This window comes from Nostoc sp. (assembly GCF_036919615.1).
GTDB lineage: Bacteria > Cyanobacteriota > Cyanobacteriia > Cyanobacteriales > Nostocaceae > Nostoc.
On record NZ_JBALCN010000003.1, the window covers coordinates 115,343 to 173,013 of the forward strand.

Consider the following 57,671-nt stretch of genomic DNA (forward strand, 5'->3'; position numbering starts at 1 on the left):
GGAAGACGTAGCAAGCAGGACTCTCAAACCAGCGGATATTACTGTTGTCACCGTGACGTGGTAAAATGCCAAAACGACTGGGGCGATCGCGCTCAAACATCATCACAGGTTCTCCGCGTTGCGCTCGCTCGGCGCTAAAAGTCAGCGGCAAATCCATAAAAACTGTGTAGTTTTCAGTGATGGCGAAATCGTGCATCATCACTCCTATTGGCAGGTCAATTGGCACTGTCCGCAACAGTTCGCCTTGTGCTGAAACCACACTATATTGCAGGTACGGTGGCGTAAACACAGAGTAGCCAAAGAAGATCATTTCACCCGTCACCGGGTCTACCTTGGGATGGGCTGTGAAGGCAGAAACTAGCTTGCCATTATAGGTGTACTCGCCAATAGTGTCTAATTCAGGAAGCTTGATGGCGTGAGGACTACCTCCCTCATTTAGCGCCAACATCTGACCAGCGTGCCACACTAAAGCAGTATTGGCGGTGTTTTTGCGGGGGCCGTGGGGGTTATCCATCTGCCGTGGTTCCAACAACCCACTCCAGAGAGCCTTACCCGCTTCTCGTTCTTTTTTCCATCCGGCTGTTTGGACGTAGCGGTTACGATAAGTAGCTACGCAGTTGCTAATTCGCACACCATGCAACATCCCATCCCCGTCAAACCAGTGATATTCACCAATGGGTGCCCATTGAGGGTTAGGGCCATTTCGGACAAACATCCCGGATAGGTCAGAGGGTAATTCACCAATGACTGGCAATTTGTCGGTGGTGATTTCTTCATGGATTGGAGCAAAATTGTGATCGAGATACGGATTGACTGCTATTGTTACCATTGTTTGATTTATGATAGTTACAGAAAAACGAGCTAGAGCCAATCATTCTAGAGAAGGCGGCTAAAAAGAAATCCCGGTAGCTTTACTATTAGGAAGTGTCAAAGAATCTGGTAATGTGATGCATATGGCTTTTGGTGATTGATAACACTGATCGCTATCTTCAACCAATCAATATAAATCTGTTCTCTTCGGATCACCAACTCCAGCACGAGCCTTTGCATCACTTGCTCACGGTTGGCAGACTCATCACCGACTGATGGCAAATCGATAGTTTCACATTCAACAAGCTTTTTGCTTCGAGCCGTCACTTGTTGCTCCAGTAGGTGAATAATGGTTTCATTCGACAACTGATCTGCAAAATGCAACTGGAGGAGCAAAGGTTCTCGGATAGTTGGCAAGGGCTGATGAGTCCCAAGCCATCGAACGAATTCGGCTTTCCCCGGCTCCGTCACACTGTAGACTTTGCGGTTGGGGCGATCGTGCTGAATCTCAATTTTACAGATAATCCAGCCTTGCTCAACTAGCTTATCGAGAGTTCTGTAAATTTGTGCCTGGTCTGCTGGCCACAAATGGGCAATACATTGATCAAAGCAGCTCGTTTTGAGGTCATAGCCCGTCATTTCTTGCTGCTGAAGAAGACCTAGAATTACATATGCTAGGGACATTAAGACAGTTTTCCCATAATTGACATTTTCTCGATAGGTTCTACACTATATACTTGTTATAAGTTTATGCTAATATATGATTAATCGAATATAAGATATAACGGCTATAAAAAGATATGTTGACTATAATGCTTCTTAGCAAGGAAACCAAATATATGAACTGAGGTTGGGCAGATGGCTAATGGTGCTATTTGCACAAGACAGTCAGGAAGTGGCAATGGATGTTGAGTGCCGCTCTCATACCCCTACAATACAAGCAAGTTACGTGAAGCGTCTTGTTGGCGCAGCTCTCGTAGAGAAGATGAAGGGAAGGGAGAAGGAGAAGTTCTGATCAGAGCGGCAAGCCTCTTGGTGAGCGTCTACGCCACCATTGGATATGCTATTCATCGCTAGCGTATCACTCAACAAACCAGTTGTTGGCTACAGTCTATTCGTGATGAATACGACGCAGAAATTATTTAGGCCATCGAAGACTATTGTAACGAAAGGATGGATAACATTGACTTCTAACACACTTTCACAAAGAATACGTCAACATCAATATCTGCGTGATTTACGAAATAAATTACTCCACCTTCACAAGATGTTGCTAGAGACAGAACGCATTGCCTACGAACAGGTTAGTGGACGAGTATCAAGCGGAGAACTACTTCAGCTCGTCATCGCTCATGAACAATTTGCTTGGCTACATCGCATTTCTGAGGTGGTTGTGCAAGTTGATGAAATGCTCGAAGCAGATGAACCGATAGCGCTGGACAATTTTGAAAAGTTGATTGCTGATGTCCGCACGCTGATTGTACCGTTAGAGACGGGCAATACCTTCGAGAGAAAGTATTACAACGCTCTCCAGCGGGAACCTGGTGCTGTGTTGGCACATGCGGAGATATCAAGATTTCTCATGACTAAGGTTTAAGAGTAACTGAGAGCAATTTTCAATAGCCACACAGCAGATTTTATCTGAATTGACCACAGTAAGTAGGATAGGCATTGCAATGCCTATCCTATTATGACGAACTGTTGGCTGTAGTCTACGTAATTTAAAACCGCTGTAATACCTAACTTTTCACAGGAAGTCCTGTTGTATTTGATAACGTAGTCAATACAGAGGAGAAGCTTTGCGTAGGCATAGCCCGCTGCAGGCATCGCTAGCCACCCTTACAACCAACATTCCGCACTTCAAGATGTAATACATCAATATCAAGAATATTTCCTAATAATCCTCAACTATTAAGTATTAATACTAACAATTATTGGGGATTTGTGATTGCTATTTAACCACCATTAGCTAGATGTTGGAAATCTTTTTGTATTACACGATGAAGTGCGGAATGTAGGTCTAATAGCTTATTACATTTGCATGGAGCGATAAACCAAAGGTAGGGGTGAATCCAAGTTTTCCTGATTTGCCTGCTTTGTGACTGTAGTAATCAGGTGATGGTGTGGTGACAGATGACAGACAGGATCAGTGGCAGCAGCATTGTTCGTCAGAAGTAACGCTTGGCAACGGCAACCACCAAAATCAAGCTGGTGGCGATCGCAACTTTGGCAAGGCTCAGGCATCCATTCTGTTCCCCGGAAGCGATTAAAAGCAGGTGATTCAAACCAAATCCAATCTAGTGAATGGTTGCGGACGTTAGCAAATTCTAGTTCTGGAATAGAACTGGCGGCTTGGCAAGGTAACACATCGCCATTGGGAGCGATCACTAAAGCTCGGTGACCCCAGCCACCCATACATGGTTTGGGATAATCTTCATAGTAGTCTGGAAGCACATATAAGATGCCCATTGGGCAGATGTTGCGCTCTCTAGCTAATGCCACTGCGGCATCTGCTCGTTCTAGCTGCTGGCGCGTGGGTAGTAAAACAGTACGGTTACGATATGCCCAGCCATAATACTGAGTGTTCGCTAATTCAACTCGGTCTGCTTTTAAAACCTCACACAGCTCTAAAATCTCCTCAATCCTGTCTAGGTTTTGCCGATGTAGAACAAAATTAAGTGTCAGCGGGAAACCCAAAGCTTTTACTAATCTTGCTGCCTCTAGTTTTTGCTTAAAAGAGGGAGTTCCAGCAATATAGTCTGACTCAGCAGCACGACTATCTTGGATACTAATTTGTACGTGCTCGAGTCCGGCATCACGCAGCTGTGTAGCTCGTTCTGGAGTTAACAGCGTCGCAGCAGTAATTAAAGTGGTATATAGTTCAGCTTTGGCTGCTGCTGCCACAATTAATTCTAGGTCTTTTCGTAGCAGTGGTTCGCCGCCGGTTAAGCCAAGCTGTAACACACCCAAGTTCGAGGCTTGCTGAATCACTCGCAACCAATCCTCGGTGGAAAGTTCTTGACGATACTGGTGATCGCCATAATTAAGCGGGTTGGAGCAGTACGGACAACGCAGTGGGCAGCGATATGTCAATTCTGCAATCAAGCTTAAAGGTCTATCAGTCGTCATTGTTAGTAACAGTGCTTAGTTTAAATCTGCTCCACTTGAGAAATTACTCTTTTCAGTTGGAGGTAAAGGTTCTGGTTCTATTCCCTCTACAATTAATAGTCCTCGTTTACTAACTCGAGACAGCAGATGGCGTACGTCCTCTACCACATTTTCGCCCTGGTACTGTTTCTGCAACTCTGCTGCGATCGCATTCAAAGTTCGCTCACCGTTACAAAGTGCTAGAATTGCTGCTGCTGTGGAGTTTAATTGTAATGCCCCTTCTGGAATTAGGAGCCAATGCTGCTTTCTCAGGTCATCCCAGCGTAAACGCACACCACGAACTAAGCGCGGTCGGGCATGATTCTCTATAGTACTCATTTAATTCGTAATTCGTAATTAGGAAAATCAAAACCCAATGCTCAATGCCCCTATTCCCTATACCCTTCTTGAGGTCTAGTATCGCCCTGTTCAATCGCCTCTAACTGGCTCCACAACAAATTGCACTTGAATACTAAAGCCTGTACTGCTCGTTCCTGAGCCTCATGAGTCCTACAGTGTTTGAGGACTTGCTTGAGGGCATATTGAGCATCTCTGGGTGCTTGCGAAAGACGGGCCCGGAAGTAGTCAAATCCAGCAGGATCGATCCACGGGTAATGCTGTTCTAATGCAACTAAGCGGACTCGAATTGCATCTGGGCCAAACAGTTCAGTCAGTGATGCAGCCACTGCCTCAATCCAAGGTCGAGTGCGACAAAAGTTAATGTAGGCATCCACTGCGTATTGAACTCCTGGCAGTACATGCTGGTCTTCTAAAAGTTCCTGACGAGACAATCCTACAGCTTTACCGAGTTTTAACCATGCCTCAATACCACCTTCGCCCTCACCTTGACCATCATGATCAATGATGCGTTGAATCCATTCCCGTCGCACTTCTAAATCAGTGCAGTTTGACAAGATAGCAGCATCTTTAAGGGGAATACTTTTTTGATAGTAAAATCTATTTGCTACCCAGCGCCGTACTTCTGTTGGCGTTAAATCACCACTGTTCATCCTTGCATGAAATGGATGCAGATGATGATAGCGACGATGTTGCGATCGCAATACAACCTCTAGTTCTGTCTGAGTCCACGGGAGAGGTTCTTTAACTAATTCCAACACGCTTTTTCTTACACCTCAAAATTATAATTCGATGGTCAGACCATCGTAACCAACTTCTATTCCTGCGGCTTCAACAATTTTGCGTTCCTCTGAATCAGGTAAAAGGATTGGGTTAGTGTTGTTGATATGAACGAGAATTTTCCGAGGACGGCTCAGTTTAGCAAGGCTTTTTAAACTAGTGTTAAGGGGTAAATGTCCCATATCACGTGCTTGAAGATTTGATATTCCTAAAGCCAACAACTCATCGTTCTGCCAGCAAGTGCCATCTACTAAAATGCAGTCACTAGACTCAAACCGCTCTAGGATTTTTTCGTCAAGTTCAGCTAAACCTGGAGCATACGTAGCAACTTTGCCAGTTGTGCGATCGCGAAATGTCAAACCTATAACCCAAACTCCATCTAAATTTGTCTGATGACGCATATATTTTGGTGGTTTGGCTGCTAGCGGAAATACCTCCACTTCCAAACCATCTGCTCCATTCAACCCCAGGTTTATAGGTAGATGAGGTTCAATTACAGACCATTCCACACCACAATAGCTTGCTAACGTAGACAGCAGGGGATAACCGTCTGTCAGAGCCTTACGTACTGTTTCTGTACCGTAGACGCGCAGCTTTTCCGTAGATTCTCTGAGGATAACCAGGCCAGTGGTATGGTCAATCTCTGCATCAGTTAACAATACACCAGCGATCGGGCTTGACCGAATTGTAGACGGTTGTCCTTCCCGCAATTTCTCCAATTGCGGACGTACATCTGGAGAGGCATTGACCAAAAACCAGGGCTGATTGTTTTTCCTCACCGCAATTGATGACTGGTTCAGCCAATTTACACCTGTACAACTTGTGCGGACTGCTTGGCAATTGGGACAGTTACAATTCCATTGAGGAAAACCACCACCTGCGGCAGTACCAAGAATTTTTAGGAACATAAGAACAAAAAGCAGGTAGAGGTTTTAATTGGGCAATTAAACTTAGTATTGACAATTATTGCCCATGCAGAATGTATGTGGTAATTTCCATACACAAGTCAAACTCATCAAAATCTGGTTTTTCCCAATCAATTGCTGACTTAATATTTGGAGGATGAAATGAGGTTCTAGCAGAGACATCCTCATTTAATTTTGAGCTATTGCTTTCGTGCTTTTGCATAGAGGAATTGTTGGTTTCGCGAATCATTAGGGACACCTCTTGAAATAAATGTTCAGTTGTTAATTTGGCCTGCAATTAATTTTGGTAAGTTTAATTACTATTTGTCTTATTTGCTGGCTCAAAATTTCTTTGCTTTAGACTAAACCGTGTTACGCAAGAAACACACAGTATTTTTACTAGTATTTGATCATTTTTTATGATACGTAACAGTAAAAATTCGTTTGGAAAGTTGGAGATACGCTAAAAAATTTCTCTCAGTATATGCTGCTATAACACACATCTTGCATCTAACCAAGCAAATCCGTAAAAGGCGAATTTGGAAAGGGATGACCGAATAATTATTAATTTATAATTCATCATTAAAGAATGGGTAAAGAGCCGCTCAGTGAATTAAAATTTCAGTGGTCAACTTTCGCAGTGGAGAGTTCAGAGTTAACACTGATTTAAATTATCAATTATCAATTATGAATTATATTGACTATAGCCCTGCAAACCACTCATAGCCCTGATCCTCCCAATAGCCTTTAGTAGGTGACAAATTGCTGACGAAGGTAATTTGAGTCACCCACTTGCTTTGCTTGTAGCCTAATTTAATTGGGGATGCTAGGCGGATCGGCGCACCATTATCAACTGATAAAGGTTGTCCATTCTTTTGATAAGCCATGAGAGTTTGTGGATGGATAGCAGAGGCCAGATCCCAGCTTTCATAATAGCCATCAGCAGATTTGAAGTAGACATAGCGGACGTTTGACTTAGGCTGTACCAGCGCTACTAAGTCTCGTAATCGCACGCCTCCCCATTCAACGATCGCAGCCCAGCCTTCAACACAGATATGCCGAATTACCATTGAAGTCAAGGGAAGTTTTTGAATATCTGCCATGCTCAATTGCATCGGATTACTAACCTCGCCATCAATCCTCAGCCGAAACTGCGCCGGATCAATTTGCGGGGTGAAGTCAAAGGTATTTATCAGCAATTTGTCTGCTTCTATGGCACTGACAGGAAATTCTGGTACAGGTTTTTGAGTTAGCAGGAGTGCTTCAAGACGTTGGTTTAGTGGCTCAGATATTTGCCACACATTATCTGAGAACAAATTTGTCCCACAGCCACCTAGAAGAAAGCCTACTCCTGAAAGTCCAGATAGTTGCAGTAACCGCCGACGGGATAGGGTGCGTTTGGGAAGAATCAGACTCATATAACCTCTACAGGAACATAGACTTAACTAGACGGATGCTTCCTACCTTCAGAGCAAGTAAGGAATGAGCAATTGTAAACAGTATGACTGTGGGAACAGTGATAAAGTGAACAGTGCGGAGATTTTGCCAACTACCAAACAGCCCGGAAAGCCAATGTAGTTGGGCAGGTTTGTACATCGCCAAACCACTCAAGATTGCCAGCAGCAGCACTGGAATGATCGCAGTATAAACTAGCCGATGCCATGCGTAATTCTTGCGCTTTGGGTTCTGGCTGACTTGCAATGCTTTTAAGTCACCGCGATCGGCAAACCGACGCTGCCAACGACGAGTTATAAAGATATAAAGTCCATACCAAAGTAAGTTTAGCGAAAACAGCCACATAGCAGCAAAATGCCAATGTCTGCCACCCCCTAGCCAACCTCCCAGCAACAGAATGTCAGGAAAATGCCAACCTTCACGCCCGCCAAATACCGGATTAGCATTATAGATTTGCAGTCCGCTAGTGATCATCAAGATGAGACTGATGATATTAATCCAGTGAAAGGTCTTTGAAAGGAAAGTCTGACTTGGTGTTGAGCGGACTTTGCGTTTAGATGAGGTCATACCAATTTTGGATTTTGGATTTTGGATTTTTAGATTGTTCTCAGTCAGACTTTTGGATTTGAGATTTTTAAGTAGTTGGACAGAATTAATTACACAATGTCATTGCAAGCGAGGCAATTCGCTTCGCTCACAATGACGGTAAATATTTTTATACTTATATTGTTCCCAGTTAGAGTTTCGGATTGGGTCTTCTAATCCAAAATCTAAAATTGGCAATCTAAAATTGGCACGTCTCACAGAGGTTGAGTAGGAAAGAATGGAGCTAGCCAAAGTTGTATCTGCACATCCCAACCGAGAAGAATAGCAATTGCTGTCGCTGCAATCGCTACGCCACCTACGCGCTGCAACGCTGCACTATGAGAGCGGAGATTGAGGATTCGTTTACTGAGTATTCGCCCACCGTAGGCGATCGCTAACAGAGGCAAACCTGCTCCGATTCCATAAGCAACCAGTAGCCCAAAAGCACCTGCGACTTGATGATTAACTGCTGCTAGGACTAAAATTCCTCCTAAAACCGGCCCAGCACAGGGAGTCCACAAAAGCCCCAACTGAGTTCCTAGCCAAAACTCTCCCATAAGTCCGATTCGTCGAGGTTTTTTGGCCCAATTGCCAACTGGGATGTAAGTAAATATTCGGTAACTCCAAGTAGGAAAAATTGCGAGTAATCCCAAAAATAAAAGGAGTGCGATCGCTACATTCCGTAATAAATTAGCCAAGCCTGTAAACCAGCTTGCTGTTACACCGAGTAAACTACCTGCTAGTGCAAAACCAGCGATTAATCCTGTTACTAGTGCTACTGGGCCGTAAGTATGCGATTGGAGCGATCGACCTAATAGCACTGGTAAAATCGGTAAAACACAGGGTGAAAGCACATTCAAAACTCCCCCTAGTAAAGCCAGACTAATTGATAGAGTAGAAGTCGTCATAATTCCTTCTATTCCAATAGCTGACGGATAGTTTGCTCTATTTTTTCATATGCTCCTTCCCCAATATGGTCATATTGTAGTAAACCCTGGCGATCGGTCAAAAACATGTGAGGCCAATACTGATTTTCATAAGCGTTCCAAGTTTTATATTCGTTATCAACTGGAACCGGATAAGTAATTTGGTGTTGTCGTAGCGCCTTTTTTATATTGTTCGGATCTCGCTCAAAGGCAAACTCTGGTGTGTGGATGCCAATCACCTTCAGTCCCTGCAACTCATACTGCCGATGCCATCTAGTGATGTAGGGCAGGGTACGCTGGCAGTTAATACAAGCAAAAGTCCAAAACTGGATTAAAACAACACTACCTTTGAGGTCAGCGATCGACAAAGGTGTAGAATTAAGCCACTGACTTATACCCTGAAACTCTGGTAAACTCTTGCCTGCTGGAGGTTTCACTACAATAGTTTCCGAGCCTTGCGTATTGTCATGATTTACAGGAGAGATAGAAGGGGCATTCACTTTTCTAAAGTTGGGAAAAGCTGTTGTGGCTGCACCGATTCCGACAACCCCTAACCCAAGGTAAAAAAGCAACTGACGCCGGCGGAGCAGGTTGTGATTCATCGGAATTTCTCCTGTTGAGGTCAAAGCGCCAAAATATAGGGATTAGAATCAGGATTTTCCTGGTAACCAGTTCCTAGTACTCAGTAGAAGAAAAGTGAGATGCAAAGCTAGTTGTGACTAGGGCTTGTTGGAAGCAGGCGATTTCATAGCACCGCCAGCTTTATCTTTACCCATAGCATCGCCAGCTTTATCTTTGCCCATAGCACCGCCAGCTTTATCTTTACCCATAGCATCGCCAGCTTTATCTTTACCCATAGCATCGCTAGCTTTATCTTTGCCCATAGCATCGCCAGCTTTATCTTTACCCATAGCATCGCTAGCTTTATCTTTGCCCATAGCATCGCCAGCTTTATCTTTACTCATCGCAGGAGAGGCTTCAGGAGCTATTTGATTGTTGGTTGCAGGAGTGCTAGAGCAAGCAGTGAGACTAGTAGTTAAAATCAGACCAGCAATTAAAGAAAGTGTTTTCCAGTTCATAGTCTTCTTTCGTCCTTTGGATAGTTATTTTTGTATTGATTGATTCAGAGGAAACTAAGCTACAAGCAGATTTATAAAGGCTATTGGGGTAAAGAAGATGCCTTCTTGTAGAGGACTCCATCAGACTTTTGCTACTGATGTTTTTGCTACTGATGTTTGAGTTATCCCGAACATCCAAAGTATCTCAGTTAGGACTGAGAGCTTATTGAAACTAAGCCATGATTTTCATAAATTTATGCCTTGAGAAAATTTAGTTTATTCTCAGCATTTTCTCAGGCAATCATGGTAGCTCAAAGCCAGAACTTAATTTACAGCGTATTGCAGGTAAATTAAGTATACGGGTAGGGGGACAACATGTTGTCCCCCTATGATGATCTGTACCTCACCTTGGCGTAGCCTAAGAAGAGAAGTTGCAATCTGCTGTAAGTATTCTCTCAGCAAAACCTCATTCTGGAGTCAATACACTTGGGTTAGTGCCAAAAACCTTAAACTGTGTAGGTTGGGTTGAGGAACAAAACCCAACATTTGTCGTGCTTTGTTGGGTTTCACTCCGTTCAACCCAACCTACAATTATCCTTAACCCAAGCGTGTTGATTCTGAAGTGAATGAACGCAACTTAGCATAATTAGGAATGGCTTCATTGCACTGATGTTATTGTGACTAGACCCAGAAGTCCACATCGCCTAATCCACAAAGTTTCAGAACAAACATATTTCTGGCTAGCTATCCTGAACTTTGGAACATCTAGTGCAATCATTCAAAAGCTCACAAAAATTAATACCTAAAACTTCATAGGCGATGCCTACGGTGTCAAGCTACGCAATCCAATTTCTTTGTGTAATATTTTGTTAGTGAATAACCTGTGCGCTTTGATGCTTCTGATAATAATCTATGGGCAACAAAGGAACAAAGCGGCTTTTAAGCAAGTATTGGAAATATTTATGCAAATCTGACCATCATGTAAGGCTAACTAGCGATTAAGGTGGGCACTGTTACCCACCCTAACATTCTAACTTGCTACTGCCTCAGCAGGGGCTGCCTCAACAGCAGCTACAGGTGAGTAAACACTAACTTTTTTACGGGTTTTGCCCTTTCTCTCAAACGTTACAACACCGTCGATTAAGGCAAACAGAGTGTCATCACTACCAATACCGACGTTGTTACCAGGGTGAAACTTAGTACCGCGCTGACGCACAAGAATGTTTCCTGCACGTACAACTTGACCACCATAACGTTTGACACCCAGACGTTGGGCATTAGAATCACGACCGTTGCGTGTACTACCTGTTCCTTTCTTATGAGCCATGATTTCCTCTTGTGTATCTACTTCTTTTTATTATTCAGCAGCGGTTTCAACTTCTTCAGCAGGAGTGTCATCTGCAACGGGGGTTTCTTTCTCCGTTTCTCCTTGGGCAGCAAACACTGCACCATTAAGGGTGATGGAGTCAATCATAAGTCTGGTAATTTCTTGACGATGCCCCCGCTTTTTGCGGGTTTTCTTTTTCGGCTTCATCTTGTATACCAGGACTTTACGACCCCTGAAATGTCGCATTACAGTCCCTTCTACAGTCGCCCCTGTCACTAGTGGCTGTCCAATGCTGACTTCGCCATCATGCTGCACCAGTAATACGGAGTCTATTGTAACTTTTTCATCTGGTTCGGTCGTCAGCAGTTCAATGTCGTAAAACCGCCCTGGCTCTACTCGTATTTGTTTGCCGCCAGTTTCAATAATTGCGTAGGTCATGGAATTGTCCTTAAGGTTGCCGTACAGGTAGCTGGTTTTTATCTCCAGTAAAGAAGCTTTTGCCAGCTTTTGTAATATGTCTACCTGATCCGAGCAGGAATTAGACAGACAATCTAATATCCTATTTTATTAACACGTGTCAAGTCAAGCTTTCATTTACCAAAAGCCGTCATAGGCGACCACCCATCCAAAAAATGTAAGATGCATTTACAATTCAGAATTAATGCTTTTTAGTTAAAGACTGCTTCCATCTTAGGGCTGACTTTTACAAATTAGTAAAAATATTTAGACTAAAACTTATACTTTCTTGTCAAAATCCACACATTTTCCTTCATTGTTTTAAAATTAAACTTACACGCTTAATTTAAAAGTTCTTCACAGAATTTAGTGAATCCACAGGAGTCAAATTACTACATTCAAACCTGATATTTTAAACAGGAGATAGACTGTCATGACACAGCAAAATGCTACCCGACTTTTTCAAGCCGTAAAACAAGATCAAGCATTACAGCAAAGACTCAAAGCAACAGCTGATCCAGAAGCCTTCATCAAGATTGCTCAAGAGCGTGGCTATATTTTCACCATCGAAGAACTGGACAGTGAAATCAACAAATTGTCTGAAGAAGATTTAGCCGCCATTGTCAATCCAGGATGGGGGATTAGACGTCACATTAATCCTAGATAATTTCCACTCTAGGAAACCGAAAGTATAGAAACAACTGAATTGACAAGTTTTGCTCCTCAAGGGGATACCGTTGCATCATCTCTTTTAGGGGCATTTCTGTTAAACTAAGCAACTCTGTTACCAAAACTGCTCTTTTTCATAACTGGACATGAGACTTTCCACTTCATCTGCTTACTTAATAATTTGGCATTTTTCATATAGCAATTCTATTTGATTTTGTTCAGATTGCAAGGCTCAGATCCCTGATTTCTTTAAGAAATCGGGGATCTCATTGTTCACGAATGATTAAGTAGGGTTATATGTACCCATCTTCATCTGTCTTTGTGCTGTGGCAGTATCTATGCAATATCTGAAGAGAGTTAAAAATCCTTTCTCTGCTTTCCATCTCCCCACCTGCTTAACTCATGAGTTAGGATGACTATATTTTAATCAGGTGATATGAAAAGAATAGAAGTTGAGCAAAGAACTATTTTAATTGGTTTGGCAGGTAGCCACGGTTATGGTTTAAATCGTCCAGATTCAGACTTTGATTATCGGGGAGTATTTATCGCACCCAAAAGGTACTACTTGGGATTTGATCAGATAGAACAAAAAGATGCTGGGTGGGATGAACCAGGTATATTTCCATTTATAGATGGCAACAAAGACACAGTTATATATGAATTAAGAAAAATTCTCCAGTTATTAGCGGGCGCAAATCCCAATGTTTTAGAATTGCTCTGGTTAAATAACTATCCCTTTTTAAGCGCAGTCGGACAGCATTTAATTAATCATAAACAGTTATTTTTGAGTAAGAAAGTAAAACATACTTACACTGGTTATGCCTTTGCCCAAATCAAAAAGATGGAAAGTCATCGGAAATGGTTGTTAAAGCCACCGCAAAAAAAACCAATTCCATCTGACTTCGCCATAGAAGACGAAGCACCCCTCAGCAAAGATGAGCTAAATGCTTTTCTGGAATATCTTTATAACTTAATCAGAGGACGGATTGAGTTTTTGGAAGAAACAGAACAATTATATCAATTGCTGACAGCAGATATTGATTTTAAAGGAGTGTTAAAACAATATACTTTACCTGATGAAACTTTGGAATATACTCAACAGTTAACCAATAGCCGTAAAGATTTTATCCGCCTGCTTCAGAAAAGCCAAAATTATCAAATAGCTTTAAGAGAATGGAAAGCTTACTTATCTTGGCAGGAAAATAGAAATCCGGCTAGGGCAGAAATGGAAAGAAAGTCGGGTTATGACCTCAAACATGGGATGCACTGCATTAGATTGTTACGCAGTGGAGTAGAAATATTGCGGCGAGGTGAAGTAATTGTAGATCGGAGAATAGCTGATGATATTGAGGATTTAAAAGCTATTTTAAAGGGTGAATATTCTTATGAGCAGGTGATGAAAATGGCAGAAGATTTGGTAGCAGAAATGGAAATTGTTTACGAACAATCTGCTCTACCTCACAAACCTGATTTGGAGCAAATTAATGAATTGTGTATGGAATTGGTGGAAATGCAGAATTGGTAAATGAAAAAGAGACGCGATTAATCGCGTCTGTACAAGAGTTAGGAGTTTCTAATTAATTTTTCACTCATAACTCATAACTCATAACTAATTTTATAGAGTGTACATTAAGTCAGCAAAGCCATAGAGGCTGATGATAAGTAATAGAAATGCTGTTAGTTGGGTAATTCGCGTCTGGGGTGAGGGGGCGATCGCTTCCCGCACTAAGATGGAAATAGATGCGCCAACTACTAAGCTCAAACCTAAAATTAAATATGGTCTGTCGGGTAAAATACTCGCTATTGCCAGCATAGCGATCGCTAATAAGAGCATCAATAATTCTACAAACCTGGGTGGGTTGTATTGGCTAGATAGAATAAAGCTGTTGAACCAAAAAGACCAAAATCTCATAGGCAGTGTTGAATGTCGAGTTAGGAGTTAGGAGTAGAGACGCGATTAATCGCGTCTGTACAGGAGTTATGAGTAGAGCGTGATTAATCGCGTCTGTACAGGAGTTATGAGTAGAGCGCGATTAATCGCGTCTGTACAGGAGTTATGAGTAGAGACGCAATTAATCGCGTCTGTACAGGAGTTAGAAGTTAGGGGTTGTGAGTTATATAGTCAGTGCTGAGTGAGGAATTAAAGTTGTGAGTTCTCAAGCAGCTTTCCATTCAAAATTCTTAACTCCTAACTCCTAACTTCTAGCCCCTAACTCCTCACTCCTAACTTTTAACCCCTAGCCCCTAATTTTTGACCTGTGCCATTTTTTTGTGCAGTATCACTTTCTGGTAGTTCGACGCCAAAGACGCGGCTAAAAGCTTTAGCGACTTTGTAGCCCGAATCAATCGATTCTAAGGGGTCTTTTCGCAGTCTGTGACGCAAGCATAGCGTAATTACGCGGTGGATATCATCAACTGTAACTTCAGCGCGTCCTTCAAATGCTGTTAAGGCTTTGGCGGCACGGTTACTAACGATATCACCCCGCAAACCATCTACATCCAGTTCTGAGCAGACTTCAGAAATTTTCACCCGCAGATCATAGTCAATGTTCACTTCTGGCAAAAGCTGTTGAGCATTGACAATTTGCTCTTGCAATGCTTCTTGCTGGGGTTTGTACTTTTCAAAAAATACTGGAGGATTTTGGTCAAAATCCGCCCGTTGTTCCACGATTTGCACCCGCAACACTGGTTCTTTGACTGTGTGAATTTCTGCGTGCATCCCAAAGCGATCGAGCAGTTGGGGGCGTAGTTCGCCTTCTTCAGGGTTTCCAGAACCCACAAGAACGAAACGCGCTGGGTGACGGATAGAAATACCTTCCCGTTCTACAGTGTTCCATCCACTGGCAGCAGAGTCGAGTAGCACATCTACAAGGTGGTCATCTAGTAAGTTGACTTCATCCACATAAAGAATGCCCCGATTAGCCTTTGCCAATAGTCCCGGTTCAAAGGCTTTGACACCTTCAGATAAAGCTTTCTCAATGTCGATTGTCCCACAAACTCGGTCTTCTGTAGCTCCTAGCGGCAGGTCTACCATTTGGACTTTTTTCTGAGTTACAGGAATTTGGGCCCCTTGTTCTAAGAGTTGGCGGACTTCATCGCTCATCAAGTCGGGGTCGCTAGGATCACTACTGAAGGGGTCATTGGCAACCACAGAAATTTCTGGCAGCAGATCCGCCAGTGCCCGGATAGTTGTGGATTTCCCGGTGCCGCGATCGCCCATGATCATTACACCACCAATTTTGGGATCAATCACGTTCAATAGCAACGCCAGTTTCATTTCTTCCTGGCCCACAATTGCCGTAAAAGGAAATACTACGCGACGCGCACTTGCCGTGGATTGAGCAGTTGGACTCACTAAATTACCTTAACAATATTTTTCTTATTACAGTTCTTTATTGTGACACAGGTAGGGCGTGAACATGAAGGAGATGGAAACCAATCCCCAATGCCCGATGTCTATTGGGCACTAATGACTACTAACTGCGTCAAGCATCTTATAACTTCGCTCGGTCTGCTTTAATTTTTATGGTGCAAAAGTTCCATAAGCAGGGAACGAATAACTACCAACTCATCAATCCTGTAGTAAGCATAAATACTTGTAGACTATATGGTTAGTAGATTCAATGATAAAAACTAGCAATGGGGTGTGTAGGTAGCTAATGCATCATTCAAATTTATGAAATTATCTTTTCTTGTTCAAAGTTGGCGGCGTAGATGCACAGCAGCTTGTCGTCAGACATTGCTCAAGTATCTTTTTCCAATTCTCATTTTAATCTCTTTTGTTACGGTATTGCTGGTAGATAGTTTCACGCCTGCAATCATCGAAGGTGGACGCTTCAGTGCGATCGCACAGCTACCCCGTCAGGAAATTCGTGGGGTTTGGATGACCACCAATGATTTTGACACCCTCAAGAGTCGCGATAAAGTGCAGGATGCAGTGAGTCAACTACAACGGATGAACCTCAACACAATTTATCCTGTGGTGTGGAATTCTGGCTATGTGATGTATCCCAGTGCCTTAGCACAACGTGCAGGTATTCAACCTTTTGTCAACAAAGGTTCAGATGGGCATGATATTCTGGCAGACCTGATTACCCAAGCCCATCACAAAGGATTACTAGTAATTCCTTGGTTTGAATTTGGTTTCATGGCTCCCCCAACCTCAGAACTAGCACTAAATTATCCCGATTGGTTTACACAAAAGCGAGATGGTAGCCAAACTTCGATTAGTGGGGCTGGTGAGGTGATGTGGCTCAATCCGTTCCATTCACAAGTGCAACAGTTCATTACCAATCTCGTGCTGGAAACTATCACTCAATATGATGCCGATGGCATTCAGTTTGACGATCATATGAGTTTGCCCTCCGAATTTGGCTACGATCAATATACAGTTGCCTTGTACACCAAAGAAACCAATAATCCTCCCCCAACCGATGCCCAAGATGCGGCATGGGTACAGTGGCGGGCAGATAAAATTACGGCGTTCATGGGACAACTTAACCAAGCTGTGAAGCAGAGAAAACCCCAGGCGATTTTCTCCGTTGCTCCTAATTACTATGATTTGGCTTACAAGTTTCACCTGCAAGATTGGCTAAGTTGGATACGGCAGAATATTGTAGACGAGTTAATTGTGCAAGTTTATCGTCCAAATCTGCAAAGTTTTGTGGCAAATATTTCCCGTGCAGAAATTCAAGAAGCGCAACAAATAATTCCAACTGGAATTGGCATTATGACAGGGTTACGAAATAATCCAGTTCCCATGCAGCAAATTAAGTCTCAGGTGCGAGCTGCCCAAGAACGCGGTCTAGGCGTCACTTTCTTTTATTATGAAAGTCTTTGGAACGATGCTCTAGAATCCTTAAACGAGCGACAAGTTGGATTTGAAAGTCTTTTTCGATCTCCTGCACTCCGCGCCAAAATTGAATAATTTTTCTATTTAAGATGATGTTACTGTACTAGAAATTAAGGTTTTTACGCCTAATGGTAGTGCGATCGCTAGTTGCCCTCAAAGGCTCAGATTTAGCATTAAAAATTACAATGGTTCAATCTAATTTTTATAAAATTCCTTGAAATAGGCAATTTGAGGTGTTGAATTCGAGTAGGAGTAGCTAAAATCTATACATCTGACCAAGTATTTCCATTGCCAGATGACAACTCCAATACCTTACTACATCTCTCGCAAACAGGCTGATGACTTTCTAGCTAAGTTTGCCAAAGCACTGGAATTTCCAAAGTCTAACCCACTGCTGTCTCAGGTTTATGGGTTTGGAGGAGTTGGTAAAACTACCGTCCTCAAACAAGTAAAACAGATGCACGAATTGCAAGCTGACTTTGCACATGTGTCCTTTGGGCTGACAGCAGGTATTGAAACGCCCCTAAAGCTAATGGAAAAGCTTTATGAGCTATTGCCAAAACCTACCGGACTCTGGCAAAAAAATTTATTACCTAAACCCGACCCTTTTATATCACTTTATGAGCAGTATCAGGAAACTGTTTACAAGCTGAAAACTGAACCTGTACAAGGTAAATCAGTTGATACACAGCAACAAAATACGGTTAAAGATTGGTTTGAATTAGGAACAGCCACACTACTAGCCACAGGTGCAGGCTACTTCGGAGATCACGGAACAGCATTAAGTTTAGGTTTGGATGCTACGGTCAAGGCTGGGGGAATGTTATCAGATGCATCACAGGCACTCAAACCGACGAAAGAGCGTATCCAAGAACTGCTGCAAGAGCATCCAGCTACGAAGAATGACAAAGAGCTTCAGTCGTTGATGCTGGAACCAATACCCAAATTGACTCATGCATTTGCTCAAGGGTTGATCCAGAAAACTCAAAGACACAAGCGCTCGATTGTACTGGTTCTAGATACTTATGAAAAGGCATCGTCAAATATTGACACTTGGCTGTGGCAGTATTTGTTAGAAGATACACCCCTTAAATCTTATGGTGTACGTATTTTGGTGGCAGGACGACGTTCTTTACTAGAAAAAGAAATGTTGGCGGAAGTTACAACAGGATCGGGATTTAATCTATGAACAACGACTAGATGAATTCAACAAAGAACAAACTAAGGAATATCTTCAGCATATTGGCATTACTAAATCTGGAGATATTCAGAAAATATATAAAGCTACTAGGGCTTACCTTACTATCTCAACTGGATTAGACGGGAGAAGGAAGCAGGTAGAGAAATTGACTTTTCTCGTGGCAACCAAGCAATTATTGACCTGCTAACGCAAGGACTGAGTACAAAGCAAAAACAGATAGTGCAATTGGCGGCTTGTTGTCGTTGGTTTGATCGGTCGCTGGTTCAATATTTAATGCAAAAACAAGGAATAGACTTTGAAACTAGTGTTCATGCAACTATCGACTGTTTTGATTGGCTAACAAAGTGCGATTTTGTTGAGTTTGTTCAAGGTCACTATCGGCTGGATGATGTAGCTCGTAATGTTTTTCGGTTGTCATTTTGTCAGGAGGACAAGACGCGATTTCGTGAAACCCATGAACTGCTAGCCACATATTTTGAGAAACAAGCTAACCAAGAAGTTGCTCCAAATAGCCCCGAACCAGAAAAATACCATAACTCTGATTGGCGTCAATATACTGCTGAATTTCTCTATCATGCTCTCTTTGCAAGAAGAAATGATGGTCAGCGTCAATTTATTTCCCATTTCTTTGCTTCTCGCTATCTTAAACAACTTGAAGTAGTAATGATTCCTTTCGCCGCAGTTGTCGCAGAAGCAGCAGTAGAGAATTATCGCCTCTTGCCCGATTCAACTGAGAAGTTTCTGAAAAGCATAAAATTGGGCTTTCTCTTTAGTTGGATGATGTTACCAGAAAATCCAGCTAAATATAAAATTAACTAAGAGAATGTGATTGGCCCCTCTAAAGAAGAAATAGAGGCAGCATTACAACCTTGTTTTAGTCAAGTTGACTTTTTGGAAGATGGACTGGGTAAATATACAGGACTGTTGTCCAAATTCCTACGTAGTCAACCAAATCAGCAAGTTTATTTGCTACAGAGAGCAGCAGAGCAGGCTGAAAAAATTGCAAATGATAGTTATCCTAGTTATCCTGAATTCAGCAGTAGTCTATTTTTAAATTTAGGTGATCAACAGGATAATCTAGATAATTATGAAGAAGCGCTCGTGAGTTACAGCAGAGCCTTAATAATTCAAGATGACAATCCCATAATTTATTACTGCCAGGGCAATATTTTGGTAAAATTAGGTCGTCATGAAGAGGCACTCACTAGCTACGATAAAGCCTTGCAAATTAAAGATGACTATTGCGATGCTTGGAACAATCGAGGCTCAGTACTGGTAGAATTAGAGTATTATCAAGAAGCACTTGCTAGTTTCTATAAAGCTTTAGCAATTAAAGATGATGACCTGAATGTATTGAAAAACATAATTGTTACACTGATAACCTTACATTCTTATAAAGAGGGAATTACTATCTGTAATAAGCTCTTAAATATTCAACCCAACGCTCTTGAGATTTTAAACAACAAGGGTTTGATATTGAGTTTATTGGGGTGTTATGATGAAGCATTAGCTAACCTCAATGAAGCTATAAAACTTCAACCAGAATATCCGCTTTGGTGGGCTAACCAAGGGATTGTACTAGCTCGTGCGGGGCGTTACCAAGATTCACTGGCTAGTTGTGAGAAGGCTTTAAAACTACAAGCTAATGATGAGAGTGGTTATTACGGCAAAGCTTGCTATTTCGCCTTACAAAATGATGTTGATTTAGCCATTGAAAACCTACAACAAGCAATTAATCTCAATCCTCGTCGATGTCGTAGGGAAGCAAAATTTAACCCTGATTTTGATAGCATTCGGGATGATGCAAGATTTCAGGCATTGCTGCAAGGTTAAATGAGCAGCTTACATTCACGAATGAGGGATTTATAATTAAAAAAAGATCCAATTTTTAGTATGCGTTAGGCGTACAAGGTAACATAATGTTGGCAGATTCACCAAATTTTGCGCCGTAACGTACCGTTTTCAAACATCTTCTAAGCCTTGCTATGACTAACAGCAAAGCACTAAAAACTGTAGCTGGCGGCTTCTCTTCTAAAACTATGCTCTAAAATTTATGTAACCTAAATTTATTAAAGCTTTAACTTATGCTTCCTACCGAACTCATACCGCTGCTTAAAGAATTATCCCACACTGATAAACTCTTACTAATACATTTCCTGGCAGCTGAATTGTTGAAGGAATCAAGTTTAGTTCCATTGGATGCTCAGGACAAAGTAGCAAGTCTTGGCTTATATGATTCTTTTGAAGCTGCTGCTGTTTTAGCGAAGGCACTAGCAGAAGAAAAAGCGGCAACACATGGTTGATAAAGTTAGATTTGCATTTACTGAAGTAAATCTAGAACTCCGTGCATTAAGTATGCTGCCTTATCTACCGCTAATTCTAACTTATCAGAATCGTTCTGTAAGTGTATCAGGTTTACTAAATACTGGTTCTAGTGTCAACGTATTGCCCTATGAAATCGGGTTAAGGCTGGGAGCAGTTTGGAAACGTCAAAGGCTCTCAGTTCCATTGGGTGGTATATTTGGCTAGGTTTGAGGCCAGGGCATTGGTGTTGATGGGAAATGTTGAGCAATTTCCGACAGTAAAGCTAGCTTTTGCTTAGACAAGAGATAGAAACGCCCCATTGATTCTAGAACACATGAATTTATTTTTAGCATTTGATGTGTGCTTCTATTGTTCTGAATTAGCGTTTGAAATCAACCTTAAAATAGTCTGATAGAAATAGTGAAACCCAACATCATATTAGGTTAACGTTGGGTTTCACTGCATTCAACTAACTTGATTCGGTGGTATTTGTTCCGGTGGCGTTTCCGTTGGGGGAGCGAGTACCGCATCTGGCGCAATTTCTTCTACAGAAATCGGTTGCTTGTTCTCAATTTCAAAATCTGCTTGCGCTGCTTCCACCAATTCCGGAGATGGGGGATGTGGTGGAATTGCTTCCAATACAGTCTCGGTTTTTGCTTCGGTGTCGGTAGTAACTGTCTCCTCTGCTGGTTGTTTTGGTATGGCAATAGTTTTGTCGATAATCTCAACAGCAGGTTTCTCTGCCAATACAGAAGTAATGTCTTCAGGTTTGAGGGTTGTGGGTGTCTTTTTACTCACAGTCTGTTGCACCTTATCTTTCACGCCACTGAAGGTGCTACCAAGACCTTTTTGCAATTGGCCCAGCCGTTCCTGAAGGGACAACTTATTCACCTGTTCTTGAATGCCAGTTTTCACCGTCTCAGGACTGGGTACTTGGGTTTGTTGTGCCTGCGGGGTTAGTTGCCGACGTAATGATAGAGTTTGCCAGCCAAACCAGACCAAGAGAGCTACACTAGCCACATGACCGAGCAACAAACCCCCGGAAATGCGTGGTGCAAATACCCATAAGACTAAGGCGTAGAATAGTCCTACACCACTCCAAATAAAGTCATTCTTGCGGTGGATTTCTGGAAAAAAGAAAGCTGCTATATAAATCGCTAAACTACCAAGACCGACCACCAAAGCTAGGACATATGCCAGCATTATTTGGTTACTCCTTTGACTAGGGATTGGGGAACTCGGGGCCCCTGGAGGGGATAAGGGGCAATGGGTATTAGGTATTGGGTATTAGGTACTAGGAAAGAATTTCTCAGTCCCCAGTCCCCAATCCCTTAACTAACTAACTATTTTGCAAGTCAATTGTTGATTTAGATACAAATTAAAATTAATTATCTATGTTAGTTGTGGATTTTTGTCGTTTATATTAACTCTTAAGGTCTTCTTTAGGAGAGAAGCGAAAATCTCGGATTACGCTTATAGGTAAAAGGATCTGCAAGAGTTAGCCAAACATCTGGAATTTATGACATTACAAAGCTTTGGTGTGATTGGATTAGCCGTTATGGGTGAGAATATCGCTCTCAACGTGGAGCGCAATGGCTTCCCAATTGCAGTTTATAACCGCTCCCGAGAAAAAACGGATGCCTTTATGGCGCAGCGTGCGCCAGGACGGAATGTCAAAGCCGCCTTTACCCTAGAAGAATTTGTTGCTGCATTGGAACGTCCTCGCAAAATCCTAGTGATGGTGCAAGCTGGTAAGCCAGTAGATGCAGTAATTTCTCAACTCAAACCCTTGTTAGACGAAGGCGATATCATTATCGACGGTGGCAACTCTTGGTTTGAAGATACAGAACGACGCACTCAGGAATTAGAACCCGCTGGACTTCGGTTTATCGGTATGGGTGTTAGTGGTGGTGAAGAAGGTGCGCTAAATGGCCCCTCATTGATGCCTGGAGGTACAGAAAGTTCCTACGAGTATCTCTCACCAATTTTTAATAAAATTGCTGCCCAAGTTGACGATGGTCCTTGCGTAACCTATTGCGGTCCTGGTGGTGCCGGTCACTACGTCAAAATGGTACATAACGGCATCGAGTACGGCGATATGCAGTTAATTGCAGAAGCATACGACTTGCTGAAAAATGTTGCTGGACTAGACCATAATCAGCTACATGAAGTTTTTACCGAATGGAACACCACTGACGAACTTAATTCGTTTTTGATTGAAATTACAGCAAAGATTTTCCCTTACATTGACCCAGAAACAAATCTACCCTTAGTCGATTTGATTGTTGATGCCGCAGGGCAAAAAGGAACCGGACGCTGGACAGTGCAAACTGCAATGGATTTGGGAGTTGCTGTACCAACAATGATTGCAGCGGTGAATGCTCGGATAATGTCTTCCTTCAAAAAAGAGCGGGTAGCAGCATCCAAGATACTTACAGGTCCTTCTGCCAAGTATGAGGGAGATACCAAAGCCTTTATCAACATGGTACGAGATGCCCTGTATTGCTCGAAAATCTGTTCTTACGCTCAGGGCATGGCGTTGTTGGCTACAGCTTCAAAAACCTACAATTTTAACTTAAATTTAGGTGAATTGGCGCGGATTTGGAAGGGTGGCTGTATTATTCGTGCTGGATTTTTGAATAAGATTAAGAACGCATTTAACGAAAATCCAGCGCCACCTAACCTGCTATTGGCTCCGGAATTCAGGCAGACGATTCTCGACAGACAAACAGCTTGGCGGGAAGTATTGGCAACAGCAGCAAAACTGGGAATTCCAGTGCCAGCATTCAGTGCGTCATTAGATTATTTTGACAGCTATCGACGCGATCGCTTGCCCCAAAACCTTACTCAAGCTCAACGCGACTACTTCGGGGCGCACACCTACGAGCGACTTGATAAGCCCGGAGCCTTCCACACCGAATGGACACCGATTTCTGAAGCATCCGTGCACACTTCCACACCGAAACCGATGCAAGCTACAGAACTAACTACACCTACAACACCTACAGCTGGTCCAAAAGTTTAAATAGTTTTAGTTTGTAAATTTGAAAGTGGCTCTGTTAGAGTCACTTTTTTTGTCACTTATCACTGTTAATTATTCATTGTTAAATTAATGCACATTTAACTTGCATATTTTTTATTTTAGAGAAAAGGCATCAATCTTTCTCCCTTATTCCTCTGCTATCTGATGTGCTTTCTTAGATGTATAATAGCTTCTATCCTGCCCACTACCTTAATATTAAGAGTTGTTATTACCAAGATATTTAGCTTTTAATTCTTCTAATTCTTCATCTATTTTGCTTTTACTATGAGGCTGAGATGTAGGATTTGGTGGCTGTATTTTATTTGGTTGAGGTTTGCTATTACCCAAAAATTGGGTTTTCATTTCCTCTAATTCCTGCTCAATTTGACTAGGAGATTTCGATATAAAAGTGGGTGGAGAATTGTGTGGTGATTGGGGGATAGGTTTTAGTGCTATCGCTGGTGTGGCTGCTACTTGCGATTGTTGATTTAAATCGTTGAGAACCTCATCTACTGTTTGATAACGCCGAATTGGAATACTTTCTAGCATTTTTTTGAGAATGCGATTCAACTGATTACTGACGGGAGTTTGCAAGTATTGCTGCCAAACCCAAGTATCGTTGTTGGTATCATAGGAATCAAAAGGCGATCGCCCAGTTAATAAATTAATACAAGTAGCACCCAAACTATAAATATCGCTAGCGAAAACAGCCCTACCTCTCATTTGTTCAGGTGCAACATATTCTGGACTACCAATACTTGTACCAGTTTTATTTAAAGCAGTACTAGTGGCAGATTTAGCGGCACCAAAATCTACTAATACTAGTTTGCGTTGGGCTTCGCCCTTGCCATAGGCATCGCTTTCACGAATAATATTTTCTGGCTTAATATCGCGATGAATTACGTGTCTAGCGTGACAAAATTGCAAAACTGACAATAAATCATTTAATAGTTGCCGGATTTGTATTTCATTGAAAGTACCTCTATGTGCTAATTCCTGGGCTAAGTTTTGTCCGTCGATAAATTCTTGTACAAGATACTGCCGATCTTCTTGAGTAAAATATGCCAGTAGTTCGGGAATTTGGGCATGTTTGCCCAATTCATCTAACTGCACCGCTTCTTGATTAAATAACTCTACAGCTTTTGCAAGAGTGTTAGTGCCTTGGGCTTGGGGATAAAATTGCTTAATTACGTAGCGTGGTTTTGAGGGTTTATCCTCATCCACAGCTAAGAAGGTTTTGCCAAAACCACCTTGTCCGATTGGTTTGATAGCACGGTAACGTTCTTTGAGGAGTAATTTTGAACCGCAAGTCCGGCAAAACTTGACATCATCAGGATTTTCAGGCTTGGGACAATGGGGATTAAGGCAGTAGCTCATACAGGCGATCGCTCTTACATGTCTTTATTTTCTCCTGTCCCAGGCAAAAGGGTGTAATTAACAGATTTTGGATTTTGGATTTGTGTCACGCAGAAGGGGTGAAAGCGCGTAGCGAGACGTTAGTCTGGCATGAACCAAAAGAATCTAAAATCTAAAATCGTTCGCGTTAGCGTCTTGTAGAGAGATAGGCGCTCGTCCTGGCATCTGTGCACAATTTTTAGAGTCAAAGCCAAACAGGGATGCCGTACCACTTTCCTACGGAACGCTCCGCGAACGTGGAAGCAAGCTACACGTAGCGTCTCGTAGAGAAGGCGTTCAACTCTTGGAGACGCTGCGCCTTGGTGGAAGCCTCTCGTAGAGATGGCGGTTCGTTTCCTTATCTATATTTTTCACGACTCATTTAGGATATTTAACAATTGTCTGCAAATCAACGATCGCAGTTTTTACGGAGTAATTTAATCTAACATGAGCCTAAATGACATTGCTAATTTTGACTAGTGAATCAGGAAGGAAGATGGAGAGCAACAGCAGAACGTGGTGGATATATGCATTATTTTCGGCTGGCTTTGCAGCATTGACAACTATCTTTGCCAAAATTGGGGTAGAAAATGTGAACGCTAATTTAGCGACAGCAATCCGAACAGTTGTCATATTAATAGTTGCTTGGGGGATTGTATTTTTTGAGGGAAACGTAGTTAATATCTTAGTCATTCCCCCAAAAACGATGATTTTCTTATTATTATCTGGACTAGCTACAGGTTTGTCATGGATTTTTTACTTCCAAGCTTTACAAGCCGGAAAAGCTTCCCTTGTCGCACCAATTGATAAATCAAGCTTGGTATTAGTTTTATTGTTTTCAGTCATTTTTCTGGGAGAACCATTAAACTGGAAGATTATTTTAGGAACTGGGTTGGTAGTCATAGGTACTTTAGTTTTAATCATTTAAAGTCTTAACTAAGACTAGAAATTTTATCTTCTCCATTAAGTTAAGCTGTTTTTTTGTTGAGAAAGAGGAGTCTTTTGTCTTTTGGGGTTAGAAAAACTATTGCTGATATCTAGTGTGGAAAATCTAAAATCTAAAATTACCTCGGTCATTACCCATAATCAAGAGCGATCGCTTTAGGTTAAACTATGAGCGCTCCTACTGCTAGCTAACTACCCCATACTTTCCAGAACTGGATGGAAGTAGAAGGCGAACCCCAACACTGTATAGGCAGCTAATAATAAAGTGCCTTCCAGCCAATTGGACTTACCATCGGAACTAATACTGTTTGCAATCAACACTGACACAACCACAGCTACTAACTCAAAGGGTTTGAAGTCCAAATCCATTGGTTTACCCAATATCCGCCCTGCTATAACTAACACGGGCGCGACAAATAGGGCAATCTGCATACTTGATCCCACAGCTACCGAAAGAGAAAGATCCATCTTATCTTTCATCGCCACGGTGACTGCTGTGGCATGTTCAGCCGCGTTACCGACGATGGGAACCAAAATCACCCCTGTAAACAGCGCCGTCAAACCTAGCTGAGATGTGGCAACTTCCAGAGAATCCACTAGCATTTCTGACTCAATTGCCACTAGTAAGGTACACACTAGCAGCACGCCAACCCACAACGCTATATTTGGTTTAGCATGAGATATTTCTTCTGCTTCTGCTTCTGCCTCCGCTAAACCTACATCATATAGATAGGAGTGGGTTTTCATGGAAAATAGCAGTGTTAAGGCATAAACCAGGATTAATACTACGGCAACAGCAATAGAAAGATTTTGCAGTGTTTGTTCGTTAATTCCTTGAGAAGTGTAATTCATCGCTGTTGGCATCAAAATGGCAATCACCGCCAAATTCATCGAAGCAGCATTCACCCGCGCCACAATTGGCTGAAATGTCTGTTCTTTGTAGCGCAGTCCTCCCAAAAGCATGGAAAAACCCATCACGAGTAGTAAGTTGCTAATAATCGATCCCGTGATACTGGCTTTGACTACATCTATTAATCCAGCGTTCAACGCGATTAGGGCGATGATCAGTTCTGTAGCATTGCCAAACGTGGCGTTTAACAAGCCCCCCAATGATGGCCCCACTACGACAGCAATTTCTTCCGTGGCTGTACCCATCCAAGCTGCTAAGGGCAGAATTGCTAATCCAGCTGTAATGAAAACTATCAATTCTCCCCACTCCAGAAAGTAGGCTGCTAGGGAAACCGGGATAAACAGCAATAAAACGAGAAGAATAATGTTTTTTGTTGACATTTGTTGTCTTGAGTTGAGGGTACCTTATCGGAGTTATGAGTTATGAGTTAGGAGTTATGAGTTAGGAGTTATGAGTAAAACTTCTAATTACTCCTCACTCTTGACTTCTAACTCCTCACTCTTAACTTCCGACTCATCACTCTCATAGGATACTCTCAACCGTCTGTAGAGCAATTCAGAAATTGTACTGTTTTCAGTTCACTGCTGCGGATGTTATGTAAAATAAGATTGCGATTTAAGGAGTTTTTGTCATCTTTTGTTGCAAAAGTATGAATTTGAGCCAAATTATTACACCAGAAATGGGGTTTAATATATTAAAAGACAATTAAAATTTTGATTGGCGCTAAAGAAGAGAAAACCTCTAACTGAGTCCTTGTTCAATGGCTAATTACTTTGAGTCTTCAGGGAAAGGGCTGTCTTGCAAAGTTCCTTTAAGTCGGCAGAGCCGCCCAACGGACTTTGCACTGTGCGATAACGCAGATTTCCCACTACAATAAAACAGCTTTGTTAAAAATTGGGTTGGATTCCATAGTTGTTGTTCATACCGGATTTTGTGCTCAAACCATTGGAGAAAGGTTTACGCACAATATTTTCGGTGCACTGCAAGTTTTTTGTATTGGATAAATAGACATGACTTCTGCTGAAATGCCAGCTAGTGGCTCAACGTTAACATTACATTCAGATCCCAATAACACCAAAGAAACCGATCCCCTGAGAAAGGCTAATGGTGTTTATGTGACGGTGCATGGTCATTTTTACCAGCCACCGAGGGAAAACCCTTATCTGGACGCAATTGAACGCCAACCGAGTGCTGCACCTTTCCATGACTGGAATGAGCGGATTCATTGGGAATGCTATCGCCCGAATGCCTTTGCCAGAGTCTTAAATGACCGAGGCGAAGTGGTGGAGATCGTCAACAATTATGAGTATTTCAGTTTTAATATTGGGCCAACCCTGATGTCGTGGCTAGAACGCTACGATGTGGAGGTTTATCAGCGGATTTTAGAGGCGGATGCCAAGAGTGGCCAACGCTTGCATGGTCACGGCAATGCGATCGCGCAAGTATACAATCACATCATCATGCCTCTGGCGAACGAACGCGACAAATATACCCAAATTCGCTGGGGTAAAGAAGACTTCCGCTCCCGCTTTGGACGCGATCCCGAAGGCATGTGGCTAGCAGAAACTGCTGTAGACTACGCAACCCTAGAAGCTCTTGTTGCTGAAGGTATTCGCTTCATTATCCTTGCACCGTCTCAAGCACTGCGTTGCCGTCCCCTCCCCACTCAAGATGATCCCAATCCTGAATGGATCGAAGTCGGTGGTAGTCAGATTGATTCCACTCGTCCCTATCGTTGTTATTTGCAGCCCACACTAAGCACTTCATCTTCAACTCTGAATGCGATGGGCTACACCCCGCCGGAGGCGATCGCCACTAGTCCCAAGGATAGTGGTACAGAAAGATTACCCTACATTGATATCTTCTTCTACGATGGCCCGATATCGCGGGACATGGGTTTTAGTGATGTCGTTTATAATTCGACTCACTTTGCCGGACGTATCGGTTCAGCCGTGCGTGGGGATCATCGGCCAACACAGTTAATCTCTGTGGCGACAGATGGGGAAACCTTCGGACATCACAAAAAGGGAACTGAGAAAACTTTAGCTTACGCCTTTACTAAGGAGTTTCCGCAACACGGTTGGACGGTGACAAACTTCGCCCACTACTTGAGCTTAAATTCTCCCAGTTGGGAAGTGGAATTGAAGTCAATCACAGCCTGGAGTTGCGCCCACGGTGTAGACAGATGGCAGGATGACTGTGGTTGCGGTGGAGAAGGCAGTGTTTGGCATCAGAAATGGCGTCGTCCCTTGCGGAATGCCCTAAATTGGCTGCGGGATCAGCTAACTGATGTGTTTGAAGAACATGGCAGGCAGTTATTTCGTGATCCCTGGCAAGCACGCGATGAATATATCCAAGTAATGCGCGATCGCTCTGCTAACAATGTCAACCGTTTTCTCTCCCGCCATCAAACCCACAAACTCACAGCAGCCGAACAAGTAGACGCCCTGCGCCTGTTAGAAATGCAGCGTCACGCTTTGTTGATGTTCACTAGTTGCGGTTGGTTTTTTGAAGAAATTTCCCGTCCAGAAGGGACGCAGATTCTCCGCTACGCCGCCCGGGCTTTGGAATTGGCGGGGGATGTGGCTGGTGTGCAGTTGGAAAAAGGCTTCGTCAAACGTCTTGGTTTAGCCCCTAGTAATGTCGATGAATTCAAACACGGTGCGGAAATTTATCGGCAACTGGTGTTAACTGCCCAGCTTGGCTTTAAGCAAGTAGCAGCCCATTACGCGATTACTTCCCTATTTAGCAATCAGAAACTAGTAGAGACACGCAATTCTCTGCCGAGAAAAGATGCTGCGGACAAACAGTCTCAGCGTTACCACAAAAAGGTTTATTGCTATGCTGCCAATGAGCTAGATTACCAACTGCAACGCATGGGATTGCTAACTCTGGCTGTGGGAAATTTAAAGCTGGTATCAGAGATTACTTGGGAAAGTGAGCATTTGGTATTTGCGGTTCTGCATTTGGGAGGGTGGGATTTCCACTGTTGCATTCAACAATTTACCGGGCGGCGTGACTACAGCCAAATCAAAGAAAAGCTGTTTGGGGCACTGCAACAAGCTAGTGCGGCTCATACTATTTTGGTGATGACACAGCTATTTGGGGAAGAAGCTTTCAGCTTGCAAAATCTATTTGCTGAAGAACGCCACCGGATTATGCAGTTGCTTAGTCAGGAAACACTGACACGTTTAGGACAGTTGTATACCCAAGCCTACCGTGATAATTATGGGGTGCTGATGGCGTTTCATCGAGATGAAATAGCTGTACCGCAAGAATTGCAGGTAGCAGCAGATATTGCTTTAGGGCATCGCTGTCTGATCACATTGCAATGGCTTGAGCAAGATATCGCTGATCCCCAAAAGAGTTGGAATCACATATTAGAATTGGAGGCGATCGCTACTGAAGCAAAACATCTGCGTTGTCGGCTGAATATTCCCGACGGTAAGCAGATGTTAGAACAGTTAATTGCGCGATCACTTTGGCAATTGTTGCACGATGCCAATGGTAGCTTTAATGCAGATATCCAACTGTTGGAGCGATTGATTGATGTCGGGGATCAATTAAATATCGATATTTCTCTACAGCGATCGCAAGAGCTATATTTTAGTTGTCTGTACAGTCAGATAGCGCCGGTCTGTGTCACTAACCCTGCGAATGAAGGAGATAATCGGTGTCTTCAGTTGCTCAAGTTGGGCAAAAAGTTAGCCGTTGATGTCAGTATGATCTCAAATCAGTTGGGATAGATGTAGGGGCGGACGCGGTGCGCCCAAAGAGACCTCTCTCCTAAAAGGCTAGGGTGTCCACACAAGTTGAATTACCCCCCTAAATCCTCCCTTGTAAAGGGGGAAAAAGAGAGATTCTCGTTCCCTCCCCAATACATCGGGGAGGGTTAGGGTGGGGTAATTCGATGACTGGTAGTGATTCGATAACTTGTGTGTACACCGTAGCCTAAAAGGAGAGAGGCTTTGAGGCTTACTTCCCAACGCTACAAGGGTTGGGGCTGTTCTTGTTAGGTCTGTATTCCATGCAATTAAGAACCGTTATAAATCAAAATGGCGTCGGAAGCGGGGATCAATGTTGTCTGTTTTTTGCTGATTGCAGGTAAGACAGAGAGTTTGAAGATTGCTGATATCGTTTTGACCACCACGGGCAAGGGGAATGATATGGTCAATGCTGAGGTTAGTTTCTCCAGTAATTTTACCGCAGCTTTGGCATTGGTATTTGTCACGTTGAAAGACATATTTCTTTACTTCCAGTGGGATACGAATGCGGGGAGTTTTGCTCATTTTCTTAGTTGCGAAGAAATCCTTCCAAGCTTGGTACATCTACCCAACTTGCTTTTGTATGAGATTCATGGGATAAATCCATCAACAACTGAGAATAAATTCCTTCTCGCAGCGATGGTGTAATTTCCTGATTGCGGTCAATTCCTTGCATCCATTGGTCTACTACGCGGATAAATGCACAAATGCGCCCATCAACATAATTTTTGGGAAAAATTAACCGATTCGGTATTTCTATTTCCGTTAGAGGTTTACCTGGCTGGGAACCCCAAACACGAAAGCCATGTATATAATCTTTTTGATTTTCACTGCCCACAATTAATGTACCGCGATCGCCATATACTTCTATCCAATGGGTTCTTAGTGCATGAACAACTGCACTGATTGAAAGTTGGCAAGGTGTACCATCTGCTAATTCCAGCGTTAATATACAGTTATCATCGCTATTCACTGGCTTAGATTCCCCACTAACAGGGTCAACTCGTGTGGGAATAGCAGTAGTTAAATGAGCGTTTAATCTACGGACTGGCCCGAATAGCCAGTGAATATAATCGAAGGCGTGGGAACCCAAAGACCCCAATGCACCGCCTCCTTTATCCTTGTCAGAATACCAATTCCAAGGGCGTGAAGTATCAGCACGAGAAGAACCTAACCAATCAATTTTAATTAAGCGCAACTCACCCACATAGTTTTCTGACAATAGTTCAGCAAATAACTGCCATGCTGGTACAAAGCGAAATTCAAAATCTACAGTTGCAATGACGCTTTTTTCTCTAGCTAGTTGATAAAGTTCTTTAGCTTCAACTGCATTTAAAGTTGTCGGTTTTTCTAATAATAAATGTTTCCCAGATTGCAGTACAGTTTTTGCCATTTCATAGTGCAAAAATGGCGGTGTAGAGATGCTGACTGCTTGCACTTCTGGCAATGCCACAATATCTGTAAGTGAATCGGAAGCGTGGGGAATATTATGGGATTCTGCTATGGCTTCGGCTTTATTTATATCTCGATGATAAACAGCAACTACCTTAGTTCGAGGATGTGCTTGGAATCCAGGGATGTGGACTTTTTGACCAAATCCAGTGCCGGCGATCGCAACCCCAATCATATTATCCTTTACTCGCATACTTCTACAAGTTACTATTTACTTAATAATATCATTTTATCTATCATATCTAATATATCCGAGTCTTTACTTTGATCAAACTTTCTAGCAAATAATTTTTTTGATTGTCTGATTTTTTCAAAATCCTTTTTCTCTAAAATTAAGGGATGATAGGCATTAACGTCATCGCCCCAATCTATATATCTCATATTATCGTTAACTACCTGATCTTTAAAAGGTGAATTTAAAATAACTATTTGGTAAAATAGCTCATCTGCCAGTGAAGTGAAATTAAAGCGATTAACAAACTTTGGGTTTTGTTTTACAAAATCATTGATATACTTTACACATTCTCCAGTTAAACACCAAAATGCAGAACCTCCATAAAAAGCAAAGCCTTTAGGAAGTTTGCGTTTTTTAGGTAAAAGCAAAGTCAAAAATGAATATAAAAAAGATGCAATTGGAGATTTAAATTCACGTTTTTCAGGAATAAAAAAATCCTCATCGTTCCAACGAATGTACCAATATTCTATTCTTCTAAAGCCACCACCTTTCCATTTACTATAAGGTAGTGGGAAATATTCTATAAATTCTCTACCTTTATTCTCTTGGAGAAATTTATGTATTTCTCTATTGGACTTTATCAAATAATCTTGACCAGATAAGTGAATAATATAATCAAAGTAAGTATCTGTTTCGACTATTGATTTTATTCCTTCAAGACTAGCTTTAACAGCATTAAAACTTCCCCATCCTGAATTGTATCTTCTGATAAAAAATACATTTGATAACTCATTCAATTGAGTACATATTTGATGATATGTTTTACTATCTACTTTTTTATCTATATGTATAAAAAATGAAACATCATTTGTATTCAATTTAGAAATCAGACGCACTAATTGGTTAAAATTATTATGTGCCAAAATTATATATGCTATTCTCATAAAAATTATCTTGGTATATGTATAAGTGAATTTTGTTTTTTTGCACCCTTGATTTTATAGTATTTAATTTAAGCTTCATTAGGCAACGATGAAAGAAAGCCTAAAACAAATCAGACAAAAAGGCAAGTTTCGATATTATATCATGCTAATATCCTATAAAAGAAGCGATAGACGTGTAATTTTTTAGTCCTTGTTAAAAATTGTAAGTGAGGAACAACAGAGGCTTAATAATTTTTATCGCAGAACTCTAATTGTCAAAGGGTAACGATAATGCTTACCATTGTAAGCTTTAATAGCAGCAAAAGTCACTATAAATGATTGGACTATTAGGATTAATAACATTAATGACAGGAACACAATTAGTAAGCTATCTAGAGTTATTTTTATTTGATTAACTGAACCATTCGTAGTCACTTCCAGACTCAAGCTAGTCAATACTAAAAATAATGATATTGCCATGAAAATCAAGGTATATAATGTCCAAGTGATTTGAAAATTTAATGATTCCTTTCCTTGGAAATCAATCCAGGGATATTGTGATTTTTTAAATCGCCAAATCATGAGTGGAGCCAAAAGATTTAGGGGTAAATATAAAGGGATGCCAAGCAATACCAAAAAAAACAATAATATCCACCCTAATAAAGCCGAGAAATGACACAACATCGCCCATACACGCATTTTTTTGGGTTTTTCTCTCATCGCTTTTTATATGGAAGTGGATTTACTAAATAATTCTCCACTGTAATTATCTATAAAAAAGCTAGGACTTACGCAAAAATTGCCAAAAAGCTTAATCTATCGCAGGCTACAGCCTTCTCTGCGAGAGGCTGACGCCAACGCGCAGCGTCTCGTTGGTGAAGCCTCTTGTAGAGAAGAAAAGACGCCAACTTTTGGAGACACTACGTGTAGTTTGACTTTTGACTTTTGTTGACCTCCCGTGAGATTGTCCAGCCACTCCCAGGAATCATCGCCGCCTTTGGGGGTATTGAGAGACTCTGGGGTAGGATAATGCTTTGTCGAGGTTGCATAAAAATTGCAAAAATAAAACTAAAGGGTGATGCTATTAGTTAGCTCTCTCAACCTTCCGTCCATTCTATGTCGTAAACTTAATAACACTAACGGATTTTCAATATGCGAGTTCAAATAACTGTAGTTGCGATCGCAGTAATGTTAGTGGGTACGGAAAATCGGGAGGCCCTTGCAGACTTGCAATCTTCTACTCAGGAAAGGGCTGGTAGTATTGTGACACCGGAAGCTACGATCCAGATAGAGGGAGGGTATGCCAAATATGGTGATTATCTAGGAGCGACTTCAGTAGATACCCAAGCGATGGAATTTTCTCAGAAAGTTGTCAAAGATATCCAGATTCGTTTTATTAATGAAAAAGGTAAGTTGCTCGATGACAAAGGTCAGCCGATTAAAGGGCGGACTCAGAAAGATTTTATCATTGGTCTGCTGAAACTCAAACCGGGTCAGATATTTCGTAAAGATTTACTTGAAGCAGACTTGCAACGATTGAGGAGATTAGAGTCATTTTATCAAGTCAATGTTTACTCTGAAGAAGATGTTTCTAGCGTTAATATCATCTATGAAATCAAAGAGCGTAACTTCCCTTCTCTAATCTTAGGAGGCGGTAATAACGATGATGTTGGGCTATACGGTCGGGTGGGTTATAAAGATGCAAATATTAGCGGTCTTAACGATAAATTAGATACAACTGTGCAGTTCAGCACTAAAGATGTCCAGTTTAATAGTCAATTCACTAGCCCTTATCGTCCTGGAGAACCAAACCGCTTAGGCTATAGCATTAGAGCTTTTCGTCGTCGAGATATATCGGGAACCTTCAACGAAGATATCAGATTATCTAACGGCGACAAAGTGCGAGAGGGAAGGTTCGGCGGTTCTGTGGGAGTTTTAGGAGCTTTTGATGACTGGGATACATCAGTGGCACTCAACTATACCAGAATTAGCCTACGCGATCACGAATATAATGTTGCACAGGTCGATAGCTTAGGGAGTCCTCTATCTGTGAGCGGTACTGGTATTGATGACCTATTTACAGTATCATTTGCTGTATCCAGAGATCAACGCGATCGCCGAGAGAATCCGACTCAAGGATCAATTCTCACCCTCAGTACAGAACAAGCGATTCCCATTGGACTGGGTAATATTTCCAGCAACCGCCTACGGGGAGACTATATTCAGTATTTCCCAGTCAGTTGGATAGGTAATGGTAGACCAACCGACAATCCCGAAGTATTGGCGATTAATTTACAAATTGGCACAACTCTTGGAGACTTTCCACCAGCTGATGCCTTTAATATTGGCGGACTAAATTCTGTCAGGGGTTACGGTTATGGTAAAGTTGCCAGTGGCCGAAGTTATGGTTTAGCCTCAGTGGAATATCGTTTCCCAATTTTTCAGTCAATAGGAGGAGTTCTCTTTACTGACCTCGCTTCAGATTTCGGGTCTAGCAACACCGTGCTAGGAGAACCAGGACTGCTGCGAGACAAACCAGGAAGTGGTTTTGGTTACGGCTTAGGATTGCGAGTCAAGTCATCCTTTGGGCTGATTCGAGGCGACTTAGGAATTAGCAACCAAGGAGAAATTAGATTTGAAGTTACTACAGGTCAGCGATTTTAATCCAACTGTAACTAATAATTAGTTATTACTTTGCGCTCCTTTGCGTTTAAATCTTCTCTTCCTCAGTTTTAGGGCATAATATCGCCAATATTGCTTCTTTTTCCCGTTTAGCATCATCTGATAAGTTTTAAAAAATACCCTGACCGGGGGTCAGCAAATTGTCAGGATCGTAGCGTCGCTTGACACTTACCAACCTGCCCCAAACTGGCCCAAACTGCTGCTTCCAATCCGAGTGAGAAAATTTAATAGCGTCTACAGGATAGCGAGTACCGCCAAGATCACGGTTTTTCTCAAAAAATTTCTGATTCTCATCAAGCATCTTGCGAACTGTAGCATCATCAAGCGGTGCAGTTCGGAGAATAGCAAAGAGAAACACAACTGGCTCGTTAGGTGTCCGAAATAAAGGCAGCTTAAAACGATCCGTTTTGACAGGGTACAGCAGAATTGGACCATTTCCTGTATCAGCTAGTGTCAAAGTAGAAACAATCTTGCCAACATATTGCTTAACCGCTGTACTCGGTACGAAGAGGTTAATCCAAGGATGAGGGTTAGACCAAATATTGATAGACTTCAGGTAAGCAACAGTTTCTGCCAAGCGGTTAAGAAAGTCGAAGTAAGATTTATCCTCTATTTGTTCTGTACCCGGAGTGTAGCTCAAAGACGCAAGTAAACTGGTATTGTCTGGCTGATTGGGTGGGGTGTAAAAGCTAGCCGCTTCTAACGTATAACGCCACCCTCCTTTAGTATCAGATACTACCTGACCTTCGACATAATTGAACCGTTCATCAGCAATTAGTAAGCGTTGGTCATGAGTAAAGGTATCCAAATTATCGTAATCCAAAAGAAACACACGAGCATTAGTCAAGGCTTTGATCAACCGAATCGTTGCCCTTACTATGATTCCACACTGACCCAGACCAGCCAGCACTGCTTCAAATAAATCGCAGTTTTGGTAGGGGGAACAAGTTTCCAACTTACCCTTACCAGTCACTACCTGAAGTTCCAACACATTATCGACCTGGACACCATAGCGATGGCTCGCGCCGCCAATACCGCCCAATGATAACGTTCCTCCAATTGACAGTTCGATGTAATCAGTGAGGACAGGTGGTGTCAATTGTTGCTTCAAGGTTGCTTGCAATAGCTGGCTCCATACTACCCCAGCTTCAACTACAACCCGGTCTGCACTAAGGTGATGAATTTTGTTTAACGGACTCATATCAATTACTAAACCCGCCTCTAATAGTGCTTGACCATAGCAAGAGTGACCCTGACCGCGGGCAGCAACTTTGAGGTTATTTTGCCGTGCAAACTGGATAATACAGACAATATCCTGAATTGAACCTGGTTTGAGTACAGCTTTTGGCAGACGATACACTAAATGCCCAAAATCATCAGCAGCATTTGCGCGTGTGGCATCATCAGTGTAAATTACTCCATCTAAATGCGGCAGGTTGATAAACGACTGTGCTGCGTTAGCAGATGTTATCCACGAACGATTGACTGGATCAAATCCAACGACAACAGCACTAACAATCAAACCTTGCAAAATATTGCGACGCGAGGTATAACTCTTCATTAGGAATTCTCTTACAAAAAATAGTTATCATGGGTAAACCCACGCATGGATGTAGACTTTCAGTGCTAGAGGCACTATTCTTGCTGCGCTTGCCTTAAAGGCGATCGCACTTGGTTGCCTAGATAATCAAGAATGTTTTTGGCTGTTGGCATCGCACAGTTTCGGCACCTTGAAAAAGTCGGTGGGGTAGCTGAATTTCTCCCTAGACTCGCCATAGTGATCATAGAACTCGAAGGTTCCAATTTTCTTGAGAATAGGAGCAAACTCGGGATACTTGTCGGAGCGATTGCAGAACCGAACGGCTATCTTCGTTCCGGGAATAACGCCCGTCCAGCAATCAACAGCAAAACCATTGATGGTGGTTGTACCCTTATAAACCATGTTGTTGGCTAACCACCAGTTGCGACTGAAGACATTAGGCAATGGTAAGGGGTTGAGGGTACAGGTGGTCACCCCAGTGTTCGGATCTTTTTGGATGAAGTACTCTTTGTCCGGGGCTATACCATCAGATGGGTTGAGGTCATATACGTTGTAGATCAGAACTTCCTTGTCAATATAGTAAGCAAGTTCGCGGTTGATGCCCCGCTTTATATCGAACTCATACGTAGACACCAGTTGATTTTGGGGATTGCCCACCTCCTGAAACCTTCCCGAACCAAAGTATACCAAGGGAAAATTGGGAAACACCTTGGCGATTTGGTTTTTGAGAGCTTGGTTTGTAAAGGAATTCTGTATGCTCTTACCCTGACCAAAAGCGGGGAGCGAAGTTGCTAAAAAAGCACACAAAGCACAGATGATAACCCACTTAAAGATACCATTTTTCATTTTTGAAATGACTACTGTATTGCTTCAAAGTCAATCTTCATTTGAAGGCGATCGCTTGATTTTGATCACTTTACATTTCTTTATAAACAGCATTCGGCTTCAGCCATAACGAAAATAAAAGAGCTAAGAAATATATATTATTACCAACCTGAACATGAAAAACTTGCAAGTTGTGGAAAAAGGGTTTTCATCCGTCCCGATTATTGATATCAGCGCCTTGGTTTCTGGAAAAGGCGATCTCTGGCGAGAAGCTGCTTCTCTAGGAGACGCTGCGCGTAGCTTGCTTCTCCGTAGGAGTATGCATCTACGCTATTCCGTCGCATCTCAAATCAAACAAGCGTGTCAAGAATCGGGATTTTTCTATATTATCGGGCATGGCGTGGACGAAAGTTTGCAGCAGCAACTCGAAGAACTCAGCCGCCAGTTTTTCGCCCAAGATTTGGAAACTAAACTTAAAATCCGCATGGCTTTGGCAGGTATTGCATGGCGAGGTTATTTCCCCGTTGGTGGCGAACTGACATCGGGTAAACCCGACTTGAAAGAAGGTATTTACTTTGGCGCTGAACTAGGAGAGGAACACCCACTAGTGCAAGCTGGTACTCCTATGCATGGTTCTAACCTTTTCCCCGCCAACATCCCTCAATTTGGCGAAACAGTGCTTGAATATATGGAGGCGATGACAAACTTGGGACACACTTTGATGATGGGTATAGCCCTGAGTTTGGGATTGGAAGAATCCTACTTTGCTGACCGTTACACTTGTGATCCCTTAGTGCTGTTTCGCATTTTCAACTATCCTCCTCATTTATCACCCTCAGATGGTGAACCAATATGGGGCGTTGGCGAACATACTGATTATGGCGTTCTGACCATTCTCAAGCAGGACGACTCAGGCGGATTAGAGGTTAAATCCAAGTCAGGTTGGGTTGCTGCGCCTCCCGTTCCTGGTTCCTTTGTCTGCAACATCGGCGATATGCTAGACAAAATGACAGGAGGTTTGTATCGTTCTACACCTCATCGTGTACAGAACCAGTCCCAAAATCATCGTCTTTCGTTCCCCTTCTTTTTCGATCCCAATTTCGATGTGGAAGTGAAGCCGATTCAATTAGATAAAATAGTAGCGAATAATGATGCAAGCGATCGCTGGGATAAGGCTAACATTCATGATTTTCGCGGAACTTATGGTGATTATGTCTTAAGTAAGGTGTCTAAGGTTTTTCCAGAGTTGCAGCGATCGGTATTATAGGGTTTCAACCTTTTTTTCTTTAACTCTTGAATTCGCACAGTCGTTTACTGAATTTGCACAGTCGTTTACTGAATTTGCACAGTCGTTTACTGAATTTGCACAGTCGTTTACTGAATTTGCACAGTCGTTTATTGAATTCGCACAGTCGTTGATTGAATTCGCACAGTCGTTTATTGAATTCGGACGGTCGTTTAAAGAAGGCGAGACACAAAGATGCAATTTGAATGATTATTAGCTTAACAAGCCGTGCGAGAGACCGTGTTCAATCAGATCAAAAAGCAACAAGCGCTCCGTCACAAGTGTCTCAAAAATCTGATAACTTTACATCTGTCTTTAGAGGCTCCTCAGCCCCAATCTTTGCCAAAAGTCATTGTGCCCAGACAAAGTTCAGAAGCACAAGTTCAAAAACGCCGCCCCAAAGCTTACCCTTTCATGACTAAACCCCCGGCAAGAATTACACAAACAATTACAGACCGCCTTAAACCACAAGCGTTTCGGCTTTTCTTAGTGCCATTCGGCCTTAAGCCCCAAGTCTTGTTAATTGAGATAGTAGCTGGATTTACGCCGTGTGCTGTACTAGATATAAAGCAGTTTGCAACAAGCGTGAGGTACAGAACCTAGACTTCAAAGCCAGAAATGAAGACTGTTTTACTCCAGACTCCTGCCGTATCTCTCAGCAGATAGCTTGCTTATTAAGCTTATCCGTGGTTTGATTTAAATACGGCATTTATATCAATTTAACGTATTTTGTTGACAACTCATTAACTGAATTAACTTGTCAGCCACAAAGTAAATATAAAACTTTCCATGCCTATCCAAACTATTGGTATTTTAAGTCCAGGTGATATGGGGCAGGCGATCGCAGTTGTTCTGAATCAACATGGATTGAAAACTATTGCTGCTCTAGACAATCGCAGTGAACGAACTCGGCAATTAGCAGCCGCAGCCAACATCCAAGATGTGGGTTCCTTGACGCAACTGGTAATTGAATCTGATCTAATTTTGTCAGTTTTAGTCCCAGCAGCAGCGACTGAAGCAGCAAAGCAAGTAGCTGAGGTAATCAGCAATGTTGGTAAACAGATTCTCTACGTTGACTGTAATGCGATCGCACCCCAAAAAGTCATAAATATCGCCAAACTCATCGAATCAGTTGGCGGAACATTCGTAGATGCATCAATCATTGGCCCACCACCGCAAGTTCCCAATCGTACCCGCATATATACTTCCGGAAAACAAGCAAGTCAACTTCAACAACTCCGGGATCATGGCTTGGATGTGCGGGTGATTAGTGATCAAATTGGTCAGGCTTCCGGGTTGAAAATGTCCTATGCAGCCCTGACAAAAGGACTTACAGCAATCGGCACAGAATTATTAATAGCAGCCCATCGTTTAGGGTTGGATAAAGAACTATGGGAGGAAGTGTCTAGTAGCCAAAAGGAACTTGCTAGCATATTAACCCGTTCGATTCCATCGATGACACCGAAAGCGCATCGTTGGGTAGGAGAAATGGAAGAGATTGCAGAAACCTTTAAAGAGTTAGGTCTGACTGAGCACATTTTTCACGGAGCAGCTGAGGTTTACCGCTTGGTGAAAGAAACCTCCTTGGGTAAGGAAACACCAGAAGAGTCTAATCGCGATCATTCATTGAATGAAATCATTACAATCCTCTCCAATGAAGCAATTTCTGACACATAATCAAGACTATTTTATTGCGGGTTGATATATAGGATGACTCAGGAACAATGGACTGCGGTTGACGCTTACTTTACCGATCTGCTTGTGCCGCCCGACCCCGCGCTGGATGCGGCTCTCCAAACCAGCGCCGCCGCCGGACTGCCACCGCACAATGTTTCGCCGAACCAGGGCAAGCTGCTGCTGTTAGCACAAATCCAAGGGGCGCGAACTATCCTGGAGATTGGCACGCTGGGCGGCTACAGTACTATCTGGCTGGCACGGGCGCTCCCCAGCGACGGCCGTCTGATCACGCTGGAGGCTGACCCAAAGCACGCCGAAGTCGCCCGTGCCAACATTGCCCACGCTGGTCTGGCGGATATTGTTGACCTGCGCCTCGGACAGGCACTCTCTACGCTGCCACAAATTGCCGCCGAGGGTCACAGCCCATTTGACCTAATCTTCCTTGACGCCGACAAGCCAAATAATCCAGATTACCTCACATGGGCGCTGAAGCTTTCCCGTCGCGGCAGCCTGATCATCGCCGATAATGTTGTGCGTGACGGAGCAGTGATTGATCAAAGCAGCAGTGATCCTAGCGTTCAGGGGGTGCGTCACTTCAACAAACTGCTTGCCTCTGAGCCACGCATCAGCGCCACGGCAATCCAGACTGTGGGTAGCAAAGGATACGACGGCTTTGCGATCGCGATCGTCACTGCTGACAAATAAGGAATTGAGCCAAGATCCGTGAATTTATTGCTGAATTTTTGGAATTACTCTAAAATTACCTAAATTGCCCAGTGCGTTGGTGCAGCCCGCCGCAGGCATCGCCGCCTCTTTCCTAACATCAGAATAATCATCTGCTAATAACTAAAAATAGCAAGAGATTAGTTATTTGCTCAGTCTTGGGAACGATTTTGAGGAAACAGGTAAGCGATCGCAGCGTAACCCGAAATACTGACTAAACTAACCAAAAAAGCAGCTAGAACAAAAGTAGACATAGAGAATTCTACCCAAATGCCAAATTAACGTTATATTTTATACAATTTCAAAATCTCCACACCCATCAAAAAATAAGATTTTGGATTAATCGCTAAGGCTTTGGCTTGCTCCTCCCTAACCCTTCTTAAAAAGGAGGAAATTAAGCCCCTCTTTTTAAGGGAGTGTGGGGGATCTTCCTGGGCAAAATATCACCAACACCAAGCGGATTGAATTTTGGATACTTTCAAACTAACAATTGCGTATGACACAGCAGTGACTACCTTGTGTCAATCCCTTGTATCTCAAGCATTTTCACTCAATCTTTAAGCCAAAGGCAGAAAAAACCGAAACGTACTGCCAATTCCCAGCTCGCTTTCTACCTGAATCTGACCGCCTTGTAGTTCAATCAAACGACGGGAAATAGTTAAGCCAATACCAGTGCCTCCCGAATGGCGATCGCGCGATAGGTCAGCTCGCCAGAAGCGCTCAAACACATGGGGCAAATTTTCTGGAGCGATACCAATACCTGTATCCATAACCGCAATCCAGAGAAAAGAAGCTTCAGTCCCAGCCCGAATCGTAATTGAACCTTCATTAGTATAATGCACTGCATTACCTAGCAGATTAACCAACACCTGTTCTGTGCGGTCAATATCCGCTAATACAGGAGGCAGCACAGATGCACATTCCAAAAGCAGAACTGGCCCATCTTCCAACAGTTGGTCACTAAATTTCTCCACTAAAGACTCTAACAATGGACGCAGATTTACCCGTTGGATATTAATTGGCAAATAACCAGCTTCTGCCTTAGAGAGTTCTTGTAAATCGTTCACCAAGCGCTCTAAACGCTTAGTTTCTCTAGCTAAACGCCGATAAATCTCAGGAGACGCTTCAATTTCTCCATCAGCCAGTTCTTCCAAGTAACCACGGACAACTGTTAACGGTGTCCGTAGTTCATGGGTCATGTCTCCAATTACTTCTCGCCGCCGCACTTCCACCCCTTCTAAACTGGCTGCCATCCGGTTGAAACTAGCACCAAGCCCATTAAGTTCTGGAATGTCAGACATCGGTAGTCGTGCATCCATCTGACCAGCAGCAAATTTTTGGGTGATTTGTTCCATCTCTGTCAATCGCTGCATAATCCGTCTAGACACCCAGTAACTTAATCCTCCAGCAGCGGTAGTCCCGACTAAGACTGACCAAATTGTGCTTCGTTGCCAAGCAAGTTCAAATCCTGTAACCAATTCAGTCCGGACATCGATTAAGTCGAACCCCTGATTTTCTAATCGTTCTAAATGCAAGACAAACAAGCGGGGGGAAGAGATTTTGCTGATACTTACCAAACTAGCTACCCCCACGATCATTACTACTAAATGGGAGAAAAATAGGCGTCCTCTCAGCCCCATCTTCATAATATTTACGCTACCAGGGGATCTTCAAATTTATAGCCCACCCCAACAACAGTTTTAATAAAAGTAGGATTTGCCGGATCAGGCTCAATCTTTTTTCGCAACCGAGCTACATGAGTATCGACCACTCGTTCATCGCCAAAAAAGTTATCTCCCCAAAGTTTATCAATTAGTTGAGTGCGGTTCCAAACTCTACCAGGATTGCTGACAAAAGTAGTTAGCAAGTTAAATTCTAGGGTAGTTAAGTCCAAAATTTCAACCTCCTGAGAATCCATCTGACGACTGGCAGTACGCTGGTCTACATCTACGATAAAGTGTTGGGTACGATTGACTTGATGTTGTCCCCCTTGGCGGAGGCAACGCCGCAATAGTGCCCGCACCCTAGCTACCAACTCTCTAGGGCTAAAGGGCTTGACCATGTAATCATCAGCACCAGTAGATAGACCTATGACGCGATCAATTTCCTCACCCTTAGCCGTGAGCATCAAAATGTAAGGATCTTTTGCACCTGGTTTCTGGCGAATTCTGGCACAAACTTCCAACCCATCCAAACCAGGAATCATTAAATCTAGAATGATTAAATCAGGTGGTTGCTCCTGAAACATCCGCAAGGCATTCATGCCATCGCGGCTAATGCGACAAAAAAATCCTTCTTTTTCTAAAGAGAGTTCAATTAAATGAGCAATTTCTGGTTCATCTTCGACTATTAAAATATCCATTTCAATTAGGGCCGAGCAAAATACGCAGATTGAACTGGGGACTAGGACGGGTATGGATAGGGATTTAAACCCCACCCAACCTGATAAACCTTCTAAAAGCTGACAATAGCTCAGTATAGATTTCGATAGATTTGAAATCGGGTTTTAAAGGTTTGAATTTGATGGCGTGCGATAACTATAGCCAAGATGAGAATCTTTTTGAATGTGTGCTTTAATACTATCGAGGTCAATGAAGCAGTCAGCAACATCAATCAAGCTTTCACTAGTGGTCGTTTGCAAACTCACCACTTCCACCCGAACCCCCATTCTACTGACAGCGTTCACAGCATAGGCTAAATCTCCATCCCCACTGACTAAAACCGCAGTATCATAATAAGGAGCTAAAGTTATCATGTCTACAGCAATTTCTACGTTCAGATTTGATTTTTTGAAATTCTCTGCTGCCATAGCAAGCTCTTTTGCCACTACACGATAGCCATTACGACGCATCCATAATAGAAAACCCTGTTGCTTTTCATTGCTGAGTTCAACCCCAGTATAGAAGAAAGCACGCAATAGTCTTGAACCGTTGGTTAAACGACAAAGCAATTTAACATAGTCAATTTCTATGCCGAGTTGTAAAGCTGTATGAAATAAGCTTAAGCCATCAATAAAAATAGCAACTCGACCACGATTGAAGCTATTGAAAATCGAACTATCAGGTGCAGGATCTGGCATCTTGGTATCTTTACCTTTGACAGCAGTATTGCTCAAATTTTGCCCTTGCCAATGTGGTTTAGCTTTGAGTACTTTAGATTCCTTAAATTCATTTCTTTGTTTACTAAAATTAGTTATAATCATTAATACCTCTGATTTTAAAGGTGGAAAGAGTTTTGGGTAAATTGTCTATAGTATAGTCTGTGCTGATTTATAACCCTAGCAGGTAATGGTCTTAAGTCACTACATCTAGATAAACTTAACTGACACTAAACAGAATCAAAAGTAGACAGATCAAGGATTTTTCACTGTTGTCAGGGTTGGTTTGATGAGATATTGCCTCTGCCCACAGATATATTAATCTTTACCCACCGAGACAGCAACAGTTTGGAGAAAATAAATCGTAATTGTAAAGGTAGGGGCAAGAATCCGCGAACCTCATCTATCTATTTTTATTTTACAGTTTCAGAAGCAGAGAGTCACACGGCTTGCTTAAGCTGTGGGGATGCCAGTTGCCAGATAAGGGAAACCCGTATACAGCGCTGGCTGATGAATGTGTTGTGGCTAAAGCTGCTCTCAAGAATCTGGTAAAAATCCTTTACCATCGTGAAAATTCTGCTGAAACAGTGCAGCACTTTTAGGTATAAATTTAGGGGCAAAGAGCAGCGATAACTTTTTAACAGCACAGTAACCATTTAACTCTATATCCCTAAATCGGGCAATTTTACAGGAGATTGTAATTCTGAATTGCCTCTTCCCAGTACCCACTTACAAATTAATCACAATGCTGACTCCTTTGCTAACAATTCTGATGCTGCTTCACCATCTACTAGATTATCGGAATCACCAGATTTAGAATAACCATCCGCCATATCTTTGATAAAACCAGCTATAGGTACCGCAACTAGCAAACCCAAGACTCCACCAACATTGGTTCCTACAAGCAAAGCAATTAACACCCATATTGGTCTAATACCAGTGAATTTACCTAAAAGACGCGGTGCGATCGCCTGATCAATTACCTGATCAATCACAACAGCTACCGCAGCAACCTTCGCTGCTAACCAAAAATCATGTGTGGCTATTATTAAAGTGATTACAATCAGACTGACGACATCCCCAAAGGGAATTAAACTCAAAAGCCCAACTGCCAAACCAAAGAGTAAAGCAAACTGGACTTGAAAAGCTAAAAACAATAATGTTACTGAAACTCCCATCAGTAAAGCCAAGCTTCCCTGACCAATCAAGTAATTTTGAAAGTTTTGCTGAATAGACTGGCTTACCTTGTGAGTAAAACTCCCAGGTAACTTCTTAAATATACCCTGCCAAATTCTTGGGCCATCTAACAATAGATAAAAAGTCAGCACTACCGTAATTAATCCCTCAGAAATACTATCAATTGTATCTATGATAATACTTAAAAGTTTATCTGAAAGAAACTCTAACTCATTGGGTAATTGGTCAGTAATTCTGGTTACAAACTGACTTAAATTCACATTTAATTTGTGCCTAAAAAACCAATCATTTACAATCTGAAGTTTTTCTTCGCTAGAATCAATCCATCGGGGAAGGACTTTAACCATCTCATTAAATTGCTCTAAAACAATGGGCACTAAAGTGACACCCAGAGCAACAATAATTACCAATGCTAATATAAAAACTAAGGCTACTGCAAAGCTGCGTTTAACCCCCCGCTGTTGGAGAATTGAAACAGGATAGTTTAAAACGAATGCAAGCAAAGTAGCTAAGACAAGAATTGTTACAACAGGTTGAAAATTTTTAACAAGCAAAAATGCTAGCCAACCATTAAGAAAGACTAGAGGAAATAGTAGTGTAAAAATTAACCATCTCAGTAGTTGATTGAGTGAAAAATTCATCATTAATTTAAAAATCAAAATTATGCTAGTTACTAGATTGAACCTGGAAATTAAATATGAGCAAGGGGAAGTAGATAAGAAAAATCTTCCCCCATTCCCTACTCCCTACTCCCCATTATTTCGATTACTAACTTTCAGCAAAAGCTAAAAATTGCTCCTCACTTATTCGACCTGCTTGATATAGAGTATTAGTAATTTCAGAAATAGTTAAAACTGCATGACCGCGATAACCATTTTCCTGTAACCTGTCTTTCACTCCTTGTTCATGGTCGATAAATACTACAATATCATTAACATTTAATCCTGCTGATTCCAACTTTCCTGCCCCTTCCATGACACTTTTTCCGCTAATGAGAATATCATCAACCACCACAACCGTTTCACCAGGATGAAAGTTACCCTCAATTACTCTGCGAGTTCCGTGTGCCTTCACTTCTTTACGGGGAAAAATCATTGGACAATTAAGACGCAAAGATAAACCAGTAGCAGTAGGTAAAGAACCATAGGGAATACCCGCTAATCTATCAAAATTTAGATTCTTCAAAATCTCCTCATAAGCCGTGATAACTTGATTAAAAACTTGGGGATTAGAAATAATTTTGCGTAAGTCGATGTAATAAGGAAATATTGCTCCTGATGCTTGAACAAAGCTGCCAAACATAATACAGTCAATGTCAAAAAGTTGTAAAATCAAATCTTGTTGGGGGTGCTGATTTAGTAAACAAACATCAGGAAACCACACAGAGCATGTAGAATTTTCGTGAATAATTTCAGCTTTGATTTGATTAATTTCTGCGCGTAGAGACTGGATTTGCTCAGATAGTTGTATATTTCCCAACATATCTTGAGGAACAGGAATCAGCAAACCATCACCATTAGCATTCAAACCTGCTTCTAAAATTTGCTTCAGGTTTGGGCCTTCTGCCCAGATGCTACGCGCCATAATAATTCGTTCAGGAGCAATTGATCGAATCAGCGCTAAAACTTCAGGATTTGTAGTTCCTACTTCCAAACCCAATTGTTCTGGAGTCCCCCAGGTTTTTGATTCTTTTACCACCTGTAAATAAAGGGGTGATTCGTTTGTAGGATATTGCTGTAAAGCTTCTGCACTTGGATTAGAAGTACAGCATAAAATAAACACTGCTTTATCAGGATATACCAAAAAAGGTGCTACATGATCTTGTCCTGTATAGGGACTGAGAGTGATTGCATCCACCTGCCATTCTGTAAACACAGTCCGGGCAAAGATGGTACTAGTATTTAGATCACTGTGTTTGGCATCTAAAATAACTGGGATGTGGGCTGGAATAGCTGCTAAAGTTTTGTACAGCAGTTCTAAACCTGGAACACCTAGTGCTTCATAAAAGCCAAATGTCGGTTTATAAGCACATACGAAATCAGAAGTTTCACCAATAATGAATTGTAACCACTTCTCCAAACCCGCGATGAGTTCTTCAGATTCATAACGCACAAGCATCATCTCTGGATTTGGATCAAGTCCTACGAATAGTAAGCTTTGATTTTGCAAGATATTACGATTCAATTTATCAAAAAAGTTCATATTTTTCAGTTTTAAAAAAAGATTGTTTACCAAAACATTGATTCTGTTAATTCAGTACCACCAGCTTTTTGCCCTAATCGAGAGTGAATTACTACAAATAAGATAACCATCGGCACTGAGGCAAAGTGAACAATTCGCAATGCTTGCCAACTGCCAAACAAATCCACAATCCAAGGAAATTGAGCAGGTTTATACATGCCTATTCCTGTAAATAACGCCAGCAGCAAAATAGGAATAATTGCTGTATAGGCAATACGATGCCAAGCATAAATTAGGCGCTTAGAATTTTGACTTTTTTGTAATGCTTTGAAGTCATTGGCCCCTACAAACCGATGTCGCCAGCGCCGAGTAATTAAAACGTAAATTCCATACCACAAGAGATTCAGCGAGAATAGCCACATTGCTGCAAAATGCCAGTGTCTACCTCCTGCGAGCCAACCTCCTAAGGTAAATATCACAGGAATGTGCAAACCTGAACGTCCACCAAAAACAGGGTTGGCGTTGTAAATTTGTAGTCCACTGGTGAGCATGATAAACAGACTAATGATGTTACAGGAGTGGAAAATTTTGGCTCCTATTGCTTGAGTGGGTGGCTTTCGAGTTGGGGAGGGGGTCAAAGTCATAGATTTTGACTGATAAAATTTTTTGTTTATCTGTCTTAGGTAAATAGTGGGACTTAGACAAAAAACACCCAGAAAAAAGCTTCAAATCTATATACACAGGGACTTTGACATCGTTTGAAAGGTTAATTGATATATCTAGGTTTGAGCCATTTTCGAGCATTTGGTGTATTTTCCTTACCCTGCATAGGTTTGAGGCTTGTTTTTCCCTTAAAAATGTTTAAGTTCTGATAGTCGAGTAAGTTTGGGGGTGGGCATTACTCTCCCTTATTTTCCCATCCTATGATTCAGACATTTTAAGAAATATGTCGTAGTCACACCCAGGATGTTTTTAAGGAAAAAGTAGAAGGAGTACATCTGGAGGTTTGGGAAGCCCTAAATTATGAGGCAGTACTCCTTTAACGATTGCTGTTACAGCAGTCTGCTCGTAATAACACGATAAATTGCATTCCATCACTCCCTCGCTCAAACGATTGCTGATGCTCGAATCCCAACTTCTGCCATACCCGTATCGCACGCTTATTGAATGCCGCGATCGTCACTCGAAAGACTTTTGGCTTAAATAAACTGTCTGCAAATTTTAATACGGCATTGGCATATTCAGCACCCTTTCCTCGTCCGGTCAAGTCAGGGCGAATTCCCATGCCAATATCCAACGCCTGATCGCGGTAATCACCACCAGTGACCTGTCCATCTTGTCCAAAAGAACAATAAGCTACCAACTCACTATTTTCATCTGCAATGCTGTAGAAGGTATTCTGGGGGTGCAGAATATGTTGTAGTAGATTAGCTTCCTCCTCAGAGTAGTTGTATAAATTGTAGGGTGGCTCATATCGCCAATTTAGGATAGTGTGTGCATTACTCTCATCAATTAGGTGAAACATAAACATTACTTACTGTACTGTTTGTAGTATTCTTATACTTTCTTAACCCTAACTTTCAGATGCGCTCTCTATAACCCCTCTTTTGTCACTCTGGGGAAATAAAAATTGAGGCTAAATGATGAAACCTAGATTTAGTGAGAAGATTAGCGCTCGCAAACTAATAGAAACCTCCAAACAAAGCTCTATAGGCAAAATCCTGTCTGGGCAAGAGTTACAGATTATTCTCTCCCGAAAGTGACAAAAGAGGGATAACTCTGCGATATGAATCTTGATAGCAAGAATGCGATCGCCACTTTACTAATGTATCGACTTGCATTGTGAATGTAACGGCCGCCTTGCTAATGTATCGACTCGCATTGTGAATGTAACGGCCACCTTGTTAATGCATCGACTCGCATTGTGAATGTAACGGCCGCCTTGTTAATGCATCGACTCGCATTGTGAATGTAACGGCCGCCTTGTTAATGCATCGACTTGCAAAAATTAACGCCTCCTGCCCCTGTGTTGTACCTTTTACCCAAGGTTAATTACCTAAAAGCTGGCGTGTTTTCTGATAGCGGCATAGTGTCTTGCTGTAGTATTCATTTCAATGACCAACTCTGTGCCTTGACCTAATTGAGAATTACACTTAAGTTTACCTTGATGTTTTTCAACTATAATTTCCCGACTAATTGATAGCCCTAGTCCTTGACCTTTGCCTACTGGTTTTGTCGTAAAAAATGGTTCAAATATATGTCTTTGAATATGAGGAAGTATACCTTTACCATTGTCAAAAATGCGAATGATAACTTTGTGTCTTTTTCCTAGTCTTTTGTCATTTACCCAAAGTTCATTACTATTTACTAATGATAAATGACTACTAAGAATTTCTGTATGAATAAAAAGAGTGGGAATAAAGGAATAATCATGTTTCATCCTGTCTTGTAAGGCATCAATAGCGTTAGTCAAGATGTTCATGAATACCTGATTTAGATCACCAGGGTAACACTCGATTAAAGGCAATTCCCCAAAGTTTTTAATTACTTCAATCCTTGGTCTATCAGGCTGTTCTTTCAGACGATGTTGCAAAATCCTCAGAACACTATCAAGTCCTTCATGCAGGTTAACCTTTTTCATTTGACCTTCGTCAGAGGTTGAAAAATTCCGCAAGGCGAAAACAATTTCTTTGACGCACTCAGATCCGGCTCGCATTGACCACAGCAATTTTAAAAAGTCTGTCTTCACAAAACCGAGGTCGAGACGTTGCAGATGTAAGGCAATGACTGGGGTCGGGATGGGATAGTAATGTTGGTAAAGTTCAATGACTCTGATTAAGTCTTCAGCATATTGACTTGCAGGATGGAGATTGCTGTAGATGAAGCTAACAGGATTGTTAATTTCGTTAGCCATATCCGCCACCAGTTGACCAAGGTTAGCCATTTTCTGGTTTTGCAATAACTGCTTTTGGGTATATTTGAGTTCTTCGAGGGTAGTTTCTAGCTGCTGTGATTTTTCCCTAACTTGGTCTTCGGTAGACTGGCGTTGGACAATTTCTCTTTGGAGTTGTTCAGATAATTGGTATTGTTGAATAGCGATCGCCTTATCCTGACTAATATCCTTGTGTGTCCCCGCCATCCGCACTGGTTTACCGAATTCATCCCACTGAAATATCTTGCCACAAGCCAAAATCCACTTCCACTCGCCGGATTTAGTCAACATTCGCAATTCAACTTCAAACACAGATGTGCATCCTTCCAGATAATCGTGCAATACCTGGCGAATTCTCGGTAAATCCTGTGGATGTACAAGTTGCTCAAAGGATTTATGGTCATGATCGATTTCGTCTACTTCATACCCCAGGATGCGCTTCCACTGAGGATCATAATAGGTTTTGTCAGTTACCAGATTCCAATCCCACAATCCCAAGCCACTGGCTATTAATGCCATTTGTAAGGCGGCTTGTGAGCATTGACAAGGATCTAAATTTTCTTGAGATAAGTCTTTTTGTCCTTTTTGTAGTGGCTGTGATTCTGGGAAACTCTGGGAATTTTGGACTGAAAGTGGAGTTTCCAGTTCATGGGTAGCGGGTTCTTCGATATGCATAGCTGCTGGTACGATGAGGAAGATATCCTGTAGCTCTCTCTACGCTGTCTTAGCACCCTGACGATCCAGTTATGGACAGTACGGTTTGGTTAACAAATCGTCAACTTGGTTTATTGAGCTGTAACTTCGGTTGGAGATATATCAGCCCATATCATCAATTTGGATGAAATTTAGAAAAAGGTAAAGGGACGAATGTAACCTCTGTTGCGATCGCAGTGGCGATTTTTTAGAAAAAAATAGCTACATTGTGTGCATCTACATTCTAAGATATGTCTAAAAAAAGTAGTTCAAATCACATAGAATCACCTAAAAACTCGGAAAAATTTGTAAAAAAATTCTATGATTAAGTCACGTCAAATATTTGAGGATACCAAAAAATTGTCAAGGCTGGTTTGTAGCTTTTTTGGTCATGGCTGGCTGCTATCCATACAAGGCAGGCTAAATTGAATTCCAAAGCATAGTGGTGTGAGAAAATGTCATGCTGAATTAGAGCCGATGAGTAATGACTATAGATGAAGTAGTATTGCTACTAAAAGCCAGTCAAGCAACCGGTTTAACGACGCTCCAAGAGTTGATATTGCGTTCTTGATGGTCAGGAAAAACCTACACTAATATAGCCTCTGAAGCACAGTACTGCGAGGAACGTGTCAATAAAATTGCTGCTCATTTATGGGAAGTACTGAGTGATTTTTGCAAAGAACCGATAAATAAATCTAACTTCCGCCAGACTTTAGAAAATCATCGTCTTAGCAAAGCGCATCAGCAGTTAGTTAAGGAATTCAACAAAGCAGCTACGGCTATATCCTTAGAATTTCCTAGTGGCCCAGTATCTCTTAATTCCAGATTATACATACCTCGTCCGTCAATTGAGGAACTCGCCTACGCAGAAATGTCTGAACCTGGGAGTGTCATCTGCATCAAAGCACCCAAGAAGATGGGGAAAAGCTCTCTGATTTTGCGGTTGCTTGCACGCCCTAACAATCAAGGCTTTCACACTGTGACGTTAGACTTTCAACAAGCAGATAAAGCAGTATTTGCCAGTTTGGATAAATTTTTATGCTGGTTCTGTACCAAAGTCAGTCGGGAGTTACAGCTAGAACCAAAACTTAATGATTATTGGGATGAAGATATGGGTAGCAAAGTAAGTTGCTCTATCTATTTCCAGGAATATTTGCTGTCTGCGCTCTCAAGTCCCCTTGTCTTGGTATTGAATGAAGTGGATTAGGTATTTGAGTATCAGGAAATTGCTGGAGAATTACTATCACTGATACGAACTTGGCATGAATAAGCTAAAGGCGTAGAAATTTGGCAAAAACTGCGCCTGATTCTGGTTTATTCAACAGAAATTCTTGTTCCTAGAAAATTAACTCAATCACCATTTAATATTGGTTTGACAATTAATTTACCTCCCTTTACAAAAGAGCAGGTGCAGGATTTGGCGCTACGTCACGGCTTGGATTGGACAGATGGTAAAGATGCCGAGAGTTTAATGGCAATGGTGGGAGGATATCCTTATTTGGTGCGATTGGCTTTTTATCTGCTTGTAGGTAAAGGGGGACTGGAAGGGGATTTAGAACAGCTATTACAACAAGCACCTACAGAAACCGGAATTTATCACGAGTATTTAAGGCAGTTTGTCTTAACACTAGGAGATGAGCCAGAATTGAGAAATGCTTTTTACGAAGTAATTAACGCTAGAAATTATCTAAAATTAGAACCGGCATTGGCATATAAATTACAGAGGATGGGGCTAATTAATTTAGAAGGCGATCGCAGTACTCCTGTGTGTGAATTATATCGTTTATATTTCCGACAATATCTGAAAACAAGTGAGAATTTTAACAGCGGTTGTTTTAACTGTGAGTTTAGGTGTAGCTAGCAGCCAAGCAAGATTTAAAAGATATAAAAACTATATGATTCGGTTTAATTTAGGTGCGGCTGAACGCTTTCTAGATGCTTTTGAGGAAAAGTGTGTTTTGTTAGCAGATTTTTCCGAACTTGGGCGTAGTAGTGAGGAACTAGCACCTAGCTTACGCAGTTTGCCGCGAATACGGGAGGCGGAGCCTCAATGAGGGGCGTTCCCAGTCGAAGACTGGGAACGAGGTGAAAACAAGATATTAAGCTTGTTTTATTCTTAACTTGCCAATTTTAGATTTCTCTTAAATCCAAAATTCAAAATTCAAAATTGGATAACTTCTGCCTTATTCAAATAGCTCTTTGACGCACATGTCGCCCATTAAGCCCTTGCTTAATCCAACTGAGACATTCATATTCAGATTTGAATAATTTTGGAGCTGCAATATTATTCAATAACTCTGGTGGGTAATGGTCATAAAAACATTTATCTCCTTCTTGGAAGATGATAATCAAATTGTTCTGATAAATGTAGCGAGACTTAAAACTATCCCCCCGATGAACAAACTCGGAATTTTGATCAATATGTTCTTTAGCAATATCAACTATATTACTAACACCACTTCCATAGATTCTTGCTGGGTTTTCTGCTTTATGAAATTGGCTTCTTTGCCCAATCTCAGATAGCAATTTATACGAATAAATTTCGTAATTATCAGCCTGTCCAAAAACAAATGGAATGATGAGATATCCTTTGTATGAGACTGAACTTTCATAAAGAAGACGACTCATCTCAACCTCCTTTGATGTAACTGCTCTCAAAAAATTCGCTGAAATCACATACATATTAAAAATCAATGCTTTTCTGTTAAATATATTTATGCATCACTTAAACCCTTGATCACGATTTAACAAATGGGGCTATTACCCCTTTTGTCAAGGAGAAAGGAATATGAAGCTTTAACAGAAAAGTATCGCAAGATTAATTATCGCTCTTTTTTTAATTACTAAACATTAGATATGTTGTAAAAGTTAAAAAATTATAAATTTCCTTCTGTGGGACTACTCCCCCTGTCCTTGCACCCTGCCTTTCAAGACCATAAACTCAGCTGATTGGGGAGATGCTCAAGGTTATTCCAAGGTAGGGGTGGAACTGGTGTATCACTCTGTTCTAATAACTGTTGGAAGTGACGGGCTGTGCTAGGCGATCGCGCTTCTATTGGACAATGGACAAAGAAATAAATTCGCACTCCCATTGGCAACCATTGCTGAATCTGCCTTACCCACTCTTCCATAAACGGCTGATTGACTGATAAATTTCGATGAGAAATAAACCGAATCAGAGTAAAAGGTGCTGTGACACTCAATTGTAACGGTAATTTGGGTTTACGCCGTTCCGATTGCAACTGCGGGTCATCATCTCCAGTGTAGATGGGGCGCGAGTCTAACAGTACCCGTCCGACACCTAGCTTTTCTAAAAGCGCCGTCAAATTACTAGCATGGGGTTCCTTGAACCAGTCGTGATGCCGAACTTCCAGCGCTAGGGGTGCTTCTGTACGTGGCCAAGCTTCCAGAAAGTTGGTCAAATCCTCAAGTAATGCAGGTGCATAACTGGGTGGTAACTGGGCAAATATCGGGCCAAGATGCTTCCCTAAAGGGTGCATCGCCTCCAGAAATTTTAAAGCAGCCGGAATATAAGGTTGTAGCAACCCTTGATGGGTAATATCTCGCGGTAATTTCAGACAAAATTCAAAACCTGCTAGTGTTTCGGCAGCCCAACGGGTTACAGTTTCTTGGTTAGGCACGGCATAAAAGGTGGTATTACCTTCTACAGTGGTAAAGCGACGACTGTAGAGATGGAGAAAATCGGCAGTGCGAGTGCCTTGGGGATAGAGTTCGCCCACCCAACCTTTATATGCCCAAACAGCACAACCGATAAAAAAGTTCACAGTGCCTAAAAGTCTTAATGTATCATATTCAATTTTACAAGCAGGTTGTAGGGATGGATAAGGCTAGGTCAGATTTCTGACTTATTAAAAGATACTGCTGATGATTAAAATCGCAGACCGAAAGGTATTGCCATGTGTTGCACCCAAACGAGAACTACTATATTGCTTTCTCAATATACTTATTTGCTTTTTAATTTGAGTAATTTATGCACTCTGTGTTATGGCACAACCTCAGCTATTGATAAATTGAACCATCAGGCATAATTGCCCCTGCTAAGTTAGTACCAACTAGTTTAACCAGAAGACGCTCACCAGAACGAATCCGCGCTCCTGTCAAGTCGGCTCCTCGCAAGTCGGCCCCACTGAGATCAGCTCCAATCAAATTAGCAGCACGTAAATTCGCCTCCCTGAGATCCGCTAAAAGTAGGTTTGCCCGAAATAAATTTGCTTCAGATAAATTCGCACCTCTGAGGTTGACTTTGTGCATAAAAGTATCGCTGAGATTAGCACCACTCAAATTGGCATAACTCAAATTTCTGCCAGATAAGTCTTTATTGCTCAAATTTGATCGACTGTAATCTTTGCCACTCAAGTCTGAGCTTTGCTTTGGTGCTTGCTGGGTTGTTTGGGATGGTTTTTCTTGTTGAGGTGGCGGTGAGTTAAATGTGGTTTGAGGTTTGGTTTTTAGAGAGCGCAACTTTTCACGAGCTTCATTTATGGCTTTCAGCTTGTCTTGTGCTTTCTGCTGTAAACGGAGATTGTCTTTGGGAATGCGATCGGGATGCCAAACAAAAACTAAATCTTTGTAAGCCTGGTTCACTTCGTCAAGTGTTGCCCCAGGCTCTAATTCCAAAACTCTATAGTACCGCTCCAGATCGCTCATACGATATTTTGGTGGACAATCAACTTAATTATCAGTGATGGAGTCGTCTATTCGCTGGATTATTATGTCATTGATTATGGGGCATTAAGCATTAAGCATTGGGCATTGAGCATTTAATATTGGTTTCTTCCACTCCCTCATCTCCCCCTGCTCCCCCTGTCTTTCCTGCTTTTCATCTCCCCATCTCCCCATTTCTCCATCGAGCGATCGCTCTCAAATATGCTGCAATTGGAATCTGATAGACTTCAATAAAAATCCAAACAATAATTGATAAATGTGATAAGAAAGTTAATATCGTCCAAATATATGGCATCCAAGTAATCGGTTCCTTGAGATTAGCAGGAAAATAGTAAGCTACTATGCCAATTAGAGTAGTGGGAAGAATTATAAAAACTGCTGCTGCTAGTCCATAACCCCAACCTAATTCCACACCTTCCAACTGGGCTTCTGTCCAACTAAACCCATTCCAACGCCAAATTAAGGGTGGTTGCCTAGAAGGCATCTTGATTTGCTGTAGTTCTAGGTTAACTGTAAAAATCTCGTGGCAAAAGTCACAACCCATAGCTTCCATCAATGGCAGATGATAAATCTTACCTATCCGACAGACTGGGCAGGGGTAAACTCCATGATAGTCGAAAGATTGGGCTAAGATTTTGGAACTGGGCATAATGAAACTGATGATTCTAAAAAGTTGATCTGGTCAATGAGGACTTGGGTAAGAATAATCTATAGCGAGCGTCAATTGTCTGCAAT

General features: G+C 41.9%; 53 protein-coding genes and 3 pseudogenes (1 of these 56 cut by a window edge). 19 read left to right on the forward strand and 37 right to left on the reverse strand.

From position 1 onward, the window contains the following. Nucleotides 1–829, reverse strand: the 5' portion of a protein-coding gene (locus tag V7K48_RS01345; protein WP_335068873.1) for a carotenoid oxygenase family protein. It extends 557 nt beyond the left edge of the window; only the first 829 of its 1,386 coding nucleotides appear in the window; the start codon lies at nucleotides 827–829; its stop codon lies off the left edge, out of view. A gap of 98 nt (nucleotides 830–927) precedes the next feature. After that, nucleotides 928–1,494, reverse strand: a complete 567-nt coding sequence (locus tag V7K48_RS01350; protein ID WP_335068877.1) for a PadR family transcriptional regulator — start codon at nucleotides 1,492–1,494, stop codon at nucleotides 928–930. A 499-nt stretch (nucleotides 1,495–1,993) separates the two neighbouring features. Here V7K48_RS01350 and V7K48_RS01355 point away from each other — a divergent pair, with 499 nt between their 5' ends. Beyond that, nucleotides 1,994–2,407, forward strand: coding sequence for a hypothetical protein (locus tag V7K48_RS01355; protein WP_334975908.1), 414 nt, complete (start codon nucleotides 1,994–1,996; stop codon nucleotides 2,405–2,407). A gap of 434 nt (nucleotides 2,408–2,841) precedes the next feature. Here the strand turns inward: V7K48_RS01355 and pqqE are convergent, their stop codons facing one another. From pqqE to rplU, 12 genes are all read right to left on the reverse strand, one after another. Continuing rightward, entirely contained in the window at nucleotides 2,842–3,939 is a 1,098-nt protein-coding gene (pqqE, locus tag V7K48_RS01360; RefSeq protein ID WP_335068879.1) for a pyrroloquinoline quinone biosynthesis protein PqqE, read from the reverse strand. A 15-nt stretch (nucleotides 3,940–3,954) separates the two neighbouring features. Then, nucleotides 3,955–4,296 (reverse strand): pyrroloquinoline quinone biosynthesis peptide chaperone PqqD, encoded by a 342-nt coding sequence (gene pqqD / locus V7K48_RS01365; protein ID WP_335068881.1) that lies wholly within the window; start codon nucleotides 4,294–4,296, stop codon nucleotides 3,955–3,957. A gap of 50 nt (nucleotides 4,297–4,346) precedes the next feature. Then, nucleotides 4,347–5,075 carry a pyrroloquinoline-quinone synthase PqqC gene (gene pqqC / locus V7K48_RS01370; protein WP_335068883.1) on the reverse strand — a complete coding sequence of 243 codons (729 nt, stop codon included), beginning with the start codon at nucleotides 5,073–5,075 and terminating at the stop codon, nucleotides 4,347–4,349. 21 nt (nucleotides 5,076–5,096) lie between these two features. Then, entirely contained in the window at nucleotides 5,097–6,002 is a 906-nt protein-coding gene (gene pqqB / locus V7K48_RS01375; protein WP_335068885.1) for a pyrroloquinoline quinone biosynthesis protein PqqB, read from the reverse strand. Nucleotides 6,003–6,057: 55 nt separating this feature from the next. Beyond that, nucleotides 6,058–6,249 (reverse strand): pyrroloquinoline quinone precursor peptide PqqA, encoded by a 192-nt coding sequence (gene pqqA / locus V7K48_RS01380; RefSeq protein WP_335068887.1) that lies wholly within the window; start codon nucleotides 6,247–6,249, stop codon nucleotides 6,058–6,060. Between the two features lie 451 nt (nucleotides 6,250–6,700). Next, nucleotides 6,701–7,417 (reverse strand): molybdopterin-dependent oxidoreductase, encoded by a 717-nt coding sequence (locus V7K48_RS01385; RefSeq protein ID WP_335068889.1) that lies wholly within the window; start codon nucleotides 7,415–7,417, stop codon nucleotides 6,701–6,703. A 7-nt stretch (nucleotides 7,418–7,424) separates the two neighbouring features. Beyond that, the gene (locus V7K48_RS01390; protein ID WP_335068891.1) at nucleotides 7,425–8,021 is read right to left on the reverse strand and encodes a cytochrome b/b6 domain-containing protein; all 597 of its coding nucleotides are present in this window, start codon (nucleotides 8,019–8,021) and stop codon (nucleotides 7,425–7,427) included. Between the two features lie 233 nt (nucleotides 8,022–8,254). Next, nucleotides 8,255–8,947: a cytochrome c biogenesis CcdA family protein gene (locus tag V7K48_RS01395; protein ID WP_335068893.1), complete on the reverse strand. Its 693-nt coding sequence runs from the start codon at nucleotides 8,945–8,947 to the stop codon at nucleotides 8,255–8,257. 8 nt (nucleotides 8,948–8,955) lie between these two features. Beyond that, nucleotides 8,956–9,567, reverse strand: coding sequence for a thioredoxin family protein (locus tag V7K48_RS01400; protein ID WP_335068895.1), 612 nt, complete (start codon nucleotides 9,565–9,567; stop codon nucleotides 8,956–8,958). A 117-nt stretch (nucleotides 9,568–9,684) separates the two neighbouring features. Continuing rightward, the gene (locus V7K48_RS01405) at nucleotides 9,685–10,044 is read right to left on the reverse strand and encodes a hypothetical protein (protein ID WP_335068897.1); all 360 of its coding nucleotides are present in this window, start codon (nucleotides 10,042–10,044) and stop codon (nucleotides 9,685–9,687) included. A gap of 1,009 nt (nucleotides 10,045–11,053) precedes the next feature. Continuing rightward, the gene (gene rpmA / locus V7K48_RS01410; protein ID WP_292762385.1) at nucleotides 11,054–11,350 is read right to left on the reverse strand and encodes a 50S ribosomal protein L27; all 297 of its coding nucleotides are present in this window, start codon (nucleotides 11,348–11,350) and stop codon (nucleotides 11,054–11,056) included. 30 nt (nucleotides 11,351–11,380) lie between these two features. Beyond that, nucleotides 11,381–11,788 (reverse strand): 50S ribosomal protein L21, encoded by a 408-nt coding sequence (rplU, locus tag V7K48_RS01415; protein WP_335068899.1) that lies wholly within the window; start codon nucleotides 11,786–11,788, stop codon nucleotides 11,381–11,383. A gap of 451 nt (nucleotides 11,789–12,239) precedes the next feature. Here rplU and V7K48_RS01420 point away from each other — a divergent pair, with 451 nt between their 5' ends. Together V7K48_RS01420 and V7K48_RS01425 are read left to right on the forward strand one after the other, a co-directional pair. Further along, nucleotides 12,240–12,473, forward strand: a complete 234-nt coding sequence (locus V7K48_RS01420; RefSeq protein WP_335068901.1) for a Nif11-like leader peptide family natural product precursor — start codon at nucleotides 12,240–12,242, stop codon at nucleotides 12,471–12,473. Nucleotides 12,474–12,911: 438 nt separating this feature from the next. After that, on the forward strand, nucleotides 12,912–14,000 hold the full coding sequence (locus V7K48_RS01425; RefSeq protein WP_335068904.1) for a nucleotidyltransferase domain-containing protein: 1,089 nt from the start codon (nucleotides 12,912–12,914) through the stop codon (nucleotides 13,998–14,000). Nucleotides 14,001–14,090: 90 nt separating this feature from the next. Here the strand turns inward: V7K48_RS01425 and V7K48_RS01430 are convergent, their stop codons facing one another. Further along, nucleotides 14,091–14,387 carry a hypothetical protein gene (locus V7K48_RS01430; protein ID WP_335068906.1) on the reverse strand — a complete coding sequence of 99 codons (297 nt, stop codon included), beginning with the start codon at nucleotides 14,385–14,387 and terminating at the stop codon, nucleotides 14,091–14,093. A gap of 318 nt (nucleotides 14,388–14,705) precedes the next feature. Next, nucleotides 14,706–15,830 carry a magnesium chelatase ATPase subunit I gene (gene bchI / locus V7K48_RS01435; RefSeq protein ID WP_335068908.1) on the reverse strand — a complete coding sequence of 375 codons (1,125 nt, stop codon included), beginning with the start codon at nucleotides 15,828–15,830 and terminating at the stop codon, nucleotides 14,706–14,708. A gap of 321 nt (nucleotides 15,831–16,151) precedes the next feature. Between bchI and V7K48_RS01440 the strand changes: the two genes are divergently transcribed. The 6 genes from V7K48_RS01440 (at nucleotide 16,152) to V7K48_RS01465 (ending at nucleotide 21,057) form a co-directional block, all read left to right on the forward strand. Further along, nucleotides 16,152–17,402 carry a glycoside hydrolase family 10 protein gene (locus tag V7K48_RS01440; protein WP_335068910.1) on the forward strand — a complete coding sequence of 417 codons (1,251 nt, stop codon included), beginning with the start codon at nucleotides 16,152–16,154 and terminating at the stop codon, nucleotides 17,400–17,402. A gap of 220 nt (nucleotides 17,403–17,622) precedes the next feature. Further along, nucleotides 17,623–18,516, forward strand: coding sequence for a hypothetical protein (locus V7K48_RS01445; RefSeq protein WP_335068912.1), 894 nt, complete (start codon nucleotides 17,623–17,625; stop codon nucleotides 18,514–18,516). Nucleotides 18,517–18,801: 285 nt separating this feature from the next. After that, nucleotides 18,802–19,347, forward strand: a complete 546-nt coding sequence (locus V7K48_RS01450; protein ID WP_335068914.1) for a hypothetical protein — start codon at nucleotides 18,802–18,804, stop codon at nucleotides 19,345–19,347. A gap of 6 nt (nucleotides 19,348–19,353) precedes the next feature. Beyond that, the gene (locus V7K48_RS01455; protein WP_335068916.1) at nucleotides 19,354–20,361 is read left to right on the forward strand and encodes a tetratricopeptide repeat protein; all 1,008 of its coding nucleotides are present in this window, start codon (nucleotides 19,354–19,356) and stop codon (nucleotides 20,359–20,361) included. A gap of 251 nt (nucleotides 20,362–20,612) precedes the next feature. After that, nucleotides 20,613–20,831 (forward strand): hypothetical protein, encoded by a 219-nt coding sequence (locus tag V7K48_RS01460; protein ID WP_335068919.1) that lies wholly within the window; start codon nucleotides 20,613–20,615, stop codon nucleotides 20,829–20,831. After that, nucleotides 20,824–21,057 (forward strand): hypothetical protein, encoded by a 234-nt coding sequence (locus tag V7K48_RS01465; RefSeq protein ID WP_335068922.1) that lies wholly within the window; start codon nucleotides 20,824–20,826, stop codon nucleotides 21,055–21,057. The genes V7K48_RS01460 and V7K48_RS01465 overlap by 8 nt, the downstream gene beginning before the upstream one ends. Nucleotides 21,058–21,297: 240 nt before the next feature. On the opposite strand, the gene V7K48_RS01470 is transcribed toward V7K48_RS01465, so the two are convergent. Then, nucleotides 21,298–22,035, reverse strand: coding sequence for a Ycf66 family protein (locus tag V7K48_RS01470; protein ID WP_335068924.1), 738 nt, complete (start codon nucleotides 22,033–22,035; stop codon nucleotides 21,298–21,300). 316 nt (nucleotides 22,036–22,351) lie between these two features. Between V7K48_RS01470 and gndA the strand changes: the two are divergent. Continuing rightward, nucleotides 22,352–23,773 (forward strand): annotated as a pseudogene (gene gndA / locus V7K48_RS01475) (NADP-dependent phosphogluconate dehydrogenase); the annotation flags it as partial. A 297-nt stretch (nucleotides 23,774–24,070) separates the two neighbouring features. Here the strand turns inward: gndA and V7K48_RS01480 are convergent. Continuing rightward, nucleotides 24,071–25,231, reverse strand: a complete 1,161-nt coding sequence (locus V7K48_RS01480; protein WP_335068926.1) for a serine/threonine-protein kinase — start codon at nucleotides 25,229–25,231, stop codon at nucleotides 24,071–24,073. Between the two features lie 514 nt (nucleotides 25,232–25,745). On the opposite strand from V7K48_RS01480, the gene V7K48_RS01485 reads away from it, so the two are divergent. Then, nucleotides 25,746–26,177, forward strand: coding sequence for an EamA family transporter (locus V7K48_RS01485; protein WP_335068928.1), 432 nt, complete (start codon nucleotides 25,746–25,748; stop codon nucleotides 26,175–26,177). Nucleotides 26,178–26,386: 209 nt separating this feature from the next. On the opposite strand, the pseudogene cax reads toward V7K48_RS01485, so the two are convergent. Next, nucleotides 26,387–27,487 (reverse strand): annotated as a pseudogene (cax, locus tag V7K48_RS01490) (calcium/proton exchanger); the annotation flags it as partial. A gap of 627 nt (nucleotides 27,488–28,114) precedes the next feature. On the opposite strand from cax, the gene V7K48_RS01495 reads away from it, so the two are divergent. After that, nucleotides 28,115–30,850: a DUF3536 domain-containing protein gene (locus V7K48_RS01495; protein WP_335068930.1), complete on the forward strand. Its 2,736-nt coding sequence runs from the start codon at nucleotides 28,115–28,117 to the stop codon at nucleotides 30,848–30,850. Between the two features lie 297 nt (nucleotides 30,851–31,147). Here the strand turns inward: V7K48_RS01495 and V7K48_RS01500 are convergent, their stop codons facing one another. From V7K48_RS01500 to V7K48_RS01515, 4 genes are all read right to left on the reverse strand, one after another. Continuing rightward, nucleotides 31,148–31,393: an HNH endonuclease gene (locus tag V7K48_RS01500; protein ID WP_335068932.1), complete on the reverse strand. Its 246-nt coding sequence runs from the start codon at nucleotides 31,391–31,393 to the stop codon at nucleotides 31,148–31,150. A gap of 4 nt (nucleotides 31,394–31,397) precedes the next feature. Then, complete coding sequence (locus V7K48_RS01505) at nucleotides 31,398–32,495, reverse strand: Gfo/Idh/MocA family protein (RefSeq protein ID WP_335069021.1); 1,098 nt, start codon at nucleotides 32,493–32,495, stop codon at nucleotides 31,398–31,400. Nucleotides 32,496–32,527: 32 nt separating this feature from the next. Further along, a complete protein-coding gene (locus V7K48_RS01510; protein ID WP_335068934.1) occupies nucleotides 32,528–33,439 on the reverse strand; it encodes a beta-1,6-N-acetylglucosaminyltransferase in 912 nt (303 codons plus the stop codon). A 234-nt stretch (nucleotides 33,440–33,673) separates the two neighbouring features. Then, the gene (locus V7K48_RS01515) at nucleotides 33,674–34,138 is read right to left on the reverse strand and encodes a DUF4870 domain-containing protein (protein ID WP_335068936.1); all 465 of its coding nucleotides are present in this window, start codon (nucleotides 34,136–34,138) and stop codon (nucleotides 33,674–33,676) included. Between the two features lie 432 nt (nucleotides 34,139–34,570). Here V7K48_RS01515 and V7K48_RS01520 point away from each other — a divergent pair, with 432 nt between their 5' ends. Beyond that, nucleotides 34,571–36,082, forward strand: a complete 1,512-nt coding sequence (locus tag V7K48_RS01520) for a BamA/TamA family outer membrane protein (RefSeq protein WP_335068938.1) — start codon at nucleotides 34,571–34,573, stop codon at nucleotides 36,080–36,082. 127 nt (nucleotides 36,083–36,209) lie between these two features. On the opposite strand, the gene V7K48_RS01525 is transcribed toward V7K48_RS01520, so the two are convergent. Both V7K48_RS01525 and V7K48_RS01530 read right to left on the reverse strand, forming a co-directional pair. After that, nucleotides 36,210–37,661 (reverse strand): FAD-binding protein, encoded by a 1,452-nt coding sequence (locus V7K48_RS01525; RefSeq protein WP_335068940.1) that lies wholly within the window; start codon nucleotides 37,659–37,661, stop codon nucleotides 36,210–36,212. A gap of 126 nt (nucleotides 37,662–37,787) precedes the next feature. Beyond that, complete coding sequence (locus V7K48_RS01530; RefSeq protein ID WP_335068942.1) at nucleotides 37,788–38,486, reverse strand: hypothetical protein; 699 nt, start codon at nucleotides 38,484–38,486, stop codon at nucleotides 37,788–37,790. Nucleotides 38,487–38,640: 154 nt separating this feature from the next. On the opposite strand from V7K48_RS01530, the gene V7K48_RS01535 reads away from it, so the two are divergent. The 3 genes from V7K48_RS01535 to V7K48_RS01545 all read left to right on the forward strand — a co-directional run bounded on the left by V7K48_RS01535 (nucleotide 38,641) and on the right by V7K48_RS01545 (nucleotide 42,132). Then, entirely contained in the window at nucleotides 38,641–39,732 is a 1,092-nt protein-coding gene (locus V7K48_RS01535) for an isopenicillin N synthase family dioxygenase (protein WP_335068944.1), read from the forward strand. Nucleotides 39,733–40,539: 807 nt separating this feature from the next. Continuing rightward, nucleotides 40,540–41,427, forward strand: coding sequence for an NAD(P)-dependent oxidoreductase (locus V7K48_RS01540; protein WP_335068946.1), 888 nt, complete (start codon nucleotides 40,540–40,542; stop codon nucleotides 41,425–41,427). Between the two features lie 33 nt (nucleotides 41,428–41,460). Further along, a complete protein-coding gene (locus V7K48_RS01545) occupies nucleotides 41,461–42,132 on the forward strand; it encodes an O-methyltransferase (RefSeq protein WP_335068948.1) in 672 nt (223 codons plus the stop codon). A gap of 575 nt (nucleotides 42,133–42,707) precedes the next feature. Here the strand turns inward: V7K48_RS01545 and V7K48_RS01550 are convergent. From V7K48_RS01550 to V7K48_RS01560, 3 genes are all read right to left on the reverse strand, one after another. Beyond that, nucleotides 42,708–43,796, reverse strand: a complete 1,089-nt coding sequence (locus V7K48_RS01550) for a sensor histidine kinase (protein ID WP_335068950.1) — start codon at nucleotides 43,794–43,796, stop codon at nucleotides 42,708–42,710. A gap of 5 nt (nucleotides 43,797–43,801) precedes the next feature. Continuing rightward, a complete protein-coding gene (locus V7K48_RS01555; protein ID WP_335068952.1) occupies nucleotides 43,802–44,512 on the reverse strand; it encodes a response regulator transcription factor in 711 nt (236 codons plus the stop codon). Between the two features lie 144 nt (nucleotides 44,513–44,656). Further along, nucleotides 44,657–45,352 carry a LabA-like NYN domain-containing protein gene (locus V7K48_RS01560; RefSeq protein WP_335068954.1) on the reverse strand — a complete coding sequence of 232 codons (696 nt, stop codon included), beginning with the start codon at nucleotides 45,350–45,352 and terminating at the stop codon, nucleotides 44,657–44,659. 344 nt (nucleotides 45,353–45,696) lie between these two features. On the opposite strand from V7K48_RS01560, the gene V7K48_RS01565 reads away from it, so the two are divergent. Further along, the gene (locus tag V7K48_RS01565; protein WP_335068956.1) at nucleotides 45,697–45,849 is read left to right on the forward strand and encodes a hypothetical protein; all 153 of its coding nucleotides are present in this window, start codon (nucleotides 45,697–45,699) and stop codon (nucleotides 45,847–45,849) included. 138 nt (nucleotides 45,850–45,987) lie between these two features. On the opposite strand, the gene V7K48_RS01570 is transcribed toward V7K48_RS01565, so the two are convergent. From V7K48_RS01570 to V7K48_RS01590, 5 genes are all read right to left on the reverse strand, one after another. Beyond that, complete coding sequence (locus V7K48_RS01570) at nucleotides 45,988–47,085, reverse strand: AI-2E family transporter (protein WP_335069023.1); 1,098 nt, start codon at nucleotides 47,083–47,085, stop codon at nucleotides 45,988–45,990. Nucleotides 47,086–47,212: 127 nt separating this feature from the next. Next, nucleotides 47,213–48,646 carry a bifunctional orotidine-5'-phosphate decarboxylase/orotate phosphoribosyltransferase gene (locus V7K48_RS01575; RefSeq protein ID WP_335068957.1) on the reverse strand — a complete coding sequence of 478 codons (1,434 nt, stop codon included), beginning with the start codon at nucleotides 48,644–48,646 and terminating at the stop codon, nucleotides 47,213–47,215. A gap of 26 nt (nucleotides 48,647–48,672) precedes the next feature. Then, complete coding sequence (locus V7K48_RS01580; protein WP_335068958.1) at nucleotides 48,673–49,269, reverse strand: cytochrome b/b6 domain-containing protein; 597 nt, start codon at nucleotides 49,267–49,269, stop codon at nucleotides 48,673–48,675. Nucleotides 49,270–49,664: 395 nt separating this feature from the next. After that, nucleotides 49,665–50,150, reverse strand: a complete 486-nt coding sequence (locus V7K48_RS01585; protein WP_335068959.1) for a GNAT family N-acetyltransferase — start codon at nucleotides 50,148–50,150, stop codon at nucleotides 49,665–49,667. A 531-nt stretch (nucleotides 50,151–50,681) separates the two neighbouring features. Next, entirely contained in the window at nucleotides 50,682–52,232 is a 1,551-nt protein-coding gene (locus V7K48_RS01590) for a PAS domain-containing protein (protein WP_335068963.1), read from the reverse strand. 799 nt (nucleotides 52,233–53,031) lie between these two features. Between V7K48_RS01590 and V7K48_RS01595 the strand changes: the two are divergent. Then, nucleotides 53,032–54,111 (forward strand): annotated as a pseudogene (locus tag V7K48_RS01595) (AAA-like domain-containing protein). A gap of 34 nt (nucleotides 54,112–54,145) precedes the next feature. Further along, on the forward strand, nucleotides 54,146–54,304 hold the full coding sequence (locus tag V7K48_RS01600; RefSeq protein ID WP_442949392.1) for a type II toxin-antitoxin system RelE/ParE family toxin: 159 nt from the start codon (nucleotides 54,146–54,148) through the stop codon (nucleotides 54,302–54,304). 133 nt (nucleotides 54,305–54,437) lie between these two features. On the opposite strand, the gene V7K48_RS01605 is transcribed toward V7K48_RS01600, so the two are convergent. The 4 genes from V7K48_RS01605 to V7K48_RS01620 all read right to left on the reverse strand — a co-directional run bounded on the left by V7K48_RS01605 (nucleotide 54,438) and on the right by V7K48_RS01620 (nucleotide 57,585). Further along, nucleotides 54,438–54,878: a hypothetical protein gene (locus tag V7K48_RS01605; protein WP_335068967.1), complete on the reverse strand. Its 441-nt coding sequence runs from the start codon at nucleotides 54,876–54,878 to the stop codon at nucleotides 54,438–54,440. Between the two features lie 299 nt (nucleotides 54,879–55,177). Further along, nucleotides 55,178–56,035, reverse strand: coding sequence for a DUF72 domain-containing protein (locus V7K48_RS01610; protein ID WP_335068969.1), 858 nt, complete (start codon nucleotides 56,033–56,035; stop codon nucleotides 55,178–55,180). A 235-nt stretch (nucleotides 56,036–56,270) separates the two neighbouring features. After that, nucleotides 56,271–56,918, reverse strand: a complete 648-nt coding sequence (locus tag V7K48_RS01615) for a pentapeptide repeat-containing protein (protein WP_335068971.1) — start codon at nucleotides 56,916–56,918, stop codon at nucleotides 56,271–56,273. A 172-nt stretch (nucleotides 56,919–57,090) separates the two neighbouring features. Then, nucleotides 57,091–57,585 (reverse strand): hypothetical protein, encoded by a 495-nt coding sequence (locus V7K48_RS01620; protein ID WP_335068973.1) that lies wholly within the window; start codon nucleotides 57,583–57,585, stop codon nucleotides 57,091–57,093. Between the last annotated feature and the right edge of the window lie 86 nt (nucleotides 57,586–57,671).

Bases quoted from the DNA above. Each gene is read 5' to 3' on its own strand.
- V7K48_RS01605 (WP_335068967.1), bottom strand. From the start codon at position 54,878: ATGAGTCGTCTTCTTTATGAAAGTTCAGTCTCATACAAAGGATATCTC.
- pqqA (WP_335068887.1), bottom strand. From the start codon at position 6,249: ATGATTCGCGAAACCAACAATTCCTCTATGCAAAAGCACGAAAGCAAT.
- V7K48_RS01555 (WP_335068952.1), bottom strand. From the start codon at position 44,512: ATGGATATTTTAATAGTCGAAGATGAACCAGAAATTGCTCATTTAATT.
- rpmA (WP_292762385.1), bottom strand. From the start codon at position 11,350: ATGGCTCATAAGAAAGGAACAGGTAGTACACGCAACGGTCGTGATTCT.
- V7K48_RS01585 (WP_335068959.1), bottom strand. From the start codon at position 50,150: ATGTTTCACCTAATTGATGAGAGTAATGCACACACTATCCTAAATTGG.
- V7K48_RS01470 (WP_335068924.1), bottom strand. From the start codon at position 22,035: ATGCTGGCATATGTCCTAGCTTTGGTGGTCGGTCTTGGTAGTTTAGCG.
- V7K48_RS01385 (WP_335068889.1), bottom strand. From the start codon at position 7,417: ATGAGTCTGATTCTTCCCAAACGCACCCTATCCCGTCGGCGGTTACTG.
- V7K48_RS01520 (WP_335068938.1), top strand. From the start codon at position 34,571: ATGCGAGTTCAAATAACTGTAGTTGCGATCGCAGTAATGTTAGTGGGT.
- V7K48_RS01590 (WP_335068963.1), bottom strand. From the start codon at position 52,232: ATGCATATCGAAGAACCCGCTACCCATGAACTGGAAACTCCACTTTCA.
- V7K48_RS01405 (WP_335068897.1), bottom strand. From the start codon at position 10,044: ATGAACTGGAAAACACTTTCTTTAATTGCTGGTCTGATTTTAACTACT.
- V7K48_RS01500 (WP_335068932.1), bottom strand. From the start codon at position 31,393: ATGAGCAAAACTCCCCGCATTCGTATCCCACTGGAAGTAAAGAAATAT.
- V7K48_RS01535 (WP_335068944.1), top strand. From the start codon at position 38,641: ATGAAAAACTTGCAAGTTGTGGAAAAAGGGTTTTCATCCGTCCCGATT.
- V7K48_RS01430 (WP_335068906.1), bottom strand. From the start codon at position 14,387: ATGAGATTTTGGTCTTTTTGGTTCAACAGCTTTATTCTATCTAGCCAA.
- V7K48_RS01465 (WP_335068922.1), top strand. From the start codon at position 20,824: ATGGTTGATAAAGTTAGATTTGCATTTACTGAAGTAAATCTAGAACTC.
- pqqE (WP_335068879.1), bottom strand. From the start codon at position 3,939: ATGACGACTGATAGACCTTTAAGCTTGATTGCAGAATTGACATATCGC.
- V7K48_RS01450 (WP_335068914.1), top strand. From the start codon at position 18,802: ATGCAAAAACAAGGAATAGACTTTGAAACTAGTGTTCATGCAACTATC.
- V7K48_RS01600 (WP_442949392.1), top strand. From the start codon at position 54,146: ATGATTCGGTTTAATTTAGGTGCGGCTGAACGCTTTCTAGATGCTTTT.
- pqqD (WP_335068881.1), bottom strand. From the start codon at position 4,296: ATGAGTACTATAGAGAATCATGCCCGACCGCGCTTAGTTCGTGGTGTG.
- V7K48_RS01545 (WP_335068948.1), top strand. From the start codon at position 41,461: ATGACTCAGGAACAATGGACTGCGGTTGACGCTTACTTTACCGATCTG.
- V7K48_RS01495 (WP_335068930.1), top strand. From the start codon at position 28,115: ATGACTTCTGCTGAAATGCCAGCTAGTGGCTCAACGTTAACATTACAT.
- V7K48_RS01390 (WP_335068891.1), bottom strand. From the start codon at position 8,021: ATGACCTCATCTAAACGCAAAGTCCGCTCAACACCAAGTCAGACTTTC.
- V7K48_RS01515 (WP_335068936.1), bottom strand. From the start codon at position 34,138: ATGAGAGAAAAACCCAAAAAAATGCGTGTATGGGCGATGTTGTGTCAT.
- pqqB (WP_335068885.1), bottom strand. From the start codon at position 6,002: ATGTTCCTAAAAATTCTTGGTACTGCCGCAGGTGGTGGTTTTCCTCAA.
- V7K48_RS01505 (WP_335069021.1), bottom strand. From the start codon at position 32,495: ATGATTGGGGTTGCGATCGCCGGCACTGGATTTGGTCAAAAAGTCCAC.
- V7K48_RS01580 (WP_335068958.1), bottom strand. From the start codon at position 49,269: ATGACTTTGACCCCCTCCCCAACTCGAAAGCCACCCACTCAAGCAATA.
- V7K48_RS01425 (WP_335068904.1), top strand. From the start codon at position 12,912: ATGAAAAGAATAGAAGTTGAGCAAAGAACTATTTTAATTGGTTTGGCA.
- V7K48_RS01350 (WP_335068877.1), bottom strand. From the start codon at position 1,494: ATGTCCCTAGCATATGTAATTCTAGGTCTTCTTCAGCAGCAAGAAATG.
- V7K48_RS01530 (WP_335068942.1), bottom strand. From the start codon at position 38,486: ATGAAAAATGGTATCTTTAAGTGGGTTATCATCTGTGCTTTGTGTGCT.
- rplU (WP_335068899.1), bottom strand. From the start codon at position 11,788: ATGACCTACGCAATTATTGAAACTGGCGGCAAACAAATACGAGTAGAG.
- V7K48_RS01445 (WP_335068912.1), top strand. From the start codon at position 17,623: ATGACAACTCCAATACCTTACTACATCTCTCGCAAACAGGCTGATGAC.
- V7K48_RS01485 (WP_335068928.1), top strand. From the start codon at position 25,746: ATGGAGAGCAACAGCAGAACGTGGTGGATATATGCATTATTTTCGGCT.
- V7K48_RS01395 (WP_335068893.1), bottom strand. From the start codon at position 8,947: ATGACGACTTCTACTCTATCAATTAGTCTGGCTTTACTAGGGGGAGTT.
- V7K48_RS01420 (WP_335068901.1), top strand. From the start codon at position 12,240: ATGACACAGCAAAATGCTACCCGACTTTTTCAAGCCGTAAAACAAGAT.
- V7K48_RS01550 (WP_335068950.1), bottom strand. From the start codon at position 43,796: ATGAAGATGGGGCTGAGAGGACGCCTATTTTTCTCCCATTTAGTAGTA.
- V7K48_RS01480 (WP_335068926.1), bottom strand. From the start codon at position 25,231: ATGAGCTACTGCCTTAATCCCCATTGTCCCAAGCCTGAAAATCCTGAT.
- V7K48_RS01525 (WP_335068940.1), bottom strand. From the start codon at position 37,661: ATGAAGAGTTATACCTCGCGTCGCAATATTTTGCAAGGTTTGATTGTT.
- V7K48_RS01570 (WP_335069023.1), bottom strand. From the start codon at position 47,085: ATGAATTTTTCACTCAATCAACTACTGAGATGGTTAATTTTTACACTA.
- V7K48_RS01440 (WP_335068910.1), top strand. From the start codon at position 16,152: ATGAAATTATCTTTTCTTGTTCAAAGTTGGCGGCGTAGATGCACAGCA.
- V7K48_RS01460 (WP_335068919.1), top strand. From the start codon at position 20,613: ATGCTTCCTACCGAACTCATACCGCTGCTTAAAGAATTATCCCACACT.
- V7K48_RS01400 (WP_335068895.1), bottom strand. From the start codon at position 9,567: ATGAATCACAACCTGCTCCGCCGGCGTCAGTTGCTTTTTTACCTTGGG.
- V7K48_RS01540 (WP_335068946.1), top strand. From the start codon at position 40,540: ATGCCTATCCAAACTATTGGTATTTTAAGTCCAGGTGATATGGGGCAG.
- V7K48_RS01575 (WP_335068957.1), bottom strand. From the start codon at position 48,646: ATGAACTTTTTTGATAAATTGAATCGTAATATCTTGCAAAATCAAAGC.
- V7K48_RS01560 (WP_335068954.1), bottom strand. From the start codon at position 45,352: ATGATTATAACTAATTTTAGTAAACAAAGAAATGAATTTAAGGAATCT.
- V7K48_RS01620 (WP_335068973.1), bottom strand. From the start codon at position 57,585: ATGCCCAGTTCCAAAATCTTAGCCCAATCTTTCGACTATCATGGAGTT.
- V7K48_RS01615 (WP_335068971.1), bottom strand. From the start codon at position 56,918: ATGAGCGATCTGGAGCGGTACTATAGAGTTTTGGAATTAGAGCCTGGG.
- V7K48_RS01510 (WP_335068934.1), bottom strand. From the start codon at position 33,439: ATGAGAATAGCATATATAATTTTGGCACATAATAATTTTAACCAATTA.